This window comes from Stutzerimonas stutzeri, assembly GCF_019090095.1.
Classification (GTDB): domain Bacteria; phylum Pseudomonadota; class Gammaproteobacteria; order Pseudomonadales; family Pseudomonadaceae; genus Stutzerimonas; species Stutzerimonas stutzeri_AN.
The window spans coordinates 803,407-860,266 of record NZ_JAGQFP010000001.1 but is presented as its reverse complement, the minus strand read 5'-3'; the positions used below and the strand labels follow the sequence as shown (position 1 = coordinate 860,266).

At 61.9% G+C, this 56,860-nt stretch carries 50 protein-coding genes and 3 tRNA genes (1 of these 53 cut by a window edge); 28 read left to right on the top strand and 25 right to left on the bottom strand.

The window, feature by feature from the left end; all coding sequences use genetic code 11:
• The 3 genes in view from KVO92_RS03655 to KVO92_RS03645 are tightly spaced (each overlapping or abutting the next) and all read left to right on the top strand, a layout consistent with a single transcriptional unit that may run on beyond the window.
• A protein-coding gene (locus KVO92_RS03655) for a cobaltochelatase subunit CobN (RefSeq protein WP_254621274.1) crosses the window boundary here: on the top strand, positions 1-3,358 show its 3' portion. 926 nt of this gene lie to the left of the window's left edge; the window shows 3,358 of its 4,284 coding nt (coding positions 927-4,284); the start codon falls outside the window, past its left edge; the stop codon is at positions 3,356-3,358.
• Complete coding sequence (locus KVO92_RS03650) at positions 3,351-3,821, top strand: MotA/TolQ/ExbB proton channel family protein (protein WP_217474321.1); 471 nt, start codon at positions 3,351-3,353, stop codon at positions 3,819-3,821. The genes KVO92_RS03655 and KVO92_RS03650 overlap by 8 nt, the downstream gene beginning before the upstream one ends.
• Complete coding sequence (locus KVO92_RS03645) at positions 3,799-4,098, top strand: DUF2149 domain-containing protein (RefSeq protein WP_217474320.1); 300 nt, start codon at positions 3,799-3,801, stop codon at positions 4,096-4,098. Before KVO92_RS03650 ends, KVO92_RS03645 begins: the two co-directional genes overlap by 23 nt.
• A gap of 17 nt (positions 4,099-4,115) precedes the next feature.
• Here the strand turns inward: KVO92_RS03645 and KVO92_RS03640 are convergent, their stop codons facing one another.
• From KVO92_RS03640 to KVO92_RS03625, 4 genes are all read right to left on the bottom strand, one after another.
• Positions 4,116-4,565, bottom strand: coding sequence for a 3-phosphoshikimate 1-carboxyvinyltransferase (locus tag KVO92_RS03640; protein ID WP_217474319.1), 450 nt, complete (start codon positions 4,563-4,565; stop codon positions 4,116-4,118).
• A 47-nt stretch (positions 4,566-4,612) separates the two neighbouring features.
• Complete coding sequence (locus tag KVO92_RS03635) at positions 4,613-5,956, bottom strand: leucine-rich repeat-containing protein kinase family protein (protein WP_217474318.1); 1,344 nt, start codon at positions 5,954-5,956, stop codon at positions 4,613-4,615.
• Positions 5,957-6,070: 114 nt separating this feature from the next.
• On the bottom strand, positions 6,071-7,129 hold the full coding sequence (locus tag KVO92_RS03630) for an RNA methyltransferase (protein WP_217474317.1): 1,059 nt from the start codon (positions 7,127-7,129) through the stop codon (positions 6,071-6,073).
• A 76-nt stretch (positions 7,130-7,205) separates the two neighbouring features.
• On the bottom strand, positions 7,206-8,354 hold the full coding sequence (locus KVO92_RS03625) for an MFS transporter (RefSeq protein WP_217474316.1): 1,149 nt from the start codon (positions 8,352-8,354) through the stop codon (positions 7,206-7,208).
• A gap of 157 nt (positions 8,355-8,511) precedes the next feature.
• Between KVO92_RS03625 and KVO92_RS03620 the strand changes: the two genes are divergently transcribed.
• From KVO92_RS03620 to KVO92_RS03610, 3 genes are all read left to right on the top strand, one after another.
• The gene (locus tag KVO92_RS03620; RefSeq protein WP_217474315.1) at positions 8,512-8,814 is read left to right on the top strand and encodes a DUF1883 domain-containing protein; all 303 of its coding nucleotides are present in this window, start codon (positions 8,512-8,514) and stop codon (positions 8,812-8,814) included.
• Positions 8,815-8,967: 153 nt separating this feature from the next.
• Entirely contained in the window at positions 8,968-9,483 is a 516-nt protein-coding gene (locus KVO92_RS03615; protein WP_217474314.1) for a MarR family winged helix-turn-helix transcriptional regulator, read from the top strand.
• On the top strand, positions 9,476-10,387 hold the full coding sequence (locus KVO92_RS03610; protein ID WP_254621273.1) for a DMT family transporter: 912 nt from the start codon (positions 9,476-9,478) through the stop codon (positions 10,385-10,387). The genes KVO92_RS03615 and KVO92_RS03610 overlap by 8 nt, the downstream gene beginning before the upstream one ends.
• Positions 10,388-10,486: 99 nt before the next feature.
• Here KVO92_RS03610 and KVO92_RS03605 read toward each other — a convergent pair whose 3' ends face one another.
• Together KVO92_RS03605 and metH are read right to left on the bottom strand one after the other, a co-directional pair.
• Entirely contained in the window at positions 10,487-10,813 is a 327-nt protein-coding gene (locus KVO92_RS03605; protein WP_217474312.1) for a DUF5629 family protein, read from the bottom strand.
• A 22-nt stretch (positions 10,814-10,835) separates the two neighbouring features.
• Positions 10,836-14,528 carry a methionine synthase gene (gene metH / locus KVO92_RS03600; protein WP_217474311.1) on the bottom strand — a complete coding sequence of 1,231 codons (3,693 nt, stop codon included), beginning with the start codon at positions 14,526-14,528 and terminating at the stop codon, positions 10,836-10,838.
• A gap of 190 nt (positions 14,529-14,718) precedes the next feature.
• Here metH and KVO92_RS03595 point away from each other — a divergent pair, with 190 nt between their 5' ends.
• From KVO92_RS03595 to KVO92_RS03580, 4 genes are all read left to right on the top strand, one after another.
• A complete protein-coding gene (locus KVO92_RS03595; protein ID WP_217474310.1) occupies positions 14,719-16,989 on the top strand; it encodes a fatty acid cis/trans isomerase in 2,271 nt (756 codons plus the stop codon).
• Between the two features lie 84 nt (positions 16,990-17,073).
• Positions 17,074-17,658, top strand: coding sequence for a Fe-S biogenesis protein NfuA (gene nfuA, locus KVO92_RS03590; protein WP_217474309.1), 585 nt, complete (start codon positions 17,074-17,076; stop codon positions 17,656-17,658).
• Positions 17,659-17,794: 136 nt separating this feature from the next.
• Positions 17,795-18,778 (top strand): response regulator, encoded by a 984-nt coding sequence (locus tag KVO92_RS03585; RefSeq protein ID WP_217474308.1) that lies wholly within the window; start codon positions 17,795-17,797, stop codon positions 18,776-18,778.
• A gap of 3 nt (positions 18,779-18,781) precedes the next feature.
• Positions 18,782-19,741 (top strand): sensor domain-containing diguanylate cyclase, encoded by a 960-nt coding sequence (locus KVO92_RS03580; RefSeq protein WP_217474307.1) that lies wholly within the window; start codon positions 18,782-18,784, stop codon positions 19,739-19,741.
• Here the strand turns inward: KVO92_RS03580 and KVO92_RS03575 are convergent, their stop codons facing one another.
• The 7 genes from KVO92_RS03575 to KVO92_RS03545 form a co-directional block, all read right to left on the bottom strand.
• Complete coding sequence (locus KVO92_RS03575) at positions 19,742-20,845, bottom strand: DNA topoisomerase IB (RefSeq protein ID WP_217474306.1); 1,104 nt, start codon at positions 20,843-20,845, stop codon at positions 19,742-19,744.
• 127 nt (positions 20,846-20,972) lie between these two features.
• On the bottom strand, positions 20,973-21,137 hold the full coding sequence (locus KVO92_RS03570) for a hypothetical protein (protein ID WP_021208915.1): 165 nt from the start codon (positions 21,135-21,137) through the stop codon (positions 20,973-20,975).
• A gap of 100 nt (positions 21,138-21,237) precedes the next feature.
• A complete protein-coding gene (locus KVO92_RS03565) occupies positions 21,238-21,930 on the bottom strand; it encodes a DUF421 domain-containing protein (RefSeq protein ID WP_217474305.1) in 693 nt (230 codons plus the stop codon).
• Positions 21,927-22,241, bottom strand: a complete 315-nt coding sequence (locus KVO92_RS03560; RefSeq protein ID WP_217474304.1) for a hypothetical protein — start codon at positions 22,239-22,241, stop codon at positions 21,927-21,929. The genes KVO92_RS03565 and KVO92_RS03560 overlap by 4 nt, the downstream gene beginning before the upstream one ends.
• A gap of 23 nt (positions 22,242-22,264) precedes the next feature.
• A complete protein-coding gene (locus KVO92_RS03555; RefSeq protein ID WP_217474303.1) occupies positions 22,265-22,546 on the bottom strand; it encodes a hypothetical protein in 282 nt (93 codons plus the stop codon).
• Between the two features lie 133 nt (positions 22,547-22,679).
• Complete coding sequence (locus KVO92_RS03550) at positions 22,680-22,949, bottom strand: hypothetical protein (RefSeq protein ID WP_217474302.1); 270 nt, start codon at positions 22,947-22,949, stop codon at positions 22,680-22,682.
• 367 nt (positions 22,950-23,316) lie between these two features.
• Entirely contained in the window at positions 23,317-24,951 is a 1,635-nt protein-coding gene (locus KVO92_RS03545) for a methyl-accepting chemotaxis protein (RefSeq protein ID WP_217474301.1), read from the bottom strand.
• A gap of 273 nt (positions 24,952-25,224) precedes the next feature.
• Between KVO92_RS03545 and KVO92_RS03540 the strand changes: the two genes are divergently transcribed.
• The 3 genes from KVO92_RS03540 to KVO92_RS03530 all read left to right on the top strand — a co-directional run bounded on the left by KVO92_RS03540 (position 25,225) and on the right by KVO92_RS03530 (position 27,824).
• Entirely contained in the window at positions 25,225-26,055 is an 831-nt protein-coding gene (locus KVO92_RS03540) for an undecaprenyl-diphosphate phosphatase (RefSeq protein ID WP_217474300.1), read from the top strand.
• Between the two features lie 30 nt (positions 26,056-26,085).
• A complete protein-coding gene (locus KVO92_RS03535) occupies positions 26,086-27,060 on the top strand; it encodes an alpha/beta fold hydrolase (RefSeq protein WP_217474299.1) in 975 nt (324 codons plus the stop codon).
• 65 nt (positions 27,061-27,125) lie between these two features.
• A complete protein-coding gene (locus KVO92_RS03530) occupies positions 27,126-27,824 on the top strand; it encodes a DUF1294 domain-containing protein (RefSeq protein WP_217474296.1) in 699 nt (232 codons plus the stop codon).
• A 72-nt stretch (positions 27,825-27,896) separates the two neighbouring features.
• Here the strand turns inward: KVO92_RS03530 and KVO92_RS03525 are convergent, their stop codons facing one another.
• Together KVO92_RS03525 and KVO92_RS03520 are read right to left on the bottom strand one after the other, a co-directional pair.
• Positions 27,897-29,483 carry an ABC-F family ATPase gene (locus tag KVO92_RS03525; protein WP_217474295.1) on the bottom strand — a complete coding sequence of 529 codons (1,587 nt, stop codon included), beginning with the start codon at positions 29,481-29,483 and terminating at the stop codon, positions 27,897-27,899.
• 456 nt (positions 29,484-29,939) lie between these two features.
• Positions 29,940-30,896, bottom strand: a complete 957-nt coding sequence (locus KVO92_RS03520) for a LysR family transcriptional regulator (protein ID WP_217474294.1) — start codon at positions 30,894-30,896, stop codon at positions 29,940-29,942.
• A gap of 97 nt (positions 30,897-30,993) precedes the next feature.
• Between KVO92_RS03520 and KVO92_RS03515 the strand changes: the two genes are divergently transcribed.
• Together KVO92_RS03515 and KVO92_RS22585 are read left to right on the top strand one after the other, a co-directional pair.
• On the top strand, positions 30,994-32,205 hold the full coding sequence (locus tag KVO92_RS03515; protein ID WP_217474293.1) for an MFS transporter: 1,212 nt from the start codon (positions 30,994-30,996) through the stop codon (positions 32,203-32,205).
• Between the two features lie 606 nt (positions 32,206-32,811).
• Positions 32,812-33,138: a hypothetical protein gene (locus KVO92_RS22585; RefSeq protein ID WP_254621272.1), complete on the top strand. Its 327-nt coding sequence runs from the start codon at positions 32,812-32,814 to the stop codon at positions 33,136-33,138.
• Between the two features lie 334 nt (positions 33,139-33,472).
• On the opposite strand, the gene acnB is transcribed toward KVO92_RS22585, so the two are convergent.
• Entirely contained in the window at positions 33,473-36,082 is a 2,610-nt protein-coding gene (gene acnB, locus KVO92_RS03510) for a bifunctional aconitate hydratase 2/2-methylisocitrate dehydratase (protein WP_217474292.1), read from the bottom strand.
• A gap of 404 nt (positions 36,083-36,486) precedes the next feature.
• Here acnB and KVO92_RS03505 point away from each other — a divergent pair, with 404 nt between their 5' ends.
• Positions 36,487-36,954, top strand: a complete 468-nt coding sequence (locus KVO92_RS03505) for a DUF1289 domain-containing protein (protein ID WP_217474291.1) — start codon at positions 36,487-36,489, stop codon at positions 36,952-36,954.
• A 43-nt stretch (positions 36,955-36,997) separates the two neighbouring features.
• Here KVO92_RS03505 and KVO92_RS03500 read toward each other — a convergent pair whose 3' ends face one another.
• Positions 36,998-37,861: a universal stress protein gene (locus KVO92_RS03500; RefSeq protein WP_217474290.1), complete on the bottom strand. Its 864-nt coding sequence runs from the start codon at positions 37,859-37,861 to the stop codon at positions 36,998-37,000.
• A gap of 173 nt (positions 37,862-38,034) precedes the next feature.
• Here KVO92_RS03500 and KVO92_RS03495 point away from each other — a divergent pair, with 173 nt between their 5' ends.
• Positions 38,035-38,640 (top strand): tRNA-(ms[2]io[6]A)-hydroxylase, encoded by a 606-nt coding sequence (locus tag KVO92_RS03495; RefSeq protein WP_217474289.1) that lies wholly within the window; start codon positions 38,035-38,037, stop codon positions 38,638-38,640.
• A gap of 5 nt (positions 38,641-38,645) precedes the next feature.
• On the opposite strand, the gene lpxH is transcribed toward KVO92_RS03495, so the two are convergent.
• Positions 38,646-39,368: a UDP-2,3-diacylglucosamine diphosphatase gene (lpxH, locus tag KVO92_RS03490; RefSeq protein WP_217474288.1), complete on the bottom strand. Its 723-nt coding sequence runs from the start codon at positions 39,366-39,368 to the stop codon at positions 38,646-38,648.
• Positions 39,369-39,373: 5 nt separating this feature from the next.
• Positions 39,374-39,868, bottom strand: coding sequence for a peptidylprolyl isomerase (locus tag KVO92_RS03485; protein WP_217474287.1), 495 nt, complete (start codon positions 39,866-39,868; stop codon positions 39,374-39,376).
• A gap of 375 nt (positions 39,869-40,243) precedes the next feature.
• On the opposite strand from KVO92_RS03485, the gene KVO92_RS03480 reads away from it, so the two are divergent.
• Both KVO92_RS03480 and cysS read left to right on the top strand, forming a co-directional pair.
• Complete coding sequence (locus tag KVO92_RS03480) at positions 40,244-41,914, top strand: glutamine--tRNA ligase/YqeY domain fusion protein (protein WP_217474286.1); 1,671 nt, start codon at positions 40,244-40,246, stop codon at positions 41,912-41,914.
• Positions 41,914-43,299, top strand: coding sequence for a cysteine--tRNA ligase (cysS, locus tag KVO92_RS03475; RefSeq protein WP_217474285.1), 1,386 nt, complete (start codon positions 41,914-41,916; stop codon positions 43,297-43,299). Before KVO92_RS03480 ends, cysS begins: the two co-directional genes overlap by 1 nt.
• Before the next feature lie 64 nt (positions 43,300-43,363).
• On the opposite strand, the gene KVO92_RS03470 is transcribed toward cysS, so the two are convergent.
• The 5 genes from KVO92_RS03470 to KVO92_RS03450 all read right to left on the bottom strand — a co-directional run bounded on the left by KVO92_RS03470 (position 43,364) and on the right by KVO92_RS03450 (position 48,893).
• Entirely contained in the window at positions 43,364-44,443 is a 1,080-nt protein-coding gene (locus KVO92_RS03470; RefSeq protein WP_217474284.1) for an ABC transporter permease, read from the bottom strand.
• Positions 44,440-45,378, bottom strand: a complete 939-nt coding sequence (locus tag KVO92_RS03465) for an ABC transporter ATP-binding protein (protein WP_217474283.1) — start codon at positions 45,376-45,378, stop codon at positions 44,440-44,442. The genes KVO92_RS03470 and KVO92_RS03465 overlap by 4 nt, the downstream gene beginning before the upstream one ends.
• Positions 45,371-46,324, bottom strand: coding sequence for an HlyD family secretion protein (locus KVO92_RS03460; RefSeq protein ID WP_217474282.1), 954 nt, complete (start codon positions 46,322-46,324; stop codon positions 45,371-45,373). Before KVO92_RS03460 ends, KVO92_RS03465 begins: the two co-directional genes overlap by 8 nt.
• Before the next feature lies 1 nt (position 46,325).
• Positions 46,326-46,964 (bottom strand): TetR/AcrR family transcriptional regulator, encoded by a 639-nt coding sequence (locus tag KVO92_RS03455; protein WP_217474281.1) that lies wholly within the window; start codon positions 46,962-46,964, stop codon positions 46,326-46,328.
• Positions 46,965-47,051: 87 nt separating this feature from the next.
• Positions 47,052-48,893 carry a sigma-54-dependent Fis family transcriptional regulator gene (locus KVO92_RS03450; protein WP_217474280.1) on the bottom strand — a complete coding sequence of 614 codons (1,842 nt, stop codon included), beginning with the start codon at positions 48,891-48,893 and terminating at the stop codon, positions 47,052-47,054.
• Between the two features lie 219 nt (positions 48,894-49,112).
• Between KVO92_RS03450 and KVO92_RS03445 the strand changes: the two genes are divergently transcribed.
• From KVO92_RS03445 to KVO92_RS03420, 6 genes are read left to right on the top strand one after another with little or no spacing between them, the layout of a single operon-like run.
• On the top strand, positions 49,113-50,195 hold the full coding sequence (locus tag KVO92_RS03445; protein ID WP_217474279.1) for an ABC transporter ATP-binding protein: 1,083 nt from the start codon (positions 49,113-49,115) through the stop codon (positions 50,193-50,195).
• A gap of 11 nt (positions 50,196-50,206) precedes the next feature.
• Positions 50,207-51,304 carry an ABC transporter ATP-binding protein gene (locus tag KVO92_RS03440; protein WP_217474278.1) on the top strand — a complete coding sequence of 366 codons (1,098 nt, stop codon included), beginning with the start codon at positions 50,207-50,209 and terminating at the stop codon, positions 51,302-51,304.
• Positions 51,301-52,164 (top strand): carbohydrate ABC transporter permease, encoded by an 864-nt coding sequence (locus KVO92_RS03435; RefSeq protein ID WP_217474277.1) that lies wholly within the window; start codon positions 51,301-51,303, stop codon positions 52,162-52,164. Before KVO92_RS03440 ends, KVO92_RS03435 begins: the two co-directional genes overlap by 4 nt.
• A gap of 13 nt (positions 52,165-52,177) precedes the next feature.
• Positions 52,178-52,978, top strand: coding sequence for a carbohydrate ABC transporter permease (locus tag KVO92_RS03430; protein WP_217475416.1), 801 nt, complete (start codon positions 52,178-52,180; stop codon positions 52,976-52,978).
• 9 nt (positions 52,979-52,987) lie between these two features.
• Positions 52,988-53,260: a DUF2160 domain-containing protein gene (locus KVO92_RS03425; protein WP_217474276.1), complete on the top strand. Its 273-nt coding sequence runs from the start codon at positions 52,988-52,990 to the stop codon at positions 53,258-53,260.
• Positions 53,261-53,303: 43 nt separating this feature from the next.
• Complete coding sequence (locus KVO92_RS03420; protein ID WP_217474275.1) at positions 53,304-55,043, top strand: ABC transporter substrate-binding protein; 1,740 nt, start codon at positions 53,304-53,306, stop codon at positions 55,041-55,043.
• A 93-nt stretch (positions 55,044-55,136) separates the two neighbouring features.
• Here the strand turns inward: KVO92_RS03420 and folD are convergent, their stop codons facing one another.
• Positions 55,137-55,991: a bifunctional methylenetetrahydrofolate dehydrogenase/methenyltetrahydrofolate cyclohydrolase FolD gene (folD, locus tag KVO92_RS03415; RefSeq protein WP_217474274.1), complete on the bottom strand. Its 855-nt coding sequence runs from the start codon at positions 55,989-55,991 to the stop codon at positions 55,137-55,139.
• A gap of 271 nt (positions 55,992-56,262) precedes the next feature.
• Here folD and KVO92_RS03410 point away from each other — a divergent pair.
• The 3 genes from KVO92_RS03410 (at position 56,263) to KVO92_RS03400 (ending at position 56,578) form a co-directional block, all read left to right on the top strand.
• Positions 56,263-56,339, top strand: a tRNA-Arg gene (locus KVO92_RS03410).
• A 31-nt stretch (positions 56,340-56,370) separates the two neighbouring features.
• Positions 56,371-56,446 (top strand) — tRNA-His (locus KVO92_RS03405).
• Positions 56,447-56,493: 47 nt separating this feature from the next.
• Positions 56,494-56,578: transfer RNA gene (locus KVO92_RS03400), tRNA-Leu, on the top strand.
• Positions 56,579-56,860: the final 282 nt, after the last annotated feature.

Sequence of the window (56,860 nt, the reverse complement as noted above, 5' to 3'; positions counted from 1 at the left end):
AGTCATCAAGGCCGTGCGCCTGGATGACCGCGACGAGAATGCCTGGCAGCTTTCCAGCGACGGGCTTGGGCGTGACAAGGTTCATTACCAGCTCGCCATGCCAGAGCTGCAAGGCAGCAGTCAGCCGATGGTTCTGGCAGCCTGGGAGCCAGCGCAAATCGACCCCAATTCCGGCATCCGTTTCGGTTTCAGCCAGCCGTTGCCTTCCCGTGTCGAGGCGCTTGCCGCGCGAATCCATCATTGGCAACAGTTGCAGCGCAAGGCCAACCAGAACAAGCGGGTCGCCATCATCTATTACAACCATCCACCAGGGCGCCACAACATTGGTGCCGACAACCTGGACGTGCCGCAATCGCTGCTCGCCATCCTGCGGCGCCTGAAGGCCGAGGGCTACAACACAGGCGAGCTACCGGCAACCTCCGAGGCGCTGCTGGGCTTGTTGCAAGAGCAGGGCGTGAATCTCCCCGAGCAGGGGGACGCCTTGGCAGCGATGGCGCCGAAGGTCCCGGGACTCGACCGGGACGAATACCTGCGCTGGTTCCGTACGTTGCCGTCGGCCCTCCAGGCGGAGATGGAGCACGGCCCCCTCGGTTACTGGAACGCCCAGATGCGCAGGGCGCTGCAGGCGTCCCACTTGGAAATTGCCCGACAGACCTTGCGCGACGGCTCCAGCGAGTTGCATCACCTACTCGACGGTGTCGAGCATCCGGCGAGGGACCGCGCGCTGAGATTGCTCGGGCAACTCGAGGAATTCTATGAGCGCGCGCTCGAGCAACCAGGGTTGGCCAGCTGGGGCGAAGCGGATGAGCTGATCGAGGCGCTGGCGGCGACGGGCATCGAGGGGTTGAGAGGGTGGGGCGAAGCGCCGGGGCAGGTAATGGTGCAAGGAGATCGGATGGTTTTCCCCGGTTTACGCCTGGGTAATGTCTTTCTCGGGCCACAGCCACCGCGTGGCTGGGAGGTCGATGAGGAATTGCTCCATGCCAACCTGGTCTTTCCACCACCGCACCAGTACCTGGGCTTTTATCACTGGCTGCGGGACGGCTTCAAGGCCGATGCCCTGGTGCATCTGGGCCGGCATTCCACCTACGAGTTTCTGCCGCGGCGTCGTGCGGGGCTGAGCGCAGAGGATTATCCGATGCAGATCGTCAGCGACCTGCCGAGCCTCTATCCCTACATCGTCGACGGTGTGGGTGAGGGCATCCAGGCCAAGCGTCGAGGGCTGGCCGTGATGATCGATCACCTTACCCCGCCCCTGGTCGCGACGCCGCTATACGACGATCTGCTCACGTTGCGTCAGCTGATCGAGAGCTTCGAGGCCGGAGCCGGAGGCACCGAAGGGCCCGCCCGGCGTGCCACCATCGCCGAGATCAAGCGGCTGGTCAGCCAATCCGGGCTGGAGCCCGAACTGCGCGACTCCATGGCCGAGCCACTCGCCGCTCGCGGCATCGATTTCGAGCAGGCCGACGACGAGCTCCTGGTTCACGAGGTTGGCCACTACCTGACCAACATTCAGGAGCGCTTCATGCCGCTCGGCCTGCACGTGTTTGGCAAGCCCTGGGCCGATGAGGCGGTGGATACGCTGATGGCATCGATGGGTACCGAGCGGACCCAGTACCGCCAGGCGCTGGTCGATTCTCCGGACGCGGAAATGGCGGCCCTGATCCATGCGCTCGAGGGTGGCTTCGTTGCGCCGGGCAAGGGCAATGACCCGATCCGCACGCCTGAGGCGCTGCCGACGGGCCGTAACTTCCATGCGCTGGATAGCAGTCTGTTGCCGAGTCGCATCGGGTGGCGGATCGGACAGGAGCTGGCGGACCGCGCCCGTGAGCGTCCCATGCCGGAGGGCGGCCGCGAAGCGGTCATTCTTTGGGCTTCGGACACGGTGCGAGACGAAGGTGCCATGGTGGCGTTCGGCCTCGATCTGCTCGGCGTCGAGCCGGTGTGGAACAGTCGCGGGATCGTCGAAGGACTGAAACGACAACCGCTTGCCAAGCACCGCGAGCGACGCGACCTGATGTTCACCACCTCCGGCCTGTTTCGTGACCTGTACGCCGATCAGCTTGCGTTGCTCGAACGCGGCGTGTTGCTGGCACTGGACGGAGCGAGCAACACCATTCGCAGGGATTATCCTGCCTTGCGCACCGCGCTGGATGCTGCGCTACAACCGATCGGTGCGCTGGCCGTCGGGGGTGACGAGCCGCTTTCGCGAAACCGTGTCGCCGCCAGCTGGGTGAAGGACGCGGCACGTCGACTGGACGCCGGCGCCGCTGACGAGCAAGCCGGTAGCCTATCGGCATTGCGGCTTTTCGGCGTGGCGCCGGGCGCCTACGGTGCGGGCATCAATACGCTGGTGGAGCGCTCTGGCAGTTGGCAGGATCGTGGCGAGCTGGCGCGCAGCTACATCAACCGGATGGGCCACGCCTACGGTATGCAGCACAACGGTGAGCCCGTTCAGGCGGTGTTCGAGGATGGACTGAAACGGGTCAGCCGCACTTATCTTGGCCGTTCCAGCAACCTTTACGGGCTGATGGACAACAACGATGCGTTCGACTATCTCGGCGGGCTGAGCATGGCGGTCGAGCATCTGTCCGGCCAGGCGCCAGCGAATTTCGTCAGTTGGCACAACGATCCGACCCAGGTGCGCCTGGAACCGCTGCAGCAGGCGTTGCTGGCAGAGCTGCGTGGGCGCTTTCTCAATCCTGCCTGGATCAAGGCGCTCATGCAGCACGACTATGCAGGTGCTCGCACCATGGGCAGCGAGTTTCTGGAGTACCTCTGGGGCTGGCAGGTCACCAACCCGGACATCATCCAGGACAGCGCATGGGAGGAGGTCAAGGCGGTGTATCTCGATGATCGCTACGAGCTGGGGGTCGATTCGTTTCTCGAGCAAGGCGCTAACGTGCATGTGAAGACCAACATGCTGGCGATCATGTTGGTCGCCATCCATAAGGGCTTCTGGCAGGCCGATGAACAGACCCGTCAGGCGCTTGGCGAAGCCTTCGCTACGCTGGTGGCGGCGAACGGGCTGCCCGGCAGTGGTCATACCCGACCGGACCACCCGATGATCGAGTGGCTGTTGCCGCAGCTGCCGGCCGATCGCCGAGAAGCCTTGCGAGCGCGCCTGGACGCGGCGCTGAGCGAACCGCAGCAGCGCACTGCGGTGCCGACCGCGATCAGCGAAATCCAGCCCGCGGCCAGCGAGCCGCCCATCGAACAAACCGAAGTGTCTGCCGAGGAGGGCGCGAGCGTGAGCCGTTACCTGTGGCTGGCCGCGCTGATCGTCCTGTTACTGCTGGGCATAGGCGTCTGGCGTGGTCGCGGTGCATCGTTCCGCGAAGGAGGTGAGCGTGCTTGATGATCGATTGTTCAGCTGGCTGCACCTGCTCGTTGGCTGGTTGTTGCAGCCGGTGACCTGGGCGCTGTTCGGGCTCGTGGCGATCATGATCTGCGACGCGGGCGTCGCGGTTGGAGAGCGGTGTGGTGGGCTTCGGCGCTGGCGCATGCTGGCGGTAGGCGTCATCGAGCGACGCGCCAGGCGGCGGCTTGACCGCGCCGATCTGATCGCCCGTGTCGGGCCGATGCTCGGTCTGATGGGCACCTTGATCCCGCTCGGTCCGGGCTTGGCGGCGCTGGGTGACGGCAACGTACAGATACTCAGTGTTGCGATGCGGGTGGCCTTCGATACCACCGTGCTCGGGCTGCTGATCGGGGTGGGCGGCTTTGCGCTCGGCCGTTTGCGACGGCGTTGGTACGACGAATTGCTGGACGAGCTCGAAGCGGCGGAGGCGCGCGATAATGAGTCGACGCTGGCGATCTAGCCGGTTTGCGGCTGGAGATGACGATCCGCTGGGACCTTTGGCCAACATGGTCGACGTGGTGCTGGTGTTCGCCTGTGGCTTGATCGCCGCGTTAGTCGCACAGACCGATTTGCTCGAGCGGCTCGATGCCGCCAAGCAGCCCGTGACGGTCGAGCGCGGGCGAGAATTGCCACGCTTGCCTGAGACGCAGGATGGCAGCTCAGGCAAAGGCCTGGAGAGTGTCGGGCAGGTCTATCGCGATCCGGCGACGGGCAAGCTCATCCTGATCGGCGACTGAGTGCGACGTCTGTTGCCTCAGCGGCTGCCTTTGAACCAGTCCCACAGGCCCAGCGAGTAGTTCGGCAGCAGGTTGATCCCGAGCGCCGACTTGATCAAATAGAGCACGACCAGGCCGACGAGCATCGAGAAAAACAGGAACAGGGTGATCACGCCCGCTTTTGCGGCCAGTGACAGGTTGCGTTGCGCGCGCGACAGGTTGCGTTTGTTGCGCCCGCCAACCAGTACGAAATAGTACTGGTTGCTCCACAGGCTGAACGTGCCGCGCCAGTCGATCTTGTGGCGGCCCCAGGAGCGAGTGGCAAAGGCGCTGCGCAATCCTTCCAGTTGTTGGTCGGTAAAGCTTTCACGCAGGTGTTCGGGCAGGCGTTGCTTGAGCCCGACGATGAACGGGTCATGCGCCAGCGCAGCGTTGGCGGCTGGCGGTTGGGGCTGTGTATCGTTATGGCGTGGTTCGGAATGGGACATGCGTCAGGAAGCCGTCAGAGCTGAAGGAGTCGACGCCTTGCATGCAACTAATCGGCCGTATCCGTCCGCTCGGCGCAAATTGTCTCGAGCGCGCGGGTGATCTGAGTAAAGTCCGGCCGTTCATCCGCCGCTTCGCAAAGGCACTGGCGCTTGAGCTCGGCGAGGCGCCGCAGCGCTGGGTCGTCATCCACCGTGGCACAGTGCGCCAGCAGCTCTTCCAGCAGGCATCCGTACGCGCGTGCCTCGAGCCGCTGCAAGGCAGGTGCTTGCGCGCTGTGTGAATCAAAGAACGACGCGGCGCCGAAATCGCTGAGCAAGGTCTGGCCGCACGGATCGACCAGTAGGTTATGTGCGTAAAGGTCGCCGTGCAGGATGCCTCGTGCGTGCAGGTGGGCCACCACCGCAGCGACGTTGGTGGCGATGCGAAGTACCTGTGCGGCGCTGAGTCGGCAATCTGCCGGATAGCAGTCACGCGTACAGCTGGACAGCGATGGCGGCCCGGCGAGTGTTCGAAAGGACGGATCTATCAGTGCCATCAGCAGCCCAGGAAGGGCTCCGGCCTGCTCGGCCAGTGGTCCGGCTACGGGGATCAGATTGGTGTGTGGGCCGGCTGCGATGCTGGCAGCCATCTCGCTATGGGGCAGTCCATCGCTGGTGAGGTTGCCCTTGAACAGCTTGGCTGCCATGGCCTGCCCGGCGCGTCCCGGGCGCTGCCAATCGGCACGATGGATGATCCCGGAGGCCCCTTGGCCCAGCACGTTTTCGAACGACACCTGCGTGCGGTCGATCGGCGGTAGAGGATGCTGGGCCAGAATCTCGCTTTCCATCCTGTCGCTGAAGGGGTTGCCGGCAAATGCGAGCCAGCTCAGTCGGGGCATGCGCAGCAACCAGGCGGGAAGGGCGCCAAGCTGGTTGGCGGCGATTCGCAGCAATTCCAGGCGCTGGCAGTCGGCAAGCGACTCAGGCAGTTCGCGCAGCCGGTTGCCCGCCAACATCAGCTTCTGCAGACGGTGGCAGCGGCCAATCTCGACAGGCAACGCGTCGAGCTGGTTGTCGGTAAGGATGAGCCAGCGCAGCAGTGGGGGAAGTGCGTCGCCCGGCAAGGTGCGGATGCGGTTTGCTTTGAAACCGACCATCTCCAACCGGGCGCAGCGGCCAATCACCGCGGGCACCGTAGTGAACGCATTATCGGAGCAGAACAGGATGCGCAGCCTGTGCAGGCGTGGCAGGTCGTCCGGCAGGCTGCTCAGCCTGTTGCCAGACAGGTTGAGCACTTCCAGGCTGTCGGCCAGGTCGAAAATTTCCCGTGGGAAGGTCTCGAGTCCTTCGGCCAGGTCGAGACGGGTGATGCCATTCAGCTCACCGCGCTTGAGTTGTTCCAGTGTATGCATGCTGTTCTCGGTGCCCACAGCGGGGCAGGGTTGCGCAATCGCCGCGTCTGTAGCGGCCCCGTTGGAGGCCAGGTTCGGCTCAGTCGCGCTAGGACAACGGCATGCGCCAGTTGTTCAGCGCAACGGCTCTGGGCCGGATGTTTCCGGTGGCTGGCGGCGGTCTCGCACGTGGCGTTCGGCGCGCGCACGCAGTTGTCCGCAACCGCCATCGATGTCCTGTCCGGCCGAATTGCGCACTTTGGTCAGCACGCCGTTTTCGTGCAGATAGCGCATGATCTGGCGAATCCGCTCGGCCGCGGGGCGTTGGAATTCATCGTCGTCCAGGCTGTTGTACGGGATCACGTTCATGATTGCGAACTTGCCGCGCAACAGTCGGATGATGCCGTCCATCTCGTCCTGGCTGTCGTTGATGCCCTGGAGCAACGTCCATTGGTACTGGATCGGATAGTCCACCAGCCGGGCGTAGCGCTCGCCGAGTTCAACCAGTTCGGCGGGGTCGAACACGGGCGCCCGTGGGAGCAGCGCGCGACGCAGCGCCGCATCGGTGCTGTGCAGCGACAATGCCAGGGCCGGCCGCACCCGCTGCTGTGGCAGGCGCTCGAATACGCGTGCGTCGCCGACGGTCGAGAACACCAGGTTCTTGTGGCCGATGCCGCCATCGGTGCCGAGCAGGTCGATCGCTTCGAGAACGTTGTCGAGATTGTGCGCTGGCTCGCCCATGCCCATGAAGACGACTTTCTTCACCGGGCGAAAACGCCGCGCCAGTGCAACCTGGGCCACGATTTCGGCACTGCCGAGCTGGCGCAGCAAGCCGCTCTTGCCGGTCATGCAGAAGACGCAGCCCACCGCACAACCCACCTGGCTTGACACGCAAAGCCCATCGCGAGGCAAGAGCACGCTCTCGACCATCTGCCCGTCGGCCAGCTCCACCAGCAGGCGGGCAGAGCCATCTGCCCCCGGATGTTCAGAGCGGAGCCGGACCAGTCCATCCAGGGCAGCGCTGACCGCCGGCAGGCCGTTGCGCACCGACAAGGGCAGGAAGTCCTCGGTCTTCTGGTGGCGAGTGCCGGCATCCAGGGCCTGGCCCTTGAGCCAGGCACGGGTTACCCGGCCGACATGAATGGGCTTGGCGCCGATCTCGGTGAGCTGTCGATGAATGTCTTGAATACGCATAGGGCGCGCATTCTAGCCAAAGGGCACGGGCCGGTCTGTAGTGAGGCGTAGATTGCCAGGCTCAGCCCGACGGCATTCATTCCGTGAAGCGGCGACCGCCCAGGGCGAGCGCGAACAGCAGCATCGCGAGCAGGCCGAAAGCGAGCGTTAGCGAACCATAGTGAGCGATCACGCCGATCACAGCTGGGCCGGCAAGCACACCAGCAAAGCCGATGGTGGTCGCCGCGGTGATCGCTTGGTGCACCGGCATGCTCTGCTGGCGGCTCAGCGACGAGATCAGCACTGGCGAGACATTGGCGCAGCCCAGGCCACACAAGCCATAGCCGAGCAGGGCGAGCGCCCAGTGTTCGGTGGCAATGCTCAAGACGATTCCGGCGCCGGCCAACAGACCACCAAAGCCGATCACCCTGGCGGTGCCCAGGCTGTTCACAACCGGCGAGCCGGCGAAACGGCCGAGGGTAACCATCAGGGCGAAGCTTGCATAACCGAGCCCGCCCTTGGCGGTTTCCAGCGCCTTGTGTTCAGTCAGATAAAGTGCGCTCCAGTCCAGTACCGCGCCTTCGGCCAGATACACGACGAAACACAGGGCGCCGACCAGCAGCACGGGTCCAGTCGGGCGAATGAAGGCGACGCCGCCCGCGGGTGCCCTGTCTCGCAGAAAGCCAGGTGCAACGGCGAGGTTCGCCAGCGCGATGAGCGCGATCATCAACAAGGTGCCGGTTGCCGGGGCGAGACCCAGCGTCAGCGCGCCGGTGAGCGTCAGAGAACCACAGATCGAGCCCAGGCTGAACATCCCGTGGAAATTCGACATGTGTCGCTTGCCGGTGTCGCGCTCGATCAATACGCCCTGGATGTTGAGCACCACGTCAATAACGCCGAGGCTGCCACCGAAGCAGAACAGGGCGGCCGCCAGTATCCAGATCGATTCAGTGAACGCCATGCCGATGAGTGCAAGCAGCAGCAGCGCCACGCTGGTCAGGATAACGGGGCGAATACCGCGGCGGGTCACCAGAAGTCCTGACAGCGGCATCCAGGTCAGCGAGCCGATGCCGATGCACAGCAACAGCGTGCCGAACAGGGCATCGCTCATCTCGATACGCTCACGTACGTAGGGCACCAATGGCGCCCATACCGACAAACCGAACCCGGCCATGAAGAATCCGACGCGGGTGGCGCGCCGGGCAACGGGCGATGCGGCATTAACGATGGGAGACGCCGCGGACATGCGCAGAAATCCTTGAACTATGGGATATGAGAGGGCTCGGAGCGAGAGCACCTGGGTGAGCAGCATTGTGTCAAATATCGTTGGGCTCGGCGCACCCGGCCAAGCGTTGGAGCATGGTAACCTTCGCCTTTGCCAGACAGTGGTTCCGGAGCGGTACATGAAGTTCATTCACCAGCGCGAGCACCTCAACGAAGACGATTTCGTGATCATCGAGTGTTCGCAGCCTTGCAATATTCGTCTCATGAACGACAAGAATTTCCGCAGTTTCAAGAATGGTGGCCGGCATACATATCACGGCGGCGCCTTCGACAAGTTCCCAGCGAAGATCAAGGTGCCCAACACCGGCTTCTGGAACATCACCATCGACACGGTGACGCGCAAGGCCATCAGTGTGACGCGCAAGCCGACGCTCACCCACTCGATCAAGATCGTCCGTAATTCGCCGTCCGAGCTGAGATAACGATTCCCTCCGATGCGCAGCCTCGGCTGCCATCCGGCCGCTTGCTCCGTCAAACGTCACTCGTCGCCCACCTTGCCGCCCGCAAGGTAATCGCTTGCCATCGTCTCTTCGTTCAATTAGCTTCACGTAAAGATTCTTTTTGTGGAGCTATTTATGCAAAAGCCCAAGGGCGGCGATCACGTCGACGGCGTGATCGCTCAATGGCAACGCGTTCGGCCTGAGGGCGACGCATCGCCAATGGCGATCTTTACGCGCGTGTATCGGCTGTCCAAATACCTTAATCGCCGCGTCGCCGATGTTTTTCGCAAGCACGGTCTGCATGACGGTGAGTTCGATCTGCTCGCAACGCTCTATCGCAGCGGCCAACCGCAAGGGCTTACCCCGAATGCGTTGCGCCACGCCGCCGTGCTCAGCTCGGGCGCCATGACCAATCGGCTCGATCGCCTCGAGACGGCCGGTCTGATTCAGCGCGTTCCCAATCCGGACGATCGACGCAGCCTGTTGATATGCCTTACCGATGAAGGGCAAAGGGTATTGCTCGGCTGCCTCGATGAGTACCTGGCAACTCTGCACAGCCTGCAGGCGCCGCTCGATGAGGCGCAAAGACAGGCCTTGGCGAATGGCTTGCGGACACTGCTGCACAGCCTCGAGGAGCAAGGCAATGACTGAGACCACGCGTGGCACCGCACGTGCGCACCTGGGCATGCTGCTCTGGGCGCTGTTCGTGGGCCTGTCGTTCCCCGCGGTGGGACTTCTGAGCGAAGGCTTGCCACCGCTGTTACTGACCGCCATGCGCTTCAGTATCGCCGCGCTGGCCTTGTTGCCGTTGCTGTTACGCCAGGACGAGCGTTGGCCAGGCCTGCCGGGACTGCTCCTGTATGCGCTGATGGGCCTGAGCCTGGCGGGTTTCTTCGGCACCATGTTCTGGGCCGCGCACCGTGTCAGTGCCCTGTCGATGGCCACGCTGTTCGTCAGTGTCCCGCTGCTGGCTTATTGCATCGGGCGCGGCCTGGGCGTCGAACAGCCGGCTGGGCGACTGCTGGCGATTCTGGCGTTGGGTGCGTTGGGTGCGCTGGGGCTGGCGGTGGCTGAAAGCAATGGAAACCTCGCGCAACTGAAGTTCGGCTTTGGTGAGCTGGCATTCTTTTTCGGCTGTATCGCCTCGGCGATGTATCCGGTGCTGAGCAAATGGGGGCTGCAGCGTGGCGTATTGGCACCACAAGCCGGCTTGCGCACCTTTTGGAGCCTGCTGATGGGCGCCATGCTGATCGGCGCGCTCGGGCTCGCCTGGGAACAGCCGACGGCTCTGGCGCGGATGAACCTGCAAGATGTCGCACTGGTGGTCTACTTGGGTGTGTTTTCCAGCGGCATGACCTTCTTCCTGCAGCAACGAGCCACGGCGGTCCTGACCCCAGGGGCGGTGACCGCCTACAGTTATCTGGTCCCATTCGTATCGATGCTGCTGCTGTTCATCGGCCAGCCACAACGGATCGGCTGGCATTGGCTGCCGGGTAGTCTCCTGGTGCTGCTGGCCATCGCACTGTTGCTACGCCAGGGCGCGCATGACCGCTGAGTAACAGTCATATTCCGGTTTTCACAGGCTGTCGGGCGTCGCGACGGCAACCACAGCCGAGCAGGCCGGGGCGGGCCCTTCTACGATCGTCGAGAGCGGTCAGTCCGGTTCGGCCACCGCCAGCGCGCCCAGGCACTGCAACCGGTGCTTGCCATCGTCCAACAGCCAGGCGTCCTCGGCAGGGAGGTAGTCGGCCTCCATCACCTGGTTGTAGCTGAATGCCCAGCGGCGACGCTCGCGGCCGTCGATGCATTCGATGGACAGCACGACCTCGTCACTGGCGAACGGCTGTTGAGTCTCGGCGGCGGTGTCCGCCTCGTCGAGCAGCGCTTCGTTGAGCGAGAACTGCCAGGCATGAAGGCCGTCAATGCTCAGCATGTCCGCAGTTTCGAGCTGGTCGAGCAGATAGGGCGCGTCGGTCGACATGGTGCGTTGTCCTCCGTTGGCGTCAGGCGTCGTAACCCAGGTTGGGCATCAGCCAACGCTCGGTAACGGCAAGGTCCTGCCCCTTGCGCTTGCTGTAGCTCTCGGCCTGATCCTTGTCGATCTTGCCAACCGCGAAGTACTGCGCCTTGGGATGGGCGAAGTACCAGCCGCTGACGGCCGCGGTGGGCAGCATGGCGAAGTGTTCGGTCAGGGTCACCTGGCTGGCGCCATCGGCATCGAGCAACCTGAACAGCGTGGCCTTCTCGGTATGGTCGGGGCAGGCCGGGTAGCCCGGGGCGGGGCGGATGCCCTTGTACTGCTCCTTGATCAGCTCTTCATTGCTGAGCTGTTCTTCCGGGTCGTAGCCCCACCATTGCTTACGGACCTGCTGGTGCAGCCACTCGGCACAGGCTTCGGCCAGGCGATCGGCCAGGGCCTTGACCATGATCGAGTTGTAGTCGTCGCCCGCGTCCTGATAAGCCTTGGCTACCTCTTCGGCGCCGATGCCTGCAGTGGTGATGAACCCGCCGACATAATCAGTCACGCCGCTGCTTTTCGGTGCGACGAAGTCGGCCAGCGAGAAATTCGGTTTGCCGTCGGTCTTCACCGTCTGTTGCCGCAGGTGGTGCAGTGTGGCGAGGGCTTCGCCGTTCTCGCCGTACACCTGAATATCGTCCTCATCGACCTGGTTGGCCGGCCAGAAGCCAAACACGGCGCGGGCCTTGATCAGCTTTTCATCGACCAGCTTGTTCAGCATCGCCTGGGCATCATTGAACAGCGCCGTAGCGGCTTCGCCGACCACCTCGTCTTCGAGGATGCGCGGATACTTGCCGGCGAGGTCCCAGGCAATGAAGAAGGGCGTCCAGTCGATGTAATCGACCAGGGTGCGCAGGTCGATATCTTCCAGCACCTTGCGACCGGTGAAGGTCGGCTTGACCGGTGAATACTCGGCCCAGTCGAACTTGGGTTTGACGGCGATGGCTTCGGGGTAGGTCAAACGCTCGGTCCGGGCGCTGCGGTTGGCGGTGCGCTCGCGGATCATCGCGTACTCTTCGCGGGTTTTCTGCGTGAACGCCGGCTTCAGCTCTTTCGACAGCAGCGTGGTGGCCACGCCGACAGCACGCGAGGCGTCGGTCACATAGACCACCGCATCGTTCTTGTAATGCGGATCGATCTTCACCGCGGTATGCGCCTTGGACGTGGTCGCGCCGCCGATCATCAGCGGCAGGTGGAAGTCCTGACGTTGCATCTCGCGCGCGACGTGGACCATCTCATCGAGCGATGGGGTAATCAGGCCGGACAAGCCGATGATGTCGCACTTCTCGTCGCGGGCCGTCTGCAGGATCTTCTCGGCAGGGACCATGACGCCCATGTCCACCACGTCATAACCGTTACAGCCGAGCACCACGCCGACGATGTTCTTGCCGATGTCATGGACATCGCCCTTGACCGTCGCCATGAGGATCTTGCCCTTGGCTTCCGGCTTGTCGCCTTTCTCGGCTTCGATGAAGGGGATCAGGTGCGCGACGGCCTGCTTCATGACGCGGGCCGACTTGACCACCTGCGGCAGGAACATCTTGCCCGAGCCGAACAGGTCGCCGACCACGTTCATGCCGGCCATCAGTGGCCCTTCGATGACTTCGATAGGGCGTGCGCACTGCAGGCGGAACTCCTCGGTGTCCTGCACGATGTGAGTGGTGATGCCCTTGACCAGCGCATGCTCCAGCCGCTTCTCGACGGTGTAGCTACGCCATTCTTCGGTCTCCGCTTCCTTGACGCTGCCGTCGCCCTTGTATTCGTCAGCGATCGCCAGCAGCGCCTCGGTGCCGTTTGGCGTGCGGTTGAGCACCACATCCTCGACCGCATCGCGCAGCGTCGTCGGGATCTCGTCGTAGATCTCCAGCTGACCGGCGTTGACGATGCCCATCGTCAGGCCGTTCTGGATGGCGTAGTAGAGGAAGACCGAATGGATCGCCTCGCGCACCGGGTTGTTGCCACGGAACGAGAACGACACGTTCGATACGCCGCCCGAGGTCAGGGCGTAGGGGAGGTTGTCGCGGATGTAGGCGCAGGCTTCGATGAAGTCCACGGCGTAGTTGTTGTGTTCTTCGATGCCGGTGGCGATGGCGAAGATGTTCGGGTCGAAGATGATGTCTTCCGGCGGGAAGCCCACTTCATCGACCAGGATGTCGTAGGAGCGCTGACAGATCTCGCGCTTGCGCTCGGCGGTATCGGCCTGGCCGGCTTCGTCGAACGCCATGACCACCACGGCGGCGCCGTAGCGCTTGCACAGGCGTGCATGATGCTTGAAGGCCTCGACGCCTTCCTTCATGGAGATCGAATTGACGATGCCCTTGCCCTGGATGCACTTGAGGCCTGCCTCGATCACCTCCCACTTTGACGAGTCGATCATGATCGGCACGCGGGAAATGTCAGGCTCACCGGCGATCAGATTGAGGAAGGTCACCATGGCCTTCTTCGAATCCAGCATGCCCTCGTCCATGTTGATGTCGATAACCTGCGCGCCGGCCTCGACCTGCTGCAGGGCGACTTCCAGGGCTTCGGTGTAGTTTTCCTCGCGGATCAGGCGGGCGAACTTGGCGGAACCGGTGATGTTGGTGCGCTCGCCGACGTTGACGAACAGCGAGCTGCGATCGATGGTGAACGGCTCGAGGCCGGACAGGCGGCAGGCCTTGGGAATGTCGGGAATGACGCGCGGTGCGTACTTCGCGACGGCCTTGGCGATGGCCTCGATATGCGCAGGCGTCGTACCGCAGCAGCCGCCGACAATGTTGAGAAAGCCACTGGCGGCGAATTCTTCGACGACGCGGGCCATCTCAGCCGGGCTTTCATCGTACTCACCGAAGGCGTTCGGCAGGCCAGCGTTGGGATGCGCCGAGACATGGGTTTCGGCCTTGTTCGACAACTCTTCCAGGTAGGGGCGCAGCTCTTTTGCCCCCAGTGCGCAGTTCAGGCCGACCGAGATCGGTTTGGCATGGCGCACGGAGTTCCAGAAGGCCTCGGTGGTTTGTCCGGACAGGGTCCGGCCCGACGCATCGGTAATGGTCCCGGAGATCATGATCGGCAATTCGAAGCCGACTTCGTCGAACACCTGTTGCACGGCAAAGATTGCCGCCTTCGCGTTGAGCGTGTCGAAGATGGTCTCGATCAGAATCAGGTCCGAGCCGCCTTCGATCAGACCGCGCGTGGCTTCGGTGTAGTTCTCCACCAGCTCGTCGAAGGTTACGTTGCGGTAGCCGGGATTGTTCACGTCCGGCGACAAGGAGCAGGTCCGGCTGGTCGGGCCGAGCACCCCGGCGACGAAGCGTGGGCGGTCCGGCGTTTCAGCGGTCTTGGCATCGGCTGCCTGGCGGGCGAGGCGGGCGCCTTCGACGTTCAGCTCGTAGACCAGCTCTTCCATGCCGTAATCGGCTTGGGATACACGTGTGGCATTGAAGGTGTTGGTCTCGACGATGTCGGCGCCGGCGTCGAAGTAGGCCTTTTCGATCGCGCTGATGGCGTCCGGCCGGGTGAGGATCAGCAAATCATTGTTGCCTTTGAGATCCTGCGGCCAGTCGGCGAAGCGCTCGCCGCGATAATCGGACTCGTCCAGTTTGTAGCTCTGGATCATCGTGCCCATGCCGCCGTCGAGAATCAGGATGCGCTCCTTGAGGGCCTGCTGGAGTGCCTGGAGACGGGCGTTGCGGTCGAACATGGGGACTACCTGGAGCTGGTTGCGAGGACCGACAATCATACCAAAGCTGCACGCATTTTGATCGCCGCCGGCTTTTCATGAGATCTGTTCATGTTGGGCGACCGATACTCGGCGGGTATCAAATGATCGGGTTCGCTCTACGTCGGCAGCTTGGCTACTATGCCGGGCTCATTTTCCAGGAAGCGGGACCATGGCCTGTCGTGCATTGCTTGCAGCGCTGTTGTTCGCGCTGGTTGGTCCCGGTTGGGCGCAATCGCTCAGCTACCAGGACGATATCCAGCCGATCTTCACAGCCAAATGCGTCGCCTGCCATGCCTGCTACGACTCACCGTGCCAGCTCAATCTGGGTAGTGGTGAGGGGGCGGAGCGGGGTGCCAGCACGCTGCCGGTCTACGACGGCACCCGAACCAGGGCGCAGGAGCCCACTCGGCTCTATTTCGATGCGCATGCCGAGGCCGATTGGCGTCGTCGCGGATTCTATTCGGTAGTCGAACCGCGAGCGGGCCAGGCAGCGCTGATGGCACGCATGCTGGAGCTGGGGCGTAGCCAACCGTTACCGCCCAATGCCAAGCTGCCGGCAGAGCTGGACATCGGCATCGGCCGGGATAACAGCTGCCCGCTGCCCGATGAGTTTTCCGCTTATGCCAGCAATCACCCCGGCATGCCCTTTGCCGTCAGCGGCTTGACCGATACCGAATACAACACGCTGCAACGCTGGCTGGCGCAGGGCGCGCCAGTGGAAGAGCGCCCCTACGTGCCATCGCCCAGCGAGGCCGAGCAGATCGTGCGGTGGGAGGGCATGCTCAATGCGCAGGGGAACCGCCAGGCGTTGGTCAGCCGTTGGCTGTATGAGCACTTGTTCATCGCGCATCTCTACTTCGACGCCGGCAAGACGGGCCATTTCTTCCAACTGGTACGGTCGCGTACCCCCAGTGGTCAACCGGTCGATGTCATCGCCACCCGTTCTCCGAATCAGGACCCAGGGACCGTGTTCTTCTACCGCCTGACGCCTATCAAGGGCGTCATCGTGCACAAGACGCACATCACCTATGCGTTGAGTCCCGCAAAGCTGGCGCGGGTTCGCCAGCTGTTGCTCGACGGAGACTGGACGCTCGACAAACTGCCTGGATATGGCGTTCAGCATCGCGCCAATCCGTTCGAGACATTCCAGGCGATCCCGGCCGAGGCTCGCTACCGCTTCATGCTGGACAATGCGGAATACTTCGTGCGCACCTTCATTCGCGGGCCGGTGTGCCGCGGACAGATTGCCACGGACGTCATTCGCGACAACTTCTGGGTGCTGTTCCAGGATCCGGGGCACGACCGCTACGTGACCGACGCCCGTTATCGCCAGCGTGCGACGCCGTTGCTGGCGATGCCCGGGCAGGCCGACGATATCGGTGAGTTGCTCGGGTTTTGGCACCGTTACCAGAGCAAACGCAACCAATACGAGAAACTGCGCGTCGACGCCTACGCGCAGAGCCCGGCGCAGTGGCAGGACATCTGGAGTGGCAACGACAATGCACTGCTGACGGTCTTTCGTCAGCACGACAGTGCGTCGGTCCGCAAAGGGCTTATCGGCGAAGTGCCGCAAACGCTCTGGTGGATGGATTACCCATTGCTCGAGCGAACCTATTACCAATTGGTGGTGAATTTCGACGTATTCGGCAACGTCTCGCATCAAGGCCAGACCCGCCTGTACTTCGACTTGATTCGCAATGGCGCGGAGCTCAACTTCCTTCGTTTGCTACCAGCCGGCACGCGGCAAGCGATACTCGATGATTGGTATGAGAACAGCGGCAAGCTCAAGCTTTGGCTGGCCTACACGGATATAGACAACCAGACGCCATCTGCGCTGGACCTGGGTGCGTCCAAGCCCAAGGAGCGCTTCGTGGCAGCGCTCCTGCAGCGCCACGCGGCGATCGATGCTGCCGCCGACCCGATCAACCGGTGTGTCTCCGGCCACTGCTACCGCAGCGAGGTGCCGGCGCCGTTACAGGCTGCCGAGCAAGCGCTGAGCCGACTACCCAATCGCATCGCCGCAGGCCTGCCCGTTATCGATCAGTTGCCCGAGGCGACGCTGCTGCGCGTCGAGTTCGATTACGGGCGACGGGAGCTGTACAGCCTTCTGCGAAACCGTGCACACAGCAACGTGGCGTTCATGTTTGGCGAGGAACATCGCTACCAGCCTCGGCTCGATACCCTGACGGTCTACCCGGGGATTCTGAGCAGCTACCCCAACTTCCTGTTCAATCTTCAGGCGTCGCAGGTCCCGGCGTTTGTCGCGGCGCTGGAGCAGGCCAAGGACTCACAAGCGTTCGAGCGCATCGTCGATCGTTGGGGGATTCGGCGCAGCCATCCCGCGTTCTGGCAGTACTTCAACGATCTGGCTCGGTATCTCCAGGAAACCGATCCCGTCGAGGCAGGGGTGCTGGACATGAATCGCTACCAGAACCTCTGAAGTCCGCAATTCCTACTAAAACGCTAGGACTTTATCCATGAGATTCCTTGGCGTACACTTTGAGCATATCTGAGAGGAGTTCCCATGAGCGCCATTACCATTACTGAAGCTGCACATGATTACCTGGCCGATCTGCTCGACAAGCAGAATACGACGGGCATCGGCATTCGGGTCTTCATCACTCAGCCCGGAACCCCCTACGCCGAGACCTGTATTGCCTACTGCAAGCCTGGCGAGGAAAAGCCCGACGACGTACCCGTTGCACTCAAACGCTTCACCGCCTGGATCGATTCGGTCAGCGAGCCCTTCCTTGAAGATGCGTTGGTCGACTATGCAACCGACCGCATGGGTGGCCAGCTGACCATCAAAGCGCCCAACGCCAAGGTGCCGATGGTCAACGAGGACAGCCCGCTGAACGAGCGCATCAACTACTACCTGCAAACCGAAATCAACCCTGGGCTTGCCAGCCACGGTGGCCAGGTAACCTTGATCGACGTGGTCGATGAAGGCATCGCGGTGCTGCAATTCGGCGGTGGCTGCCAAGGTTGCGGGCAGGCCGACGTGACGCTCAAGGAAGGCATCGAGAAGACCTTGCTGGAGCGGATCCCGGAGCTCAAAGGCGTGCGTGACGTGACCGATCACACCAACCGGGACAATGCCTACTATTGATTCAACGCGATTGATGGGCTGTTTCAGCCATCGTTAGGGGCAAAGTGCCACTATTTTCCAGCGCCCCATCACGGCGCCCGTTTGCTGAGATAAGCTGCTCGGGTTTCCGAGGCCTGACTAAGTGAGCGAGCGCCGCATGTCTGCCGTATCCGTTTTGATCTGTGATGATTCGAATCTGGCGCGCAAGCAGTTGCTGCGCGCGCTTCCGGCTACCTGGCCGCTGGACATCTGTCAGGCGTCGAGCGGCGCCGAAGCGCTCGAACGGATTCGTAAAGGTGGCATCGACGTGTTGCTGCTCGACCTGACGATGCCTGAGCTGGACGGCTATCAGGTGTTGGCCGCGCTGCGCGACGAGCGCCTGGACTGCAAGGTCATCGTCGTCTCGGCGGACATTCAGGAGGAGGCCGTTCGACGGGTGCTGGACCTCGGCGCCCTGGCGTTCATTCGCAAACCAGCCGATCCGGCGCATTTGCAGCAGACCCTGGCCGGTGCTGGCCTGGTGGGCGACGGGTTACCCACGCTTGGCGACAGAAAGGCCGGTCCTGTGGCCTTTCGCGATGCGTTTCGTGAGGTGGTGAACGTGGCGATGGGCCGTGCCGCAGCCCTGCTCGCAAGGGTGCTCGGGGTGTTCGTGCAACTGCCCATACCCAACGTGAACATCCTGGAAGTCGGCGAGCTGCACATGGCGCTCGCCGATGCGGCTCAGGGCGACAAGCTGACCGCGGTCTGCCAGGGTTACATCGGCGGCGGAATCGCCGGCGAGGCACTGCTCATCTTCCACGATTCAGAGGTGGCCGACATGGCGCGTCTGATGCGCGCCGACGATTATCTGGAGCTGGAAATGCTGCTCGACCTGTCGAGCCTGCTGATCAGCGCCTGTCTCAGCGGTATCGCCGATCAGATCGATGTGGTGTTTTCCCAGGGGCACCCGCAGGTCCTTGGCCAGCACGCCTCGATCGACGAGCTGATCCGGCTCAACAGCCAGCGTTGGAAAAATACCCTCGCGGTGGAGATCAGCTACAGCCTGGAGGGCCATGATGTTCACTTCGACCTGCTGTTGTTGTTCACCGAGGATTCGGTTGAGCTGCTGACTCGCAAACTTGCCCACCTGATGAGCTGAGCCATGTCCGATCCTGTCAATCTGAGCGAGCTTCATGGGTTGCTGACCATCGTCCAGAGCATCGACGTCGGTGTCGTGGTGCTGGATCGCCAGTACCGCATCGAGGTCTGGAACACATTCATGGAAAACCGCTCGGGTCATCTACCCGAGGACGTGCGGGGCAAGTCGTTCTTCGAGTTGTTTCCCGAGGTGGACGAGTCGTGGTTCCGGCGCAAGGTGGAGAACGTGGCGACGCTCGGCACTCCGTCGTTCACCATCTGGGAGCAGCGGCCCTATCTGCTGCGGTTCAAGAACTACCAGCCGATCACCGGGCTGGAAGATTTCATGTATCAGAACACCACGCTGATGCCGTTGAAGGGGCTAACCGGTCGCATCGAGCAGATTTGCCTCATCATCTATGACGTGACCGATGTGGCCACCAACCGCCGCCAGCTGCAGGCGGCCAATCGTGAGCTGCAACGGCTGTCCAGCACTGACCGTCTGACCGGCCTGTTCAATCGTGGCCACTGGGAAGAGATGCTCCGTCAGGAGTACGCCAGGCACCGGCGCTACGACCGTAATGCCGCTCTGGTGATGTTCGACATCGACCACTTCAAGAATGTCAACGACACCTATGGCCATCAGGCGGGTGACGCGGTGATACAGCAGACCGCCGAGCTTGTTCGCCAGTGCATGCGGGACGCCGATATCGCGGGACGCTACGGTGGCGAAGAGTTCGTGGTCCTGCTGCCTGATACCGATTGCGAGGGCGCGCTGACCTTCGCCGAACGGTTTCGTCAGGCCATTGAAGAGCACGAAGTCGTCTACGAGAATCACCACATCCGCTTTACCGTCAGCCTCGGGATCGCCGATCTCAGCCAGCCCACCAGTGGCTATGCCCAGCTGATCGAACGCGCAGACGGCGCGCTGTACAGCTCGAAGGCGGGCGGTCGCAATCAGGTTTCGGTCTACCGCCAAGGGTGATCAGGTGGCCTGCCGCGCGGTCAGGAAGTTCAGCAGCGTAACCTCTTCGCTGCTGAGCCATTTGCGTTTCCTTGCCCTGGGCAAGCGCGCCAGTTCTCCGCAGGCGAAGGCGTCCAGTACGTCCGGGTGGATGTAGCACTGGCGGCATACGGCAGGCGTATTGCCTAACTGGCGGGACACCTCTTTGACCGTCTCGACCAGATGGCGTCGAGCGCTCGCTTCGGGTTGCCATTCGCGTTTGCGCAAGGATTCCAGTGCCAACGCGCTGCCCGCCCAGGTGCGGTAATCCTTGGCGGTGAAATCCCCACCGGTCATTTGCTGAATGAACTGATTGACGTCGCTGGAGCTGACCGGATGGCGTGCTCCTGCTTCGTCCAGATACTGGAACAGATGCTGTCCAGGCAGCTCCATGCAGCGCCGTAGGATACGAGCCAGGCGTTGATTCCGCAGCGTGACCTGGTGCTCGACACCGCTTTTGCCGCGAAACTGAAAGCGAATCGCGGCGCCACGCACGGCGACATGGCGTGTTCGTAGCGTGGTCAGGCCATAGGAGCGGTTTTCACGCGCATAGCGCGAGTTGCCGACGCGAATCAGGGTGGATTCAAGCAACTGTACGACCAGCGCCATGACCTTTTCCCGAGGCATTCCACGCAGGGCGAGTTGCTCCTCCAGACGTGCGCGCAAGCGTGGCAAGGCGGCGCCGAACGCCAGGATGCGCTCGTACTTGTTGCTGTCGCGGATCTCTCGCCAGCGCGGGTGGTAACGGTACTGCTTGCGGCCGCGCGCGTCCCGCCCGGTGGCTTGCATATGGCCGCAAGGGTCAGGGCAGATCCAGACGTCGGTGTAGGCCGGGGGTATGACCAGCTTGTTGATGCGCGAGATCTCCGCCGCGTCCCGGATGCGCTTTCCGGATGGTAGAAAGTAGACGAATTTACCGTTCTCGATGCGGCGCGTAATGCCCGGGCTGCGGTCATCGACGTAATGCAGATCGTCTGGAAGCGGCGGACAGAGCGCCGTGCCCGTGTCGGGTCCCTCGTCCGCCGGGACCGGGCGAAGTCCCTCGGCCAACGGTAGCGGAGCTGCACCGTCTTGATCGACTAACATGCCAAACTCCTCGTGGCGCCAGGTCCGAATTTCATTCGATGGCCAGCAGCGCGGTCAGCGCACGATTGCGCTGCCGGCGCTGCCTCGTCACGCACAGCGGCATGCTGGCGTGGGCATTCGGTAGCCGTCAGTCCTCGCTTTCCTGACTGTTGCGCATCAACAGCCGTATCGCGGCGACCAGCTCATCGATCGCCTCCCGGTAGATGGCCGGATCGGCCTTCGTCTCGGCGCTGTCCGCCAGCTTGCGTGCAGTTTCCAGATGATCATTGATCGAGGAATAGTCGCCTATCATGTGAACGCTCCTGGGTTGCGGTAGGTAAGGGCCAGCGCTGAAACGCAGTACCCGTCCCTACAAGTGACCGGCGCAGGCGAAGGGGGTTCGCGACCTTGGGTCAGTGCGTGCGTGGGTGGGTCAGTGCCAGGGTCCACCGCTCGTTCTTGCAGCGAGGGCATGTGGCCGCTTGTTGCGTCTCGATGAGCTGTGGATAGCCACAGCGCGTACAAGCGTAAAGCCCGCTGGAGGGGATTTGGCAGTAGCTCGGCCTATAGGGTTCGGGCAGCACCGGAAGTCCCGGGCGCACCGACCCGGTGTCGTACAAGAACAGGCTGACATTACCGTCGGTCTCGAGAATGCCCAGACGGATTTGCCCCAGATGTTCGACGCCTCGTTGCCGCAACTCCATGAAAAACTCGTCTGACGAGATGTTCAGCCGCTGCAGGCTGTGCAGCTCGTACAGGCCGTCCTTGATGATCGTCACCGGCACGCCTTCCATCCAGCGGGAAAACCGCTCGCTTTTCGTCATCAGCCACACCGTGAGCCGGTAAAGCAGTAGCAATGTCGCGAAAACGGTGGCGATCGGGATCAGTGGTACGTCTTCGTAGAACGAGACGTCTCCGGCGGCTGAGCCGAGCGTGAGAATCACGACGAGCTCGAACAAGGACAGTTGCCGAATCCCCCGGCGCCCGCTGATCTTCAGGAACAGGAACACCGCGACATAGGCGAACAGCGCCCGCAGTCCGACTTCGACGATGAACAGGGGAGGAAACTTGTCCAGCAGCATTCGCTGCCAATCCAGAGGCGTCATTCGATCTCCAGCAGCTGCGTCTGATCAGGTGTCGAGGCCTGGCTGTTTGGGCGTGACCAGGCGCTGAGCGTCAGACCGTCCTTGCTGAGCTGCATCCGTGCCCCTTCGAGCAGGCCGGCAAGGTGGGTGGGGTCACTGTATTGACTGCGAGCGATGTGGAGAATCGACAGGCGCTCTTGGCCGGCCTCGTCGACCACTCGAAGCGAGAAGCTGGCGTCGTCCTGGTCCGCTCTGGTGGTTGCTTGGCAGGGCAGAAAGGCCATCTCCCTGATGCGCATGGCTTCATCGAGTGCAAAACGTTGCGCGTTCATGCTCTTTGCTCGGTACGGGTCGATCAGCCAGCCGCTGCCACGTCGAACATCAGCTTGATGCCGTCGCCGCTGCCGTCCCCAACCACCGAACCCTCCACGGGCCTGGCTGTTACCCGGCGGTCGCCATAAAACTCGCACAGCCGCTGCTGCGCTACGTCGCGGATATGAACGATCAGGCCAGTGGACTGGGCGTCACGAGGCACGATGAATTTCAGCGTGATGCAATGGCCTTCAGGACCCTTCGGCAGGTCGGCCAGACCGCTGCTGTGCCACTGATCGTTGACGTAGGCTTGCGCACCTTTCATGACTTGCTCCTCTTGTTGCACATAGGGTTGTGACCGTGAAACAAGCGAATGGGTCAGTCAGAGCTATGGCCGGACATGAGGGCAAAAAAAAGCCCGGCGCTTTCGCTGCCGGGCTCTTGTGGAAGACGAGCGGTTACTCGGGCATATGCCAAGGGGCGAGGTGAGCGCCCTGGCGGCTCAGATCGGCCCGCGCCTGTTCCAGGGTTTCGCCGAGTTTGACCGGGTCGGAGTAAACGCTGCTGGACAATTTGCAATGGCCGACAGGGCGGGACTCGCTGCTATCAACGACTGTAATGCTGAGATCGCCGTTGCCTTCCAGCAGCGTCCAAGCGACGCACTGGAACGGCTTGAAAGCACGGTCAGTGATAAGAAGGGCGTCGTTGAAACGAAGCGGGCTGTTCATCGGGCATGTCTCTCTGTGTGATAACCAAAATTCGGATTGAGCCTGCCGCCAGGCTGCCGGCGTTGGCCTTACATATCCATTGATGTACACAGAGGACTGATAAGTCACACGGATGTTTCGTAATTGGTCAATTTTTTTGCAATTAGCCGAAAGTATTACGACAGTTACCGGGTCAGTGGCGCTACTTAATCCGGGCGAAAGCCGCGTCGTAGAGCGTTTCGTGGCTGTTGCGGGTGCAAATGGCCCAGGCCGGTACGCTTTCCGGGGCCACTTGGGATGTGGCGAAAAGCCGCAACCGCAGACCCAAGCGGAAAGGCCCGACTCCATTCGGAGCCGGGCCTTTTTGTATACACGATTGCCTTGTGTCTTAGACCTTGAACTGCCTGAGCAAACGATTCAACTGGTCGGCCAGTTCACCGAGTTGACGTCCGGCATCACTCGATTGCTCGGCAGCCATCGTGCTCTGTTGGGCGAGACCGGCGGCCTGGGTGACGTTCTGGTTGATGTCCTCGACGACGTGGGTCTGCTGCAGTGTGGCGCTGGCAATCGAGGCGTTGAGCCCGGACAGGTTGCGCAGTGCCTGGGCGATCTGGCCCAGACTTTCCCCGGCCTGGCTTGCCTGTTCGACCGTGGCCTGGGAGGCCTGGCTACTGCGGGTGATCACGCTGACGGCGTCGCCGGAGTTCTTCTGCAGGCGCTCGATCATCGTATGGATTTCGGCGGTGGACGTCTGGGTTCGCTGCGCCAGCAGGCGCACTTCATCGGCGACGACGGCAAAGCCACGGCCTTGTTCGCCAGCTCGCGCCGCCTCGATCGCCGCGTTCAGGGCGAGGAGGTTGGTCTGATCGGCGATCGACCCGATGACTTCCAGCACCGAGCCGATTTGCGTGGTCTCGCCAGCGAGCGATTGGATGACACCAACCGCCTCGTCGATAGTGGCCGACAGCTGGCCGATCTGTTGCAGGCTCGCCTCGATGTTGCGTTGGCCCTGTCCCGCCTGCTTTTCCGCATCGACTACTTCATTCGATGCATGCTCGGCGTTCTTGGCTACTTCTTGAACGGCGTAGGTCACTTCGTTAACCGCCGTCGCCACCAGCTCCATCTGTTGCGATTGCTGTTGGCTGTGCTGGTGAGCCTCGCCGGCCAGGCCACCGAGCGCTTGGGACGACTGGGCCAGCGAGCTGGACGTTTCGAACAGCTGGGCGATGACTGTACGTAACGTCCCGGTGAAGGTATTGAAGTCGCGGCTCAGGGTCGTCAGTTCGTCGTTACCTGACACGTCGAGCGTTCGCGTGAGATCGGCTTCGCCACTGGCGATATTGGCCATGGCCTGCATCGAATGGCGCAACGGTTGAGTAATGCTGCGAATCAGAATGGCAACGAGCACCGCCATCAGCGTGGCAATCGCCAACCCGATGAGGGAGAACCGCATCACGTAATGCTGGAACTCCGCTTCTACGTCGTCGACGTAGATACCGGAGCCGATAATCCAGCCCCAGGGTTTGAACAGCGAGACATAGGAGATCTTCGGGACCGGGTCCTCGGCACCGGGTTTGGCCCACTGGTAATCGACGAGGCCGGCGCCTTGCGTGCGGGCGATCTTGACCATCTCGTTGAACAGCTCTTTGCCGTTGGGGTCCTTCACCGCCGACAGATTCTTGCCCTCGAGTTCTGGCTTCATCGGGTGCATGAGCATCACCGGCGTCATGTCGTTGATCCAGAAGTAATCATTCTGGCCGTAGCGCAGCAGGCGAATCTGGTCCATTGCGGCCTTTTGCGCCTCGGCGGTAGTCAGCGCGCCGCTTGCTTCGCGCTGCTGGTAATAGTCGAGAATGCCGTTGGCCGTCTCGACGATGTTCTGAGTCATGACCTGCTTGCTCTTGTACAGATCGGTCCGTACCTGCTGGATCATCAACAAGCCAAGGATGAACAGCATCGCGATGGCGACTAGCGGTATGAGCCAAAGGCGCTTGCTGATCGGGAAGTTTCTTAGCAGATTCATTGGCTTGTTAGCTCCTGTTAAGGCGGAATCTTCTTTATTATTCGAATTCGGTTGGAGCGCGACGATACGGTCTGCCAGAGGTTGGCTGCGGCGGGATCGTCGTTACGCCCATTGCTTAGCGTGTCGGCACGAGTCCGCAAAAGATGAGGCACCACCGCATCGGTTCAGTGAATTTACTTTGCACAATCGAGTCAGAACAGCGCTCAGATGGCTATCTGACATATACCTTCGTTGAACATCAGCTGCGGTGAACGCACCGCCATTGGGGACTAGATGGATCTTTGGATTGCCTTTCAGGCGTTGCTTCTCGGTGTGGTAGAGGGCATTACCGAGTTCTTGCCGATTTCCAGTACCGGACACCAGATCATCGTGGCGGACCTGATCGGGTTCGGCGGCGAGCGGGCGCTGGCCTTCAATATCATCATTCAGCTTGGGGCGATTCTTGCGGTGGTGTGGGAGTACCGGCGCAAAATCATCGATGTCGTGGTGGGGTTGCCAACTAGCAAACAAGCACAGAAGTTCACCGGCAATCTGTTGGTCGCGTTCTTTCCCGCGGTGATTCTGGGCGTCACTTTTGCCGACCTGATCCATGAATACCTGTTCAACCCCATCACGGTCGCGACCGCGCTGGTGATCGGTGGTGTGGTCATGCTCTGGGCTGAGAAGCGCCAGCATCGCATTCAGGCCGAGACGGTCGACGATATGCACTGGAGCCACGCGTTGAAGGTCGGCTGCGCGCAATGCCTGGCATTGATTCCCGGCACTTCGCGGTCGGGTGCGACCATTATTGGCGGCTTGTTGTTCGGTCTGTCGCGCAAGGCCGCGACCGAGTTTTCCTTTTTCCTGGCGATGCCGACCATGGTCGGCGCGGCGGTCTATTCGGGCTACAAGTATCGGGATCTATTCCAGCCAGCTGATTTGCCGGTGTTCGCGATCGGTTTCGTTACTTCGTTCATCTTCGCCATGTTGGCGGTGCGGGCCTTGCTGAAATTTATTGGCAACCATAGCTACGCTGCATTTGCCTGGTACCGGATCGTCTTCGGCATCATCATCCTGGCTACCTGGCAGTTCAGCCTGATCGATTGGAGCACGGCGGCGGGCTGACCTGCCGAAGCAGACAGCCGAGGAGGCTCCGTGCACCCGATCGAACATCAACTGTTAGCGGTCAACGGCATTACCCTGAGCCTTTACAGCGCCGGCCCGATAAGCGGGTCAGTGGTCTGGCTGCTGCACGGGTTTCCCGAGTGCTGGTATTCCTGGCGCCACCAGATCGAGGCGTTGGCGCAAGCTGGGTATCGAGTGATGATTCCCGAGATGCGGGGTTACGGCCAAAGTAGCGCGCCGGACGATGTCGCCGCCTATGACCTGATTACCCTCTGCGGCGATATCCAGGCTGCGATGGACGAGCTCGGCCAGTGCTCGGTAGCCGTGGTGGGGCACGACTGGGGCGCGCCCGTCGCCTGGCATCTGGCGCTGCTCGAGCCGCAGCGCGTCAGGGCGGTAGCAGCCATGGCCGTTCCCTACGGAGGGCGCCCCAAACGACCTGCCATCGAGCTCATTCGTAGCCACTTCGCCGATCGCTTCAATTACATCCTCTATTTCCAGCAACCGGGCGTCGCCGAGGCGGAGCTGGATCAGGATGTCGCGCGCACCTTACGGATGATGATGCACAACACATCGGCCGCCGTCCCCAAAGACTTCTTTCTGCAGGACAAGCCGGCCGGCAGCTCGCTTTACGAGGGCATGGAGGATCCCGGTGGGCCACCGGACTGGTGCGGCCCGGATGCTTTCGAGATCTATATCCGGACGTTCGAAGGCCGCGGTTTTCGCGGGGCGCTGAACTGGTATCGCAACTTCGAACGCAACTGGACGCGTACCGCACCCTTGGCCGAGCGCAGGGTCGAGCAACCGGCGCTCTTTCTGCTGGGGGACAGGGATCCGGTCGGCACGCTCGAAGCGCATACTCTCCAGAAGATGCCCGCCTGGGTTCCTGACCTCGAGCGGCATCTGATTGCCAACTGCGGCCATTGGCTCCAGGGCGAGCAACCGGAGGCGGTCAGCGGACACCTGCTGCATTTCCTCAAGCGCCGCTACGAGCCGCTTGATTGAGCGGTGCGCCTCGTCGCAGGCGGCGTTAGCCATTAGAATCGCCGGCTTTGCCGGGACCCGCCGTCATGGAACTACGTGGTCAGCTGAAAAGCTGGAACGATCAGAAAGGCTTCGGCTTCATCCGGCCGGAACTGGGCGGTGACGACGTCTTCGCGCATATCTCGGCGATGCGCGGAGCACGCCGACCCATGCTGGGTGACCAGGTGATGTATCTCTGCGAGGTCGATAAGGAGGGGCGCGTGCGGGCTACGCACATCCGCCTGGCTGCGGGGTTGTCACTCGACGATCCGGCGATCCGGCGCAAGCCCAAGGCCCAAGCAACCGCGCGCAAACCCGCACTCGCGCCCAAGGCTGCCAAGCGCAACCGGCCGCAGTCGGGCATGCGACCGCGGCGGCTCACCGGAAAGGCTTTGGGGTTCGTCCTGCTTTGCCTGCTGCCTGCGGCGGGGCTTACGCGCCTGGCCGAGCAGGGGAGCCACTGGCCGCTGCTCGCTTACTTGCTGGCGAGCGTCCTGGCCTTCGGCGCCTATCTGCACGACAAGCGCCGCGCACTAGGTAATGGCTGGCGTATTCCGGAGGCGAACCTGCATCTGATCGAGCTGCTCGGCGGCTGGCCCGGCGCCTTGATCGCTCAGCAGGTATTGCGGCACAAGACGCGCAAGCTGCCGTTTCAGTTTGTGTTCTGGTTGATCGTCATGACGCATCAGGCGGTCTGGCTGGACTACCTGTACCTTCAACGCCTGCGGCAGCTGCTGCAAGGGTGAATCGCACGAAAGCGGGGTATCGCAGAGACACAAACGCCCCGAGCGAGCGGGGCGTTGGTGAAGTCTGCGGGCTCAGATCACGCCGAGGCTGCGCAGGTAATCGTCGTAGGTGCCGCTGAAGTCGGTGACGCCCGAATCGGACAGCTCGATGATGCGGGTCGCCAGCGAGCCGACGAACTCGCGGTCATGGCTGACGAAGATCAGCGTGCCCGGATAGTTTTCCAGCGCCAGGTTCAGCGCCTCGATCGATTCCATGTCCAGGTGGTTGGTGGGTTCGTCCATGACCAGCACGTTGGGCTTTTTCAGAATCAGTTTGCCGAACAACATGCGGCCTTGCTCACCACCGGAAATCACGCGGACCGATTTCAGGATTTCGTCGTTGGAGAACAGCATGCGGCCAAGTGTGCCGCGCACGAGTTGCTCGCCGCCCTGGGTCCACTGACTCATCCAGTCGAACAGGGTGACGTCGTCCTCGAAGTCGTCGGCATGGTCCTGGGCGTAGTAGCCGAGCTCGGCGCTCTCGGTCCATTTCACCGAGCCGGCGTCGGGCTGCATCTCGCCAACCAGTGTGCGAAGCAAGGTGGTTTTACCGATGCCGTTGGGGCCGATGATGGCGACGCGCTCGCCAGCCTCAATCGTAAAGCTGAAGTTCTTGAACAGCGTCTTGCCGTCGAAGCCCTTGGCAACGTTCTCCACGGTGACCGCCTGGCGATGCAGCTTCTTGGTCTGCTCGAAGCGGATGAACGGGCTGACGCGGCTGGACGGCTTGACCTCGGCCAGCTGGATCTTGTCGATCTGCTTGGCGCGCGAGGTTGCCTGCTTGGCCTTCGAGGCGTTGGCCGAGAAACGGCTGACGAAGGTCTGCAGTTCGGCAATCTGCGCCTTTTTCTTCGCGTTGTCGGCCAGCAGCTGCTCGCGGGACTGGGTCGCCGCGGTCATGTATTCGTCGTAGTTGCCGGGGAACAGGCGCAGCTCGCCATAGTCCAGATCCGCCATGTGCGTGCACACGCTGTTCAGGAAGTGCCGGTCGTGGGAGATGATGATCATGGTGCTGTTGCGCGCCGTGAGGATGTTTTCCAGCCAGCGGATAGTGTTGATATCCAGGTGGTTGGTCGGCTCGTCGAGCAGTAGCACTTCCGGATCGGAGAACAGCGCCTGTGCCAACAGCACGCGCAGCTTCCAGCCCGGCGCCACCTCGCTCATCGGCCCGAAGTGCTGCTCCAGCGGAATGCCCAGGCCGAGCAGCAGCTCGCCGGCACGGGACTCTGCGGTGTAGCCATCCATCTCGGCGAACTCGGTTTCCAGCTCCGCCACGGCCATGCCATCTTCTTCGCTCATTTCCGGCAGCGAGTAGATGCGCTCGCGCTCGGCCTTGACCTTCCACAGCTCTTCATGACCCATGATCACCGTGTCGATGACGTTGAAGTCTTCGTAGGCGAACTGATCCTGGCGCAGCTTACCCAGGCGCACGTTGGGCTCGAGCATGACCTGACCGGCCGACGGCTCCAGATCGCCGCCGAGGATTTTCATGAAGGTCGACTTGCCACAACCGTTCGCGCCGATCAGGCCGTAGCGATTGCCGTTGCCGAATTTCACGGAAACGTTTTCGAACAGCGGCTTGGCGCCGAACTGCATGGTGATGTTAGCGGTGGAGATCAAAGCCAGTATTCTCGCGGGTTACAGAGTGTTAGGTTTCGGTTTGGGGCGTTTTTTTGGGGCAAATCGCAATCTGCTCATCTCTGCCCAGTCACCTTCGCCATCGATCCAGCGGCCATAGCGAGCCAGTAGGATCTGAATCGAATGGCCGAGTTGTTTGGCGATGAAGGCAGGGGTCATCCCAGCCATCAAGCGTGTGGTTGCGTGTTGTGAGGCACGCATTGTACGGAGGATGGGAGCGAATCCCTAGTGACTTCGACGATGAAGGCTACCTGTGACCAAACGCGTCGATCGGCGGACGCAGGTGTCGGCCCGCGCGGGTCCGGCGCACTGCTGGTGTTTCCGCTAGCTCGGGGCGCCGTCATGCGGTGCCCGAGTGCGTCTGGGCGAGCGCATCGGCGCTCGGCATGAGGGCAGCGAATCGCCGGCGACGCGACGATAACGTGTGTTGCGTGGCTTCTACCTGTCGCCAGTGCCGACTGACCCTGTGTTCGACAGGCCGACGAGGTTCGGCATGCGTTTGCGTATCAGCTCGGAAAACAAGCGTAGCTTGGCGGGATAGCTGCGCGCGTGGGGATAAATCAGGTAGACGGGCAACGGCGCGGCCTGCCATTGCGGTATCAATTGGACCAGGCGCCCTTCGGCAATGTCTCGCGCAACCACCCAGGCCGAGCTGACGCAAGCCCCCAGTCCTGCCAGCGCTGCACTGCGCAAGGCGTACAGACTATCGGTACTCATCCGTGGGTGGATCGAAAAACGATGGGTGCGCTGATCGGCCAGACAGGTCAGCACGACCTCATCGGTGTAGTAGGTCCGCAGCGCCAACCAGGGTAGTCGTTGCAGGTCTTCGGTTGATGCCGGGGCGGCGTCGCTGCCCAGGAGTGCCGGTGCAGCAACGACGATCCTGGGTACTTCACCGAGGCGGATGGCCACCACCGAAGGGTCGTCTACGTTGCCCACCTGGATTGCACAGTCGATCCCCTCGGCGGTGAAATCGGGCCTGCGGTCATGCAGCACCCACTCGACGCTCACGTTTGGATACTGCCGCAGGTATTCGCCAAGCGGCGAAATCAGCTGGTCCTGACCAAACGCGTGCGGCACCTGGACACACAGCTTGCCGCGCGGATCGTCACGCGCTCCCAGCAGCTCGGCTTCCATCTCTGCCCAGCGCTGCAATACATCCTGGGCGTAGGCGTAGCAGCGCTCGCCGTCACCGGTGAGTTGCATGCGATGTGTGGAGCGGTTGATCAGTTGCAGCCCAAGCGACCGCTCCAAGGCCTGGAGCCTGCGGCTGACCGTAGGTTGGCTGGTGTTCAGTTGCGCGGCAGCGGCCGACAGGCTGCCGGCATCGACTATGCGAACGAACGTTCGCAGCAGTTCGATGCGATCCAGGCCGGGTACTAGCAGCTCGTTCATGCATGTCGCGTATTACAGATTTGCTTTTCAGCCTACTACAGGCAGCCGCTATGCGAGAACAGAATGATTCCACCGTAACTTACATGGAATCTTCGCAATGACCGCTGCTCAGAAATCTGCTGTGTTCGATGGAGGAGGGGCTGCGCTTTCGAACGGCCTCGTTCTGTTGCTGGCCACGGGTGCCGGGCTCAGCGTGGCGACGCTGTATTACGGCCAGCCGATACTCGGTGTTCTGGCGCAAGACATCCAGGCCGACGAGCGCACGGTCGGCATGATCCCGATGCTGACTCAGCTCGGCTACGCCCTGGGGATCATGTTCCTGGCGCCGCTGGGGGATCGCTACGATCGCCGGAGAATCATTCTGGCCAAGGCCTTGGTGCTCACCCTTGCCTTGCTGCTCAGCAGTGTCGCGCCCGGTGTCGGCACCTTGCTCGCCGCCAGCCTGGCGATTGGCGTCGCGGCCACGATGGCTCAGGACATCGTGCCGGCTGCCGCGACACTGGCGCCGGACGCGCAACGTGGAGCCGCTGTGGGCACCGTCATGACCGGGCTGCTGCTGGGCATCCTTCTGTCGCGCGTATTGAGCGGGGTGATAGCCGATCAATTCGGTTGGCGGGTGGTGTACGGCGTCGCGGCTGTATCGGTCGCTCTGGTCGCCGCCAGCGTCTGGCGCGGGCTTCCGCGGTTTGCGGCGACCACATCCCTGGGGTATCGCGAGCTGGTCGGGTCGATGGTGAAACTCTGGACGCAGTATCCGGCGTTGCGTCGTGCAGCCTTGGCCCAGGGGCTGCTGTCTATCGCGTTTAGTGCCTTCTGGTCGACGCTCGCGGTGATGCTGCACACCCGTTTCGGCCTGGGCAGTACCGCCGCTGGCGCGTTTGGCCTGGCGGGGGCTGCGGGTGCGCTGGCGGCGCCGCTGGCTGGTCGCATGGCTGATCGACATGGCCCGGCGCGGGTGACCTGGCTGGGGGCGGCATTGACTGCCGCCTCCTTCGCCGCGCTGGGGCTGGTTGCGGTGGTGCCGGTCGAAGCACAGTTGGGGTTGATCGCGGTTGCCGCGGTCGGGTTCGACTTTGGTATCCAGGCAACCCTGGTTGCGCACCAGGCGATTGTCTACGGCATTGACCCACCGGCCCGCAGCCGGCTGAACGCGCTGCTGTTCACTGGCGTGTTCATCGGCATGGCGACCGGCGCCGGATTGGGAAGCCTGGCGCTGGGTCAGTGGGGCTGGAGTGGGGTGGTGGTGCTGGCAACCGTCGCGTCGATCGGCGCGCTGGGTATTCGATTGATGCCGGTGGCAAGACGTTGATCGCGATCGTGGTGAGCGGGGCGGATATGGAGGCGGAGCGTTATCGCTCCGCTTTCGCTTTTATAACGGCTCCTTTTTTCTTTTCGTCGATGCGCCGTGCTCTCCACGTGGGGAGATCACAACGGCGGGCGGCCTGCCAGCGATGCGAATGGCCTGAAGCATGCCGCTGCGAGGAGCCGCCAAGGCTGTCGTAGAACTGCCCTTTATCCACAAATCCTGTGGATAAAGGTGTGAGCAGAATCTGGATGATCGTCGCGAGCGCTCGCCAGGCGGGGCGTAGCCACAGATCGCCGAGTTTTTGCTCAGTTCGAAAAGTCTTTAGCAATCAAGGTATTAGACTTGCGCGACGGCATGGAGCCAAAGGCCCGAAGGACAGGGGCATTAGCTGGGTCGTAATGTGCATAAGAATGTCCGGTCAAGCACCTTATACGGCATATTTGCCGCTACCTTTCCCAACACCTGCGGATAGCCGTGCTTCCGACAAGCCAGATCGCTGGTCGTGTCGCATGTTCAGCCCAGGCCTCAAACGCTCAGCGCGAGGCTTGCCCCATTTTCCATCCCCAACCATGTAGAATCCCGCGCCCCAAAAACTGAGGAGACAACACGTTGGTCATTCATTACTCCGTGGCCCAAGGGAATATCGCGTGTGGGCGCGTTGGTTCGAGCCTGAATCGCTCCGAAGATGCGGCCGAGGTATCGTGCAAACTCTGCCTTCGCTCTGTTGAAAAGAAGGCCGACGAACCGGTGCGCAAGACACCGACCCTTGCGGAACTGAGAGCGGCGGCAAAAATGGCGAAGGCTGAGCGAGTCACGGTTGCAACCGCCCAGGCGCCATCGAAGGGTGCAGTCCGCGCGGAATGGCGGCAACGCCTGGAGCAGCTGCCAGGGCGAAACCGGCTTCCCCGAGGCTGTGCCCGGCAGACATTCATCTAATAGGCGCGTGCGGGCTGCATGGTCTGGTGAAGGGCAGGCTATTCCAGCCCGCCTCTGGCCCCGTTCCCGCGCGAACGGGTCCGGCGAACGAGTAGGGTGGCCGGTCAAGTTGGCCAAGGCCTCCCGAACGGCTTTGCCGGTGGCACTACAGGCTGCGACGGCCCGCTACCGGAAGAAGCAGATCGCGCTCACTGGACGCGGCGTCGCGGTGGGGGTCGTTGGCCCCGTTTGGCGCGTAGAAAAGCAAACGCCCCGAACCAGTCGGGGCGTTTGTTCCATCGTCTGCACTCATCAGACGGGGTTAGCCGTCCGTGAGGCGGATGGGGTCAGCACATCAGACCGCAACCACATCGATTTTCGCCTTGGCCGCTGATTCGCGGAACTCAGCGATCTGATCGAAGCTCAGGTAGCGGTAGACATCCGCCGCCATGGTATCGATCTGGGCAGCGTAGACCATGTACTCCTCGACGGTCGGCAGGCGACCAAGAATCGAAGCGACCGCTGCCAGTTCGGCGGAGGCCAGGTACACGTTGGTCGCGTCGCCCAGGCGGTTGGGGAAGTTACGGGTCGAGGTGGAGACCACGGTCGAACCGGTTTCCACGCGGGCCTGGTTACCCATGCACAGCGAGCAACCCGGCATTTCCAGGCGCGCGCCAGCGCGGCCGTAGATCCCGTAGTAGCCTTCCTCGGTCAGCTGATGCTGGTCCATCTTGGTCGGCGGGGACAGCCACAGGCGGGTCGGCAGCGAGCCTTCGACCTTGTCCAGCAGCTTACCGGCGGCACGGAAGTGGCCGATGTTGGTCATGCACGAACCGATGAAGACCTCGTCGATCTTCTCGCCCTGAACGCTGGACAGCAGGCGAGCGTCGTCCGGATCGTTCGGCGCGCAAAGTACCGGCTCGGTGACTTCGGACAGGTCGATCTCGATGACTTCGGCGTACTCGGCGTCGGCATCGGCAGCCAGCAGCTGCGGGTTGGCCAGCCACGCTTCCATCGCCTGAGCGCGGCGCTCGAGGGTGCGCGCATCGCCGTAGCCTTCGCTGATCATCCAGCGCAGCAGGGTAATGTTCGACTGCAGGTACTCGGCAATAGCCGCTTCCGGCAGCTTGATGGTGCAACCGGCAGCGGAGCGCTCTGCGGAAGCGTCGGACAGCTCGAACGCTTGTTCTACGGTCAGCTCGTTCAGGCCTTCGATCTCGAGGATGCGGCCGGAGAAGATGTTCTTCTTGCCCTTCTTCTCGACGGTCAGCAGGCCCTTCTGGATGGCGTAGTAGGGGATCGCATGGACCAGATCGCGCAGGGTGATGCCAGGCTGCATCTTGCCCTTGAAGCGAACCAGTACCGATTCCGGCATATCCAGCGGCATCACGCCGGTGGCAGCGGCGAAGGCAACCAGGCCGGAACCGGCCGGGAAGGAGATGCCCATCGGGAAGCGAGTGTGCGAGTCACCACCGGTACCGACAGTGTCCGGCAGCAGCATGCGGTTCAGCCAGCTGTGGATGATGCCGTCACCTGGACGCAGGGAAACACCACCGCGGGTCATGATGAAGTCCGGCAGGGTGTGATGGGTAGTGACGTCGATCGGCTTCGGATAAGCCGCGGTGTGGCAGAACGACTGCATGACCAGGTCGGCAGAGAAGCCCAGGCAAGCCAGGTCTTTCAGCTCGTCGCGAGTCATCGGGCCGGTGGTGTCCTGGGAGCCGACGGTGGTCATCTTCGGCTCGCAGTAGGTGCCCGGACGCACGCCTTTGCCTTCCGGCAGACCGCAGGCGCGACCCACCATCTTCTGGGCCAGGGTGTAGCCCTTGTTGCTCTCGGCCGGCGCTTCCGGCTTCTTGAACAGGTCGGACGGGCCCATGCCCAGCTCGGCACGTGCTTTTTCGGTCAGGCCGCGACCGATGATCAGCGGAATACGGCCGCCGGCGCGTACTTCGTCGAGCAGAACGTCGGTTTTCAGCTGGAAGGTGGTGACCAGCTCATCGCTGCCGTGGCGACGGACTTCGCCCTTGTACGGGTAGACGTCGATCACGTCGCCCATGGCCAGATCCGAGCAATCGAACTCGATCGGCAGGGCGCCAGCGTCTTCCATGGTGTTGTAGAAGATCGGCGCGATCTTGGTACCGAAGCAGAAGCCGCCGGCACGCTTGTTCGGGACGTTCGGGATGTCGTCACCGAAGAACCACAGCACCGAGTTGGTAGCGGATTTACGTGAAGAACCGGTACCGACCACGTCGCCAACGTAGGCAACCGGGAAGCCCTTGGTCTTCAGCTCTTCCATCTGCTTGAGCGGGCCAACCGAACCGGGGACGTCGGGGTTGATGCCGTCACGAGCCATTTTCAGCATGGCCAGGGCATGCAGCGGGATGTCCGGACGGGACCAGGCGTCTGGCGCCGGGGACAGGTCGTCGGTGTTGGTTTCGCCAGCGACCTTGAAGACCGTCAGGGTCACTTTTTCAGCGACCGGGGCGCGGTTCTTGAACCACTCGCCTTCGGCCCAGGATTGCAGAACGGCCTTGGCATTGGCGTTGCCAGCCTTGGCTTTCTCGGCGACGTCATGGAAGGCGTCGAACATCAGCAGGGTGTGCTTCAGTTGCTGCGCCGTGGTATCGGACAGTTCCGGGTCGTCCAGCAGTTCGACCAGCGTGACGATGTTGTAACCGCCTTGCATGGTACCCAGCAGCTCGACGGCGTGTTGCTTGCTGATCAGCGGCGAGGAGGCTTCACCCTTGGCGATGGCGGCCAGGAAGCCGGCCTTGACATAGGCGGCTTCGTCCACGCCCGCCGGAACGCGGTTAGTGATCAGATCGAGGAGAAATTGTTCTTCGCCAGCTGGCGGATTCTTCAGAAGTTCGACCAGGCCTGCGGTCTGCTCGGCGTTCAGCGGCTGGGGCACGACGCCCTGGGCGGCACGCTCTTCTACGTGTTTGCGATAGGCTTCAAGCACAGTTTTATACCCTCATCATTGGTCCCTTGGGTGTCTCGGGACGCGCATCCGGAAGCTGTTTTCAAAGTTTTACGCCGGGTTTGAATGCCGGGTGCGCAGGTTAGAGGGATCTGCGCACCCGGCGGATAGCCGGTCAACTGTGCTCGTGACGCTTTGAAAACAGCTTCTTGCGGATTGTGGCGCCTAAAACGGCGGGCTGATTCTACTGGAACGGGCCCGTAAAGTTAAGTGAAGCGCCACGGCAGTCCGAAAGCGACCTCTACGAACCCCTGCGCGCTCGGACGGCAGAAGCCCGCTGAGTCTGGGCATTTGCGGCCCTTCTGGCGGTTCGATCCGGATTGGCTCGTGACCCGGCTTGGACAAAAGTCTAAGATGCAGCGCCGTGTTTCGATCCATCGCCCGTCATGTCAAATCAGCGAATCAAAACGCCTTGCGTAGGCCTTTGCTCGACCGTCTACGGCGATGTGGTTTGCCGTGGCTGCAAGCGATTTCATCATGAAGTGGTGAACTGGAATGGCTACAGCGAGGAAGGCAAGCGCGCGGTCTGGCATCGCCTGGAGGTACTGCTCGCACAAGTGATGGCGGCAAAGCTGGAAGTGTTCGATGCGCCGTTGCTGCGCCAGCAACTGGAAAGTCGGCAGGTCCGTTTCGTTGCCGAGCAGTCGCCGTACTGCTGGGCCTATCAGCTCATCGCGCGAGGCGCGCGAATGATCCAGCAACTCGAGGCGTACGGCGTCGCCCTGTTGCCGGAATTTCGCGAATGGTCGTTACCTGAGCTCCGCGACGCGATCGATCGGGAGTTCTTTCTCCTGTCCGAGGCGCACTATCACCGTTATATCACGCCGCAGTTCCTCGAAGGTACAGCGGGGTAGGGATCCGCCTTGCGTGGCAGGCGGATCCTGCGCGGTGATTGGTCTAGCGACGGGCGACAAGGTCTTCGAGGTGATCGATGATGTCGTCCGGTTTGAGCACCAGGACATCGCTTTCCAGCGTATCCAGGACGACCTCGGCGGTGTTGCCCATCAGCGCGCCGGAAAAACCGGTGCGGGCAACCGTCCCGATCACCGTCACGACCGCCTGCAGCTGGTGACAGACCCGAGGTATCAGGGCGTCAGCCGGACCTTCTTCGATATGCAGCTGCCCATCGGGGATGCCGTATTCCACCTGGAACTCCTTGCAAGCGTTCCGATAGCGTTGCTCGATGGTGTCCTTGAGTTGAAACGCGGGATCTGCGGCCGAGAGCATTGCCGAGGGATGAGCGCTGATGACGTGCAAGGTGCCTTCCGCAAGCGCTGCAATTTCATGGCCATGGTTGATGATGCTCGAGTGCAGCGTACGGTGCTCGATGTCGGCATTCCCGACGTCGACCGCGGCCAGAATGTTGCCGCCGGTCCATGGCGCCTCGGTCTTGACCATCAACACCGGACACGGGCAGTAGCGCAACAGCTTCCAGTCATCGGGTGTCAGCAGGGCTCGCTTGAGTGGGTTGTCGGCGACATGCTGCTTGATGACCAGACCGCAACCTTCGGCTTGCTGAGCCGCGATGATCGTCTGATGCAGGTTCTCATGCCAGTCCTGGCGGGTGGTAACCACGTGGCCTTGCCCTTCGAGCTCCGCGCGTAAGCCGTCGAGATACTGGCTGTGATCCTGGCGCGTGTCGCAGACCAGCAGATGGAGCCGGGACTGGCTGACGCTGGAGATCAATCGTGCGCGTTTCAATGCCAGGTTTTCCGGCAGGTTCGGGTCGATTACCACGAGGATACAGCGTAAGGCTTGCATGATCGGCTCCGGTTCAAGGATCAATTGAGTTCACTATAGACAAGGCCATCGCGACGGCCAGTGATCCACATCAACCGCCACTGGCCGTCCGCTGTCGGACTCGTATAATGCGCGGCGTGCGGTCGCCGTTGCGTTGGCTGACGTGTCCATTTCCCTTATGAATACCAGGACTCATGCTCCCCGAATTGAATGAATTCCTCGGCTGCGCCACGCCGTCAAGCTGGGTCGACGTCGCGCTGCGCCATCAGGACGTGATGCTCATCGATCACGGCAACTGCGAAAAGAAGGCGGCCGGTGCGGCCTTTCAGCTGATGTTCCGCTATGTCGACAAGCCCGATCTGCAGAACAAAATGTCGCGGCTGGCGAGGGAAGAGCTTCGCCACTTCGAACAGGTGCTGTCGATCATACGCAAGCGCGATATCGCGCTGCGCAACATCGGCTCATCCCGCTACGCTGCCGGATTGAGGGAACTGGTCCGCAACCATGAACCCTATCGGCTTACCGATACCCTGGTCATCGGAGCGTTCATCGAAGCACGTTCTTGCGAGCGCTTCGCGATGCTGGTGCCGCATCTGGACGAAGAGCTGGGCAAGTTCTATCACGGCCTGCTGAAGTCCGAGGCACGGCATTTTCAGGACTATCTGAAACTGGCGTATCTCTATGGCGAGGCGGCCGATATCGACGCGACCATCGTGAGGGTGCGTGAGCGCGAGCGCGAGCTGATCGAAAGCCCGGATCATGAGTTTCGCTTCCACAGCGGCGTGCCGAGCGCGGCCTGATGTTTTCAGCTCAGGGCGAACGGAGCCTGGTTGAAGCCTGATTCGTCGACCTGCAAAGCCCAGCCCTGGCGATCCCAATCGCCTAGCACGATGCGTCTGGCCGGCTGCCCATCCACGTCCAGCGCGTGAATGAACGGGCGGTGGGTGTGGCCGTGAATCAGCGTGCGGACCTGGTGGCGCCGCATGATCCTGACCACCTCTTCGGGCGTTACGTCGACGATGTCGCTGGCTTTCATGCGGGTTTGCAGCTTGCTGCTCGAGCGCAACTTCTGGGCGAGCTGCTGGCGTTTGGCAAGCGGAAGGTGATGCAGGATGAACAGGCTGACAGGGTTACGCAGCCAACGCCTTAAACGCATGTAACCCTCATCGCGGGTACACAGGCTGTCGCCATGGGTGAGCAATACCCGCTCGTTACCGAGCTCGGCGACGTACGGGTCGGGCAGCAGGGTGCACCCGGCCTGGCGGCAGAACGCCTTGCCGATCATGAAATCACGGTTGCCGTGCATCAAATAGATACGAGTCCCGCGCTGGCTCAAGGCGTTCAGCGCATGGGCGATCTGCTGCTGGTAGGCCGTCATGCCGTCGTCACCCACCCAGACTTCAAAGAAGTCGCCGAGGATATAAAGCGCTTCGGCCTGGGCTGCACGGGTCTCGAGAAAATGAAGAAACGCCCGAGTGAGGTCCGGGCGTTGTTCTTCGAGGTGCAGGTCCGAGATCAGCAGGATCAACGTGCTTACTCGACGATCTCGGCTTTCTCGATGACCACGTCTTCAACCGGCACGTCCTGATGCCCCGATTTCATCGTGGTCGGCACGCCCTTGATCTTCTCGACCACGTCCATGCCCTCGACCACTTCGCCGAACACGGCGTAGCCCCAGCCCTGCACGGTCGGCGCGGTGTGATCGAGAAAGTCGTTGTCCTTGACGTTGATGAAAAACTGCGCGGACGCCGAATGCGGCTCCATGGTACGTGCCATCGCCAGGGTGCCGGTCTTGTTGGAAAGCCCGTTGTTGGCCTCGTTCTTGATCGGGGCGCGGGTGGTCTTCTGCTTCATGCCTGGTTCGAACCCGCCACCCTGAATCATGAAATTGCTGATCACACGGTGGAAGACAGTGCCGTCGTAGTGGCCGCTCTTCACGTATTCCTTGAAGTTCGCGGTCGTCTCCGGGGCTTTGTCTTCGAACAGCTTGACGGTGATGACGCCATGGTTGGTGTGGAGCTTGATCATTGGAAGCCTTCCTTAAATAGCAGCGGGGAAATTCGTGCCGCGACGGTGCAACCGGCGCCCGGCGAGCGTGATGTCACTGTCGCGCGGCTGCGCGCTTAACGCTGTCAGGGGGTTGACGGGTCCGCTATGATAGGCGCTTTGATTTGGTCGGCCTACCCTGAGAGAGCGTTTACAAACAACCGAGCTCGGCCATGCCGCGTTGAAATCAGCCTCGACTGTTCATGTACCTTCGTGCATTGCGCTCGTCGACTGATTGATTCGCGGCGCTCACCCTTCGGGCCAGCCTTTGGCTGTTACTCCCGATGGTCGTTGCGCCTTGCCCGACTAATTTGTAAGCCACTCTGAGCCGCACACTCGCAGATCGTTAAGGACATCATGAGCAAGCCTGAGACTACCGCAGCCACTAATTTTCTCCGTCCCATCGTCCAGGCCGACCTGGAATCGGGCAAGCATGCCAAGATCGTCACGCGCTTTCCGCCTGAGCCCAACGGTTACCTGCACATCGGTCACGCCAAGTCGATCTGCCTGAACTTCGGCCTGGCCAAGGAGTTCGGTGGCGAGTGCAATCTGCGCTTCGATGACACAAACCCGGCCAAGGAAGACCAGGAATACATCGACGCCATCAAGAGCGATGTCCAATGGCTCGGCTTCCAGTGGGCTGGAGAGGAGCGTTATGCCTCCAACTACTTCGGTCAGCTGCACGATTGGGCCATCGAGCTGATCAAAGCGGGCAAGGCCTACGTATGCGACCTGACGCCTGACCAGGCGCGGGAATACCGTGGCAGCCTGACGGAACCGGGCAAGAACAGTCCGTTCCGTGATCGCTCGGTGGAGGAGAACCTGGATCTGTTCGCGCGGATGAAGGCTGGCGAGTTCCCGGACGGCGCCAAAGCGTTGCGCGCAAAGATCGACATGGCTTCGCCGAACATGAACCTGCGTGATCCGATCCTTTACCGGATCCGCCACGCGCATCATCACCAGACCGGCAACGACTGGTGTATCTACCCGAGCTATGACTTCACCCATGGCCAGTCGGATGCCATCGAGGGCATTACGCACTCGATCTGCACGCTGGAATTCGAAGACCACCGGCCGCTGTACGAATGGTTCCTGGAGAACCTGCCGGTGCCGGCGCGCCCGCGTCAGTACGAGTTCGCTCGGCTCAACCTGAACTACACCATCACCAGCAAGCGCAAGCTCAAGCAGCTGGTCGACGAGAAGCACGTCAGCGGTTGGGATGATCCGCGCATGTCGACACTCAGCGGCTATCGCCGGCGCGGCTATACGCCCGCGTCGATCCGTACCTTCTGCGACATGATCGGCGTGAATCGCGCGGGCGGAGTCGTCGATATCGGAATGCTCGAATTCGCCATTCGCGAAGATCTGGACGCCAACGCGCCACGCGCCATGTGCGTGCTCAAGCCGCTGAAGGTCGTCATTACCAATTACCCAGAAGGTCAGGTCGAGCAGCTCGAATTGCCTTGCCACCCCAAGCAGGACATGGGCGTACGCCAGTTGCCGTTCTCCCGTGAGCTCTACATCGATGCCAGCGATTTCGAAGAAGTGCCACCGGCCGGCTTCAAGCGCCTGATCCCAGGCGGGGAAGTGCGCTTGCGCGGCAGTTACGTGATCCGTGCTGACGAAGCGGTGAAGGACGCGCAGGGCAATATCGTCGAGCTGCGTTGCTCTTACGACGAAAACACGCTGGGCAAGAACCCGGAGGGCCGCAAGGTCAAGGGCGTCATTCACTGGGTTCCGGCCGCAGAAAGCGTCGAGTGTGAAGTGCGTCTGTACGACCGCCTGTTCCGCTCGGCCAACCCGGAGAAAGACGAGGAGGGCGGCAGCTTCCTGGACAACATCAACCCCGAGTCGCTGGTCGTGCTCAAGGGTTGCCGCGCCGAACCGTCGCTGGCTACCGCCCAGGCCGAGGATCGTTTCCAGTTCGAGCGCGAGGGCTACTTCTGCGTGGACCGCAAGGACAGTCGCCCCGACGCGCTGGTCTTCAACCGTACCGTGACGCTGCGTGATTCCTGGGGAGGCCAGTGATGGCGCTGTCGATCTACAACACCCTGACCAAGGCCAAGGAGCCGCTCAAGCCCCTGGTCGGCAACCAGGTGCGCATGTACGTCTGTGGCATGACGGTCTATGACTTCTGCCATATCGGCCATGCGCGGGTCATGGTGGCATTCGACGTGGTATCGCGCTGGTTGCGCCAGAGCGGTTACGAACTGACCTACGTGCGCAACATCACCGACATCGATGACAAGATCATTCGCCGGGCGCAGGAAAACGGCGAAAGCTTCGACGCGCTGACCGGGCGGATGATTGCCGCCATGCACGAGGACGAAGCCAGGCTCAATGTACTGCGGCCCGACCTCGAGCCGCGTGCCACCGACCACATCGCCGGCATGCACGAGATGATCCAGACCCTGATCGACAAGGGCTATGCCTACGCGCCGGGCAATGGCGACGTCTATTACCGGGTCGGCAAGTTCGCAGGTTACGGCAAGCTGTCGCGGCGCAAGATCGAGGACCTGAAGATCGGCGCGCGCATCGAAGTCGACGAAGCCAAGGAAGATCCGCTGGATTTCGTGCTTTGGAAAGCGGCCAAACCGGGCGAGCCGAGCTGGGAGTCGCCGTGGGGAGCGGGGCGTCCAGGCTGGCATATCGAATGCTCGGTGATGTCCACCTGCTGCCTGGGTGAGACCTTCGATATCCATGGCGGCGGGCCCGACCTGGTGTTCCCGCATCACGAGAATGAAATCGCGCAGAGCGAGGCTGCAACCGGCAAGCAGTACGCCAACGCCTGGATGCACGCAGGCGCCGTCCGTGTCGATGGCGAGAAGATGTCCAAGTCGCTGGGCAACTTCTTCACCATTCGCGAGGTGCTGGAAAAGTACCAGCCCGAAGTGGTGCGTTACCTGTTGGTGTCGAGCCACTACCGCAGCCCGATCAACTATTCCGAAGACAGCCTGAAAGAAGCCAAGGGCGCGCTCGAGCGTTTCTACCAGTCCTTGCGGGGCTTGCCCGAGGCGGCGCCCGCGGGTGGTGAAGCCTTTATCGAGCGGTTCTCGGCGGCCATGAACGATGACTTCAATACGCCGGAAGCCTGCGCAGTTCTTTTTGAACTGGCCCGTGAGGTCAACCGGCTGCGGGCGTCCGATCTGCAAGCCGCCGCTGGCCTGGCAGCCCGTCTCAAGGCGCTGGCCGAACCGCTGGGTGTGCTGCAGCTGGAGCCGGACGACTTCCTGCAGGCCGGCGCTGCCGGCAAGGTGGACGCCGCTCAGGTAGAGGCGTTGATCGCAGCTCGACTGCAGGCGCGCGTCGAGAAAAACTGGGCCGAGTCCGACCGTATCCGCGATCAGCTCACTGCCATGGGGGTGGTGCTGGAAGACGGCAAGGGCGGGACCACCTGGCGGCTGGCTGACTGATAGCCGTCGACGACAAAGGCCGCTGCGTGCGGCCTTTGTCGTTTTCGGGATCCGGCGAGCACTGTCAATCCAGACGCTTCTGAATACGCGACACCGAAAGCGCCAGCAGGATGGCGCAGAACACCAGCAGCCACAGGGCCTCGTTCCACAGGTCGCCCATGCCTGCCGCGCGCAGCATGATGCCGCGGGTAATGCGTAGATAGTGGGTCAGCGGCAGGAACTCGGCGATCCACTGGGCTGCTTTCGGCATGCCGGCGAAGGGAAACATGAACCCCGACAACAGGATCTGCGGCAGGAAGGTGAAGAAGGCCATCTGCATGGCCTGAAACTGGGTACTGGCCATGGTGGAAAGAAACACGCCAAGCGACAGGCTGGCGACGATGAACAGCAGCGAGGCGCCATAGAGTTCCCACAGCGAGCCTCGTACCGGTACGGCAAACAACCAGTGACCGACGACGAGGATGACGCTGACCTGAATCAGGCCAATGCCCACGAAGGGCAGGACCTTGCCGATGGTCAGCTCCCAGGGCGACACCGGCGTGGCGATCAGCAACTCCAGATTGCCGCGCTCGCGCTCGCGTACCAGGGCGACCGCGGTGAACAGCACCATGGTCATGGTCAGAATCACGCCCAAAAGCCCGGGCACGGTATTCAGCGGTGCCAGGCGCTCCGGGTTGTAGAAGTTGACCACCTCGACCGCTTGGCGATGACCCCAGCCCGGCAACGGGTAGGACGCCAGTTGGCGGGTGGAGGCTTGCACGCTCTGGTCGGAGCCGTCGACCACCAGCTGCAGCGGAGGCCGGTCTTTGCGCTGCAGGCGTGCATCGAAGTCCGCGGGGACTACCAGGGCTGCGCTGATCCGGCCCTCACGTAGCAACTGGTTGATCTGCTGCGGGCTGTCCAGGTGGTAGCGCAGGTCGAGCACCTGGCTGGAGGCCAGCTCGGCGATGGCTTCGCGGGAGCTGTAGCTATTGGCCTGGTCGAGCACCGCTGCCTGGATGCCGCGCACGTCCATATTGATGGCGTAGCCGAACAGCACCAACTGCAAGAGCGGGATGCCGGCGATCATGGCGAAGGTCAGCCGGTCACGGCGCAGCTGGCGCAGCTCCTTGAGCACGATGGCGCCCAGCCTGCGCAAGTTCATCGCGTGGCCCCCTCGGGCTTGTGGGTGACGCTGACGAAGACATCTTCGAGGTTGGCTTCACCATCCCTCAGCTGCGCTGGGATACCGGCGCGCGCTAGGGTGGCAGCGATATCCTCCTGCGCATCGCCCCCACGGCAGAGGACGCGGAGCACGGCGCCGATCTGCGCCATCGCGAGTACCTTGGGCTGCCCTTCGAGGGCCCGTTGGGCTTGCCGCGGTTGGCTGCAGTCGATCAACAGCGGGTGGCTGGGTAGAGCGTCCATCAACTCGCGCGGGCTGCCGTCGGCCACCAGCCGGCCGGCGTCGAGAATGCCCAGGCGGGTACAGCGCTCTGCTTCATCCATGTAGTGCGTGGAGAGCAGCAGCGTGGTGCCGGCATCGGCCAGTTCGAACAGCGAGCCCCAGAATTCCCGGCGCGATTGCGGGTCCACGGCGCTGGTGGGTTCGTCGAGCAACAGCAGGTCGGGTTCGTGCAGCACCGCGCCGGCCAGTGCCAGGCGTTGCTTCTGCCCGCCACTCATGGTCCCCGCCATTTGCGAACGTTGATCGGTCAGCCAGTAGCGCTCCAGCAAGTGCTCGGTACGCTGGCGGGTTTCCCGGCGGCTCAGGCCGTGGACAGCGGCAAGGAACTGCAGGTTTTCCATGACGGTAAGGTCGTCATACAGGGAAAACTTCTGCGTCATGTAGCCGATGCGACGCTTCAGTGCTTCGGCGTCTCGAGGAATCTGGTAGCCGAGTACTTCGACTTCTCCCTCGCTGGGCTGCAGCAGACCGCAGAGCATGCGAATAGTGGTGGATTTGCCACAGCCGTTGGGTCCGAGGAAACCGAACACTTCGGCCCGGCGCACGCTGAGGTCGAGGTGATCGACAGCGGTCAGCGTGCCGAAACGCTTGCTCAGGCCTCGGGCGCGTATCACCAGCTCGTCATTATTCATCATTCAACCGTTGCGCCCGTAGTGGCAGGCCAGGCGGTAGCCGCTGCGCCTCGGCGCCTTCCAGTGCCAGTTCGGCGCGGTAGGACAGGCGGCTGGCGTCGTCACCGGTGAGCGCATAGTAGGGGGTAAAGCTCGCTTCGCTGCGAATGCTGCGTACATGAGCGGTAAACGGCTGGGCGATGCCTTCAACCCAGACGTGCAGGCTGTCGCCAATATGCATTCGTGCACGCTGACTCGCGGGAATGAATACGCGAGCATAGGGCGCAGGGCCCACCAGCAGACGGACCAGCTCGGCCCCGGCAGGCGGCTGGTCGCCTGCCTTGAACGGCAAGGCATCCACCAAGCCGGCACGGGGCGCGCGCAGGCTGAGATGCTCACGGGTGATCTGTAACTCGGTCAGGCTCGCCCGTGCAGCATCGAGTGCAGCGGCGGCTTGCTCCAGGCGCTCCGGCCGCGTGCCGTTGGTCAGCTCGCTCAGTTGCGCCTCGGCTCTGCGCACCGAGGCCGTTGCTTGATCCCGAGCGGCTCGAGCCCGATCCAGCTCGGCGACGGCCACCTGTTTGCGTTGATAGAGCGCAGCGATGCGCTGAAAGCTCCGTTCGGTATCGGTCTGTTCTGCGCGGCTCCTGGCCAAGTCGGCGCGCGCCGCTTCGATGGTTTCACGGCGAGCGCCGTTGGTCAGTTCGGCCAGTTGCGCGGAAGCCTGTTCGACTTGGCTGTTGGCCTGTGCGAGGCGAGCATCCTGCCGGCGAGGGTCCAGTTCCAGCAGTAACTGGCCGGCCTCCACGCGATCGCCTTCGGTCACCTTCACGCTAAGGATGGTTTCCGAGGCTTCGGCGGGCAGGCTGATCGGATCCCATTCCAGCGTGCCGAGTAACCTGTCGCTCTTGTCTTCACAACCGAGCAATCCGAGAAGCAAAAGCCCAACAAGCATCAGGCGCTTCATGTCAGACCTCCATGCCGCGTTCCAGCAGGGCCAGGGTATGGCTGACCAGTGCTTCGTGGCCGATGTCTGGATTGGCGAATATGCCGCGCCAGATCGGCTCGGCTGCATAGGGCAGCAGGGTCACGCCTATCAGGGACACCACCAGCAGTCGTGGGTCCAGCGCCGGATTGAGGGTGCCCCGCGCCTGGGCGGCAGCGAAGCGCTGGGCCAGCAGCAACGGCACCATGGGTGCGATCCGGGTGGTCAGCTGGGCGCGCAGCAGGCCACCCTCGCAGAGGATTTCGCGCACCCATAAAGGAGGGAGCCACGGGTTGCGGCGCACCATCTCGCTGACGCTGCAAACGAAGGTGCGAACTAGCTGGTGCGGGTCGTCCATTGGACGCAGCTGTTCGGCGATATGAGCAACCAGTGGCAGAAAGCGTTCCTCGACCATGGCCTCGACGAGCTGCTGCTTGTTGCCGAAATAATAGTTGAGCAAGGCGGGCGTGACCCCGGCCGTAGCCGCGATCCTGCGCAGGCTAGCCGCCTGGATGCCGCTATCGGCGAACGTCCGGGTGGCGACGTCGAGCAGCTGATCGCGCTGCACCTGCTTGGACGCAGCCGGGCGGCCGGCGGTACGGGGTTTCGTGTCCTTGGGCATATTTAATTAACCGACTAATTAATTTTCTGATTAAAGCATCGTTTGCGCGACCACGCCAGGTGCTCGACGAATCAGATCAGGCGTCGGCTAGACCTTCAGTCCTTGCTCACGCAGGCGTTTGTACAGCGTGTTGCGGCTCATGCCCAGGTTGCGGGCCAGGTGCGAGATGTTGCCGCGACAGGCATGGTAATGGCTGGCCAGATCGTCGTTTGGCGGGGCGCTGGTTTCCGCGGTGCCCGAGCGCGGCGGGTCCGGTTCGCGTTCCAGGTCTTCAAAGAAGTCATCCGGCAGGTGCTCGGGGCGGATTGGCTGGTCGTCGGCCAGGGCCAACGCGACCTGGATGACGCTGCTCAGCTGGCGAAGGTTTCCCGGCCAGGGATGGCGGTCAAACAGGCGCTGCACCTCGGCACTCAGTCCGGCCCATTGCCGGGGTTCCCGGTATTGCTCCCAGAGTCGCTGGAACAGCGCCTGTTTGTCGTGACGGGCTCGCAACGGAGGCAGTTCGACGTTGAGTCCGCTGACGCGATAGAACAGGTCCTGGCGAAAACGACCGCTCTCGACTTCCTGGCGTAGCGAGCGGTTGGTTGCGCAGATCAAGCGAAAATCGACCGCAAAGGGCTCTGCGCCACCGAGCGGCTGAACGCTGCGATCCTGCAGCACGCGCAACAGACGCGCCTGGAGACTCAACGGCATATCGCCTATCTCGTCGAGAAACAGCACACCGCCGTCGGCTTTGCGAATCAGCCCCAGGCTGCCTTTCTGGTGTGCACCGGTGAAAGCGCCTTTCTCATAACCGAACAGCTCGGATTCGATCAGTTCAGCGGGAATCGCCGCACAGTTGACCGCGATCAGCGGCGCCGTGGCGCGGGAGCTGGCGGCGTGCAGCGCCTTGACCAGCACCTCCTTGCCGACCCCGGTCTCGCCGTGGACCAGAATCGGGATGTCCTTCTCCAGCATGAGTTGCGCCTGGCGGAACACCTTGCGCACCTGAGGATCGCCTTGTTCGATAGCGACCGCGTCGACAGGCTGTTTCACGGGGCTGGCGGTACGAAAGTCCCGCGGCTGGATACGCGGCTGGCGCGGGCGCCGTACGCTACCGTGGAAGCGATGCCGCCCCAGCGCGAGCAGGCGCATGGGCTGGTCTTCCGGCTGATTGAGCAACTGCAGCAGCGGGACGTCGAACAGGCTGTCGATGCGTGAACGCGTGATCGAAAGACCCAGCAGGCTGTCGGCTCGCCGATTGGCCGATACGATCAACCCCGATTCATCGAACACCAGCAGCCCGGCCCACTGACTGTCGAGGTTGTCCTGCCCGGTATTGAAGGTCAGCTGGAAATAGTCGTCATGGAACAGGTTGAGAATGAGCCGGTTTTCCACCGACTGGCTCATCATCTTGACCATACCGAGGGTGTGCGACGGGGGCAGGTAGCTGTCGCTGGAGACGTCGAGTACGGCGATCAGCTGGCGTTGCGCGTCGAAGATCGGCGAAGCGGCGCCGGTCAGGTAACGGTTGGCCACCAGGAAGTGCTCGTCGCGCTGGATGTGCACCGCCTGCCCGCTGGCCAATGCGGTGCCGATTGCATTGGTGCCGGTGTCGCGCTCCATCCAGCTGGCGCCGGGCATGAATCCTCTTCGATGCGCGGGCTCGACGAAACGCCGGTCACCCCAGGATTCGAGCAGCTGGCCGGTGTTGTCGGCCAGCAGGATCAGGCAGCTCGAATTCGAAAGAATATTCTCGTAGTACGGCAACACTTCGCGCTGGGTGGTTTGCACCAGGCTGCGCTGGCGATCGAGCAGGGCGTTGATGTCCTGCTCGGTGGGTTCGCCAAAGCTTGGAACGCATGACGGATTCAGCCCGTAGCGTTCGCAGCGGTTCCAGGAATCCTTTACCAGGGCCTGATGTGACGTGGACGGAGCTGGGTCGGCCATGTTGCCTCTCTGTCGCTGCATCTTATTGTTGTTATGGGCGCGGCCATGAACGGCGCCCTGAACAGTCTTGTTCAGTTCTGTTCATTGTCAATGTTCAAAATTGTTCATTTTGAACACTTCGCAACATTGATTCCGTTATGAAACCGTACGCCGGAGCCTTTGCGTGAGACTGGCACGGATATCGCTCTGCCTTCTCCATAACAATGAGAGGAAGGCGGCATGTCCCTGATCCTGGAGCAGGTCACCAAGACGGTCGATGGCCAGCGGCATATCGACAACGCCAGCCTGGCGTTCGAGCCGGGCTCGTTCAACGTGCTGATCGGGCGCACCCTGTCGGGCAAGACCTCGCTGATGCGGCTCATGGCAGGGCTCGACAAGCCCACTGCCGGGCGCGTACTGATGAACGGCGCCGACGTGACGGGCGTCCCGGTTCGCAAGCGCAACGTCTCGATGGTCTATCAGCAGTTCATCAACTACCCCACTTTGACCGTGTTTGAGAACATCGCCTCGCCGTTGCGGCAGGCCGGTGTGAGCAAAGCCGAGATCAAGCGCAAGGTTGGCGAGACCGCCGAGATGCTGCACATCGAAGGGTTTCTCAAGCGTTATCCGCTCGAGCTGTCGGGCGGTCAGCAACAACGCACGGCAATGGCCCGGGCGTTGGTCAAGGATGCTGACCTGGTGTTGTTCGACGAACCGCTGGTCAACCTGGACTACAAGCTGCGCGAAGAGCTCCGGCAGGAGATGCGCGAGCTGTTCAGGACGCGTCGCAGCATTGCCGTCTACGCCACGACCGAGCCCAACGAGGCGCTTGCGCTCGGCGGTACCGCGACGGTGCTGCATGAGGGCCGTGTGATACAGAGCGGGCCGACCTCCGAGGTTTATCACCGACCCAGCCAGGTACTCAGTGCCGAGCTGTTTTCCGAACCGCCGATCAACCTGTTGCGCGGGCGAATTGCCGCCAACGAGGTCAGCTTCCAGGACAGCATGCACTTTCCCCTCAACGCGGATCTGCGTGGCCTGAATGAGGGTGAGTACGGATTCGGCGTGCGTCCGAGCCATATCGGCCTGGTGCCGTCCAACGACGACGACCTGGAAGTTTCCGGCGTGGTCGAGCTGGCCGAGATCAGTGGTTCGGAAACCTTCCTTCACGTACGCAACGAGCAGTTCAACCTGGTGCTGCACCTGCAAGGCGTGCACGACTATGCGGTGGACTCGCCCATCCGCGTGTACGTGCCGACGCACAAGCTGTTCGTTTTCGACGCCTCCGGCCAGCTGGCCCAGGCACCGACCCGGCGCGCCTGAGGAGCCACGACATGGCGGAAATACGCTTGCAGAACCTTGCTCACAGCTACAGCGCGCAACCGCGTGGTGCTGCGGACTATGCCATCAGGGAGATGGACCACGTCTGGGAGCAGGGCGGCGCCTATGCCTTGCTGGGGCCCTCCGGCTGCGGCAAGTCGACGCTGCTCAATATCATTTCCGGGCTGCTCAGCCCGTCCGAAGGCAAGGTGCTGTTCGATGCCCGCGAGGTGAACAGGATGACCCCCGAGCAGCGCAACATCGCCCAGGTTTTCCAATTCCCGGTCGTCTACGACACCATGACCGTGTTCGATAACCTGGCCTTTCCCCTGCGCAACCAGGGAGTGGCCGAGGCGCGGATCACCAGCAAGGTGCATGAGATCGCCGAGGTGCTCGACCTGCATCCGCTGCTTTCGCGCAAGGCGCGCAACCTGACCGCGGACGAAAAGCAGAAAGTGTCGATGGGCCGCGGCCTGGTCCGCGACGACGTATCAGCGATTCTCTTCGACGAGCCGCTGACGGTGATCGACCCGCACCTGAAGTGGAAGCTGCGGCGCAAGCTCAAGCAGATCCACGAGCAGTTCAACATCACCATGATCTACGTGACCCACGACCAGCTGGAAGCCTCGACCTTTGCCGACAAGATCGCCGTCATGCATGGCGGGCAGATCGTCCAGTTCGGCACACCGCGCGAGCTGTTCGAGCGGCCGCAGCACACCTTCGTCGGCTTTTTCGTCGGCAGCCCCGGCATGAACCTGATCGACGTCCGGGCGGAGGCCGGCGGTGTCGGCTTCGGCGATGTCCATCTGCCGCTTGCCGATACCCAGGTTGCCCGCCTTCCGGAGCTGGATGGTTGCCGCTTGCAAATCGGCATCCGTCCGGAGTTCGTTCAGATAAGCGCCGAGCCGGCAGCTTCAGGCATGCCCGCCGAGGTGGTGCGGGTCGAAGACCTGGGCACCTACAAGATTCTTACGCTGCGCCTGCAAGGCCTGTTGATCAAGGCCCGTCTACCTGAGGATCAGGCCGTTCCGACAGCCAACGCCTGGGTCGGCTTTCCGGCGCAGTGGTTGATGCTGTACGCCGATGATCGACTGGTGGAGGACAAGGCATGAACAAGGTTCAGGACAACCGAGCCTGGTGGCTGGTGCTGCCGGTGTTTCTGCTGGTCGCCTTCAGCGCCATCCTGCCGATGATGACGGTGGTGAATTATTCGGTGCAGGACATCTTCGATTCTTCGACGCGGTTCTTCGTCGGCGCGGACTGGTATCGCCAGATCCTCCACGATCCGCGCCTGCATGATTCGTTGTTGCGGCAGTTCATCTTCTCCGGCTGCGTGCTGTTGATCGAGATTCCGCTGGGTATCGCCGTAGCTTTGACCATGCCGACCCGCGGCCGCTGGGCGTCGCTGTGCCTGATTGTGATGGCGATTCCGCTGTTGATCCCGTGGAACGTGGTCGGGACGATCTGGCAGATCTTCGGGCGCGCCGACATCGGCCTGCTGGGTTACAGCCTTCGTGAGCTGGGCATCGATTACAACTATGCGTCCAACACCCGCGATGCCTGGGTAACCGTGCTGGTGATGGACGTCTGGCATTGGACCTCGCTGGTGGCGCTGCTCTGCTACTCGGGGTTGCGCGCGATTCCGGATGCCTACTACCAGGCGGCTCGAATCGACCGCGCCTCGAGCTGGGCGGTGTTTCGCTACATCCAGCTGCCCAAGCTCAAAAGCGTGCTGCTGATCGCCGTGATGCTGCGCTTCATGGACAGCTTCATGATCTACACCGAACCCTTCGTGCTCACCGGCGGCGGCCCCGGCAATGCCACGACCTTCCTCAGCCAGACGCTGACGAAGATGGCTGTCGGGCAGTTCGATCTCGGCCCGGCCGCAGCGTTTTCGTTGATCTACTTCCTGATCATCCTGCTGGTGTCCTGGCTGTTCTACACGGCCATGACCCACAGCGACCCGAAGTGAGGAGGGCGCCATGCTGAATCTGCGCAAGCGGCTCGTTCTGATGCTCTACATCATCTTCCTGATGGTGCCGATCTACTGGCTCATCAACATGTCGTTCAAGAGCAATACCGAGATCCTGGGTGGGCTGACCCTGTGGCCGCGCGACCTGACGCTGGATAACTATCGGCTGATTTTTACCGATCGCAGCTGGTACAGCGGCTACATCAACTCGCTGTACTACGTCTGCCTGAACACGCTGATTTCGCTGACGGTGGCCTTGCCCGCAGCCTACGCGTTTTCGCGCTTTCGCTTCCTTGGCGACAAACACCTGTTCTTCTGGTTGCTGACCAACCGCATGGCGCCTCCGGCGGTGTTCCTGTTGCCATTCTTCCAGCTCTATTCGTCGATCGGACTGTTCGATACGCACATCGCCGTGGCGCTGGCGCATTGCCTGTTCAACGTTCCACTGGCGGTGTGGATCCTCGAGGGCTTCATGTCGGGCGTGCCGAAGGAGATCGACGAAACCGCCTACATCGACGGCTACAGCTTTCCGAAATTCTTCGTGAAGATTTTCATCCCGTTGATTCGCTCGGGCATCGGTGTCACGGCGTTTTTCTGCTTCATGTTTTCCTGGGTCGAATTGCTGCTGGCGCGCACCCTGACGTCAGTCGATGCCAAGCCCATCGTTTCGGTGATGACGCGGACAGTATCGGCCTCCGGCATCGACTGGGGCGTGTTGGCTGCAGCCGGCGTCCTGACGATCCTGCCGGGCATGCTGGTGATCTGGTTCGTTCGCAATCATGTGGCCAAGGGCTTTGCCTTGGGCCGGGTATAGGAGCGCCGTATGAACTGGATGGCCTGGACCACCTTCACCGCAGTGTTCTTTTCGTGCATCGGCGTGATGCTGGTGCTGATGGGCACCTGGGAGCTGCGGCGACCTTGCGTATCGCGCAAAGGCTTTCTTCCCATCGTCACCACGCGTGGTGACCGATTGTTCATCGGACTTCTGGGCAGCGCCTATTGGCATCTTTTGCTGATAGGGCTGACCGACTGGAGCATCTGGATAGCGACGGTGCTATCTGTCGTCTGGTTGTTTGCAGTGATGCGCTGGGGTTGAACCGGTGCGGTTCTTCTCTCCGATAAAACCGAAGGAGGTGTGTATGTTCAAGAATAAAAACAACACCCGACATGGCATGGCGCTGACGGCCTTGCTGACGTTGTCTGGCATGGCAGGAACGGCATGGGCGGACGCTTACGAGGACGCGGCGAAGAAGTGGGTCGAGTCGGAATTCAATCCCTCGACCCTTTCGCCCGAACAGCAGATGGAGGAGTTGCGCTGGTTCATCAAGGCGGCTGAGCCGTTCCGTGGGATGGAAATCAATGTCGCCTCGGAAACCATCACCACCCACGAGTACGAGTCCAAGACCCTGGCGCGGGCCTTTAGCGAGATCACTGGCATCAAGCTCCGCCACGACCTGATGCAGGAAGGCGATGTGGTCGAGAAGTTGCAGACCCAGATGCAGTCGGGCAAGAACATCTATGACGGCTATATCAACGACTCCGACCTGATCGGCACGCACTTTCGCTACGGCAAGGCGGTGGCGATCAGCGACATGATCAAGAACGAGGGCAAGGACGTCACCTTGCCGACGCTCGACCTCGACGATTTCATCGGTATTTCCTTTACCACCGGCCCGGACGGCAAGCTCTATCAACTACCCGACCAGCAGTTCGCCAACCTGTACTGGTTCCGTGCCGACTGGTTCGAGCGTCCCGACCTGAAAAAGCAGTTCAAGGAACGCTATGGCTATGAGCTCGGGGTACCGGTGAACTGGTCCGCCTATGAGGACATCGCCGAATTCTTCACCAAGTATGTGGAGGAGATCGACGGGCAGCGTGTGTATGGGCACATGGACTACGGCAAGAAGGACCCTTCCCTGGGCTGGCGCTTCACTGATGCCTGGTTCTCCATGGCTGGCGCGGGTGACAAGGGGCTGCCTAACGGATTGCCGGTCGACGAATGGGGTATCCGTGTCGAAGATTGCCATCCGGTGGGCTCGAGTGTGGCGCGTGGCGGGGCTACGAACGGGCCGGCCGCGGTCTACGCCACGCAGAAGTACGTCGACTGGATGCGTCAGTACGCACCACCGGAGGCGCAGGGCATGACCTTCTCCGAGGCCGGGCCCGTGCCGGCGCAGGGTAATATTGCCCAGCAGATTTTCTGGTACACCGCCTTTACCGCCGACATGACCAAGCCAGGCTTGCCGGTCGTCAACGAGGATGGCACGCCGAAGTGGCGCATGGCTCCGTCGCCGAAAGGGCCGTACTGGGAGGAGGGCATGAAGCTCGGCTATCAGGACACGGGTTCCTGGACCTTCCTCAACTCGACACCGGAAAAGCGCCGGCTGGCCGCCTGGCTGTATGCGCAGTTCACCGTATCGAAAACCGTGTCGCTGAAGAAAACCCTGGTCGGCCTGACCCCGATTCGCGAGTCCGATATCAACTCGCAGGCCATGACCGATGCGGCGCCGAAGCTCGGTGGCCTGGTCGAGTTCTATCGCAGCCCGGCGCGGGTGCAATGGACACCGACAGGCACCAACGTGCCGGATTATCCGCGCCTGGCACAGCTCTGGTGGCAGTTCATCGCTGAGGCGGCCAGCGGTGACAAGACGCCTCAGGAAGCGCTCGATGGTCTTGCCGAGGCTCAGGACACCATGATGGCGCGGCTGGAGCGGGCCAAGGTGCAACCCAAATGCGGGCCCAAGATGAATGAGCCGCGCGAGGCGCAGTACTGGCTGGACCAGCCGGGCTCACCGAAACCCAAGCTGGAAAACGAAAAGCCGCAGGGCCAGACCGTCAGCTACGACGAGCTGATCAAATCCTGGGAGCAGGCTCGCTAGGCCAGCGTGGAACCACGGTCATCCGCTGAAAACGAAACGGCACCCCAGGGGTGCCGTTTTGCTTGCCAATCGCCTTTCTGCCGGACGCCGTTCCTAGTCGTGCAAATGTTCGGCAGCGTGCAGGGTATTTTCCAGCAGACAGGCGCGTGTCATCGGGCCAACACCTCCGGGAACCGGCGTAATCCAACCGGCGCGCTGCACCGCGATCTCAAATTCCACGTCACCAGCGAGCTTGCCATCGGCCTGACGATTGATGCCTACGTCGATCACGATCGCGCCTTCCTTGATCCACTCGCCTTTGACGAGGCCTGTGATACCCGTGGCGACCACGATCAGGTCGGCGCGCTTCACGTGATCGGCCAAGTCATGGGTGAACCGGTGAGTCACGGTGGTCGTGCAGCCGGCCAGCAGCAATTCAAGCGCCATCGGGCGACCTACGATATTGGATGCCCCGACCACTACGGCGTTGAGCCCGTGCAGATCGACCCCGGTGCTTTCCAGAAGCGCCATGATGCCTTTCGGTGTGCAGGGACGCAGCAGTGGCATGCGCTGGGCAAGACGACCGATGTTGTATGGGTGGAAACCATCCACGTCCTTGTCCGGACGGATGCGTTCGAGCAACTGGGACGCATCCAGGTGCTTGGGCAGCGGTAGCTGCACGAGGATGCCGTCGATGAGCGGGTCCTCGTTGAGTTGATCGATGAGGGCCAGCAGGTCTGTCTGGCTGGTGCTGGCCGGCAGATCATGGGCGATGGACTTGAAGCCTACTTCTTCGCAGTCCTTGCGCTTGTGGGCGACATACACCTGGGAGGCCGGATCGGTGCCCACCAGGATCACCGCCAGCCCCGGTACCCGGAGACCTTGCTGACGCCGCTCGGCTACTCGGCCGGCAATCTGCTGGCGGATAGAAGCAGCGATCTGTTTACCATCGATCAGTTGTGCGGTCATGACGCGTGATAACCATCGAGAAGGACTGAAAAAGGACGCGCATTCTCGCACGACGGTATCGTCCGGCAAAGGCGAAGCAGAGATCGGTTCCCGTAACTCCTTTACCAGACTGATTTTTTTTCGAAATTGCTGTTGACGGGGTGTAGGTAGACCATTAAGATTCGCCCCGCTTGTCGAGCACAGCTTGCTGCTGGGTAAGACGGCTTTTGAGGGGTTAGATCCTCATTAGCTGAAGCTTGAAGTCTGCGCTCAGATGGGAATGCAGCTAAAAGCGCCCGTAGCTCAGCTGGATAGAGCATCCGCCTTCTAAGCGGATGGTCGCAGGTTCGAGTCCTGCCGGGTGCGCCATTTCGGGCTCTGGCACAAGCAAGGCAATATGGTGGGCGTAGCTCAGTTGGTAGAGCACAGGATTGTGGCTCCTGCGGTCGTGGGTTCGAACCCCATCGTCCACCCCATATTCCGAAACGCCAGGCGCTGCCTGGCGTTTTCGTTTAGAAGTTTTGCGGACGTGGTGAAATTGGTAGACACACCAGATTTAGGTTCTGGCGCCGCAAGGTGTGAGAGTTCGAGTCTCTCCGTCCGCACCATCACATGATTTTGAGTCCTCTCAGGAGGACTCCGAAAACCCTGAAAGCCCCGTCATAGGGGCTTTTTTGTGCCTGTTCGTTTATCAGCTCCTCTTAAGACCTACCATCCCCGCGGGTCAAGCTGTACTTATGTGTCCCAAACGAATGTGACCGAGGGTTTGGACATGGCGTTTTCAGACACAGCCGTAAGACAGGCAAAGCCGGCGCACAAGGACTACACGTAACGGGCTGGCGTACTTGTGCACCGCAACGGTAGTAAGTACTGGACCTTCCGCCATAGCC

Excerpts from the sequence above, each read along its gene's own strand:
- KVO92_RS03645 (WP_217474320.1), top strand. The coding sequence starts at position 3,799 with ATGAGTCGACGCTGGCGATCTAGCCGGTTTGCGGCTGGAGATGACGAT.
- KVO92_RS03640 (WP_217474319.1), bottom strand. The coding sequence starts at position 4,565 with ATGTCCCATTCCGAACCACGCCATAACGATACACAGCCCCAACCGCCA.
- KVO92_RS03635 (WP_217474318.1), bottom strand. The coding sequence starts at position 5,956 with ATGCATACACTGGAACAACTCAAGCGCGGTGAGCTGAATGGCATCACC.
- KVO92_RS03630 (WP_217474317.1), bottom strand. The coding sequence starts at position 7,129 with ATGCGTATTCAAGACATTCATCGACAGCTCACCGAGATCGGCGCCAAG.
- KVO92_RS03625 (WP_217474316.1), bottom strand. The coding sequence starts at position 8,354 with ATGTCCGCGGCGTCTCCCATCGTTAATGCCGCATCGCCCGTTGCCCGG.
- KVO92_RS03620 (WP_217474315.1), top strand. The coding sequence starts at position 8,512 with ATGAAGTTCATTCACCAGCGCGAGCACCTCAACGAAGACGATTTCGTG.
- KVO92_RS03615 (WP_217474314.1), top strand. The coding sequence starts at position 8,968 with ATGCAAAAGCCCAAGGGCGGCGATCACGTCGACGGCGTGATCGCTCAA.
- KVO92_RS03610 (WP_254621273.1), top strand. The coding sequence starts at position 9,476 with ATGACTGAGACCACGCGTGGCACCGCACGTGCGCACCTGGGCATGCTG.
- KVO92_RS03605 (WP_217474312.1), bottom strand. The coding sequence starts at position 10,813 with ATGTCGACCGACGCGCCCTATCTGCTCGACCAGCTCGAAACTGCGGAC.
- metH (WP_217474311.1), bottom strand. The coding sequence starts at position 14,528 with ATGTTCGACCGCAACGCCCGTCTCCAGGCACTCCAGCAGGCCCTCAAG.
- KVO92_RS03595 (WP_217474310.1), top strand. The coding sequence starts at position 14,719 with ATGGCCTGTCGTGCATTGCTTGCAGCGCTGTTGTTCGCGCTGGTTGGT.
- nfuA (WP_217474309.1), top strand. The coding sequence starts at position 17,074 with ATGAGCGCCATTACCATTACTGAAGCTGCACATGATTACCTGGCCGAT.
- KVO92_RS03585 (WP_217474308.1), top strand. The coding sequence starts at position 17,795 with ATGTCTGCCGTATCCGTTTTGATCTGTGATGATTCGAATCTGGCGCGC.
- KVO92_RS03580 (WP_217474307.1), top strand. The coding sequence starts at position 18,782 with ATGTCCGATCCTGTCAATCTGAGCGAGCTTCATGGGTTGCTGACCATC.
- KVO92_RS03575 (WP_217474306.1), bottom strand. The coding sequence starts at position 20,845 with ATGTTAGTCGATCAAGACGGTGCAGCTCCGCTACCGTTGGCCGAGGGA.
- KVO92_RS03570 (WP_021208915.1), bottom strand. The coding sequence starts at position 21,137 with ATGATAGGCGACTATTCCTCGATCAATGATCATCTGGAAACTGCACGC.
- KVO92_RS03565 (WP_217474305.1), bottom strand. The coding sequence starts at position 21,930 with ATGACGCCTCTGGATTGGCAGCGAATGCTGCTGGACAAGTTTCCTCCC.
- KVO92_RS03560 (WP_217474304.1), bottom strand. The coding sequence starts at position 22,241 with ATGAACGCGCAACGTTTTGCACTCGATGAAGCCATGCGCATCAGGGAG.
- KVO92_RS03555 (WP_217474303.1), bottom strand. The coding sequence starts at position 22,546 with ATGAAAGGTGCGCAAGCCTACGTCAACGATCAGTGGCACAGCAGCGGT.
- KVO92_RS03550 (WP_217474302.1), bottom strand. The coding sequence starts at position 22,949 with ATGAACAGCCCGCTTCGTTTCAACGACGCCCTTCTTATCACTGACCGT.
- KVO92_RS03545 (WP_217474301.1), bottom strand. The coding sequence starts at position 24,951 with ATGAATCTGCTAAGAAACTTCCCGATCAGCAAGCGCCTTTGGCTCATA.
- KVO92_RS03540 (WP_217474300.1), top strand. The coding sequence starts at position 25,225 with ATGGATCTTTGGATTGCCTTTCAGGCGTTGCTTCTCGGTGTGGTAGAG.
- KVO92_RS03530 (WP_217474296.1), top strand. The coding sequence starts at position 27,126 with ATGGAACTACGTGGTCAGCTGAAAAGCTGGAACGATCAGAAAGGCTTC.
- KVO92_RS03520 (WP_217474294.1), bottom strand. The coding sequence starts at position 30,896 with ATGAACGAGCTGCTAGTACCCGGCCTGGATCGCATCGAACTGCTGCGA.
- KVO92_RS03515 (WP_217474293.1), top strand. The coding sequence starts at position 30,994 with ATGACCGCTGCTCAGAAATCTGCTGTGTTCGATGGAGGAGGGGCTGCG.
- KVO92_RS03505 (WP_217474291.1), top strand. The coding sequence starts at position 36,487 with ATGTCAAATCAGCGAATCAAAACGCCTTGCGTAGGCCTTTGCTCGACC.
- KVO92_RS03500 (WP_217474290.1), bottom strand. The coding sequence starts at position 37,861 with ATGCAAGCCTTACGCTGTATCCTCGTGGTAATCGACCCGAACCTGCCG.
- KVO92_RS03495 (WP_217474289.1), top strand. The coding sequence starts at position 38,035 with ATGCTCCCCGAATTGAATGAATTCCTCGGCTGCGCCACGCCGTCAAGC.
- KVO92_RS03485 (WP_217474287.1), bottom strand. The coding sequence starts at position 39,868 with ATGATCAAGCTCCACACCAACCATGGCGTCATCACCGTCAAGCTGTTC.
- KVO92_RS03480 (WP_217474286.1), top strand. The coding sequence starts at position 40,244 with ATGAGCAAGCCTGAGACTACCGCAGCCACTAATTTTCTCCGTCCCATC.
- cysS (WP_217474285.1), top strand. The coding sequence starts at position 41,914 with ATGGCGCTGTCGATCTACAACACCCTGACCAAGGCCAAGGAGCCGCTC.
- KVO92_RS03470 (WP_217474284.1), bottom strand. The coding sequence starts at position 44,443 with ATGAACTTGCGCAGGCTGGGCGCCATCGTGCTCAAGGAGCTGCGCCAG.
- KVO92_RS03465 (WP_217474283.1), bottom strand. The coding sequence starts at position 45,378 with ATGAATAATGACGAGCTGGTGATACGCGCCCGAGGCCTGAGCAAGCGT.
- KVO92_RS03460 (WP_217474282.1), bottom strand. The coding sequence starts at position 46,324 with ATGAAGCGCCTGATGCTTGTTGGGCTTTTGCTTCTCGGATTGCTCGGT.
- KVO92_RS03455 (WP_217474281.1), bottom strand. The coding sequence starts at position 46,964 with ATGCCCAAGGACACGAAACCCCGTACCGCCGGCCGCCCGGCTGCGTCC.
- KVO92_RS03450 (WP_217474280.1), bottom strand. The coding sequence starts at position 48,893 with ATGGCCGACCCAGCTCCGTCCACGTCACATCAGGCCCTGGTAAAGGAT.
- KVO92_RS03445 (WP_217474279.1), top strand. The coding sequence starts at position 49,113 with ATGTCCCTGATCCTGGAGCAGGTCACCAAGACGGTCGATGGCCAGCGG.
- KVO92_RS03440 (WP_217474278.1), top strand. The coding sequence starts at position 50,207 with ATGGCGGAAATACGCTTGCAGAACCTTGCTCACAGCTACAGCGCGCAA.
- KVO92_RS03435 (WP_217474277.1), top strand. The coding sequence starts at position 51,301 with ATGAACAAGGTTCAGGACAACCGAGCCTGGTGGCTGGTGCTGCCGGTG.
- KVO92_RS03425 (WP_217474276.1), top strand. The coding sequence starts at position 52,988 with ATGAACTGGATGGCCTGGACCACCTTCACCGCAGTGTTCTTTTCGTGC.
- KVO92_RS03420 (WP_217474275.1), top strand. The coding sequence starts at position 53,304 with ATGTTCAAGAATAAAAACAACACCCGACATGGCATGGCGCTGACGGCC.
- folD (WP_217474274.1), bottom strand. The coding sequence starts at position 55,991 with ATGACCGCACAACTGATCGATGGTAAACAGATCGCTGCTTCTATCCGC.